Here is a 57,671-nt window from a genome sequence, read left to right as displayed (position 1 = left end):
AATTGCAGCAGAAGATCGGAAAATTTCTTTCATCTCTTGACTCCAAAATAGAAATCAATCAACGGATAAATGATAATTTAGAGCAGCAGGCACAAGCGTTGTTCAAGTCCTGGTTTGTTGATTTTGAGCCATTCTTAAGCAAAGAATTCAGTAAATCAGATTCTTTATTTGGGGACATTCCTGTAGGATGGAGCATTGTATCAATAAAAGATCTACCTATTTATATAACAGACTATGTTGCCAATGGTAGTTTCGCTTCATTAAAGGAGAATGTACGACTATATGATAAGCCAAATTATGCACATTTTATTAGAAATACAGATTTAAAAGCAGAATCTTATAAAATATATGTAGATAAACATTCCTATGAATTTCTTTCAAAGTCTGTATTAGAGGGTGGTGAAATAATTATATCGAATGTTGGCGATGTTGGTAGTGTTTTCCTCTGTCCAAAATTGCAAAAACCTATGACTTTAGGAAATAACATTATACTTCTAAGACCTAAGAATAACTATTCAATGTTCTATTTGTATATGTTATTTAAGGGGAATGTTGGACAGCATCTTATTGATGGTATTACGGGAGGATCTGCTCAAAGAAAGTTTAATAAGACAGATTTTAAATCTATAAAAATTATGATGCCACCTGTAGATATACTTATTAAATTTGATAGAATTATAAAGCCTATCTTTTCGAAGATAGAGAAGAATCGTGAAGAAATTTCACGTTTAGAATTAGTACGTGATACCCTTCTCCCTAAACTGATGTCTGGTGAGGTAGAAATTAACAAAATAAACAACTAAATTCCCATTTATGGAAGAGTGGAAAGAATATAAAATCAGTGATGTCTGTAAAATAAGACATGGATTTGCTTTCAAAGGTGCATATTTCACAAATGAAAAGCAACCATATATATGCGTAACTCCTGGCAACTTTGATATAAAAGGCGGATTCAAATTATCTAAACCCAAATATTATCATGGCCCGATTCCTAACGACTATATTTTAAATAAGGATGATTTGATTGTGACGATGACGGATCTAAGTAAAGATGGAGATACTTTAGGGTATTCTGCTATAATACCACAAATTAGAGATATAACATTTCTACATAATCAACGCATTGGCTTAGTAGAGTCTATTGCTTCAAATATAAGTAAGCATTTTCTTTATTGGGTGATGCGCACTCCCGAATATCAAAAGTATATAGTAAATTGCTGTTCTGGTAGCACAGTGAAGCATACTTCTCCTAAATTAATTGGCACTTATGTTTTTAAGGCACCAGATCCTGAGACCCAAGAAGAAATAGCTTCTCTCTTGAATAATCTTGATGCCAAAATCGAGCTGAACCGCCGCATAAATGATAATTTAAATTAAGATTAATTATGCAGTGGACAAGAGAATATATTGCAAAAGAACCAAGTCTTAGGACTTTTGAAACGCATATTTCAACAATAGAAAACAATGTTGAGATTAATCCTTCTTTGTGCGTTGAAGTAAGCAAAAGTCTGATTGAAGCACTTTGCAAAACAATTCTCACTAATCAAAATACAACATACAAAGATGATATTTCATTTAATAGTTTAGTAAAACAAACCTTAGAACATCTTATAAAACAAACTGGGAAAAAAATAGTTGGTCTATCTGAACTATGCCGTAGAATTTCTACTGTCGCTCAATCGATTGCAGAGATACGAAATAATGCAGGATTTGCTTCACATGGTTTGGATGTTTTGCATCCTCAGATAGACAAATCACTATCCTTACTGATATACAAAACAACAGATGTACTCTGTGGGTTCATTTTACATTTTTATTTCAGTTATGCCCACCACGCTAACCAAAGATTAATTTACCAAGATTGTGAGAGCTTTAATGATTGGTTTGATGAAGAAAATCCATTAGAAGTAGGAGGCGTACACTTATCAGCATCAGAGGCTCTTTACAACTTAGATTATCAAGCTTATAAAGCTAACTATATAGATTATTTAGAATTTCTTTTAGAAATGAATAAACAATAAAAATAAAATACAATGCCCTTCACAGAAGATAATTACGAAAAAGCACTGATATCCCTCTTTGAGGGAATGGGCTATCAATATTTGTACGGTCCAAATATTGAAAGAGACTACTATGTGCCATATTATGAAGCACAATTAGAAGAAAGTCTGCAAACTGTTAATCCAAAGAAGCCACATGCAGCCATTCACGAAGCGATTATCAAACTACGCAATATTGATATGGGTAGTTTGGCGCAGCGTAATGAAACTTTTACAGACTATTTGCAGCATGGCATAGAAGTTTCTTATTTCAATGGCAAGGAAATGCGCAATGAAATGGTCTATTTGATAGACTTTGAGCATACGGAAAAAAATACTTTTCAAGTCATCAACCAATGGACATTCATTGAAAATGCAGAAAAACGTGCCGATATCATTGTATTTGTGAATGGTTTACCATTGGTGGTTGTAGAATTAAAATCCCCTTCTCGTGAAGAAACAGATGCTTCAGAAGCATATCTTCAACTCCGCAATTATATGAAAGATATACCATCGTTGTTCGCTTTCAATATGTTCTGTGTAATGAGCGATATGGCTCTTTCCAAAGCTGGAACAATTACTAGCAAGGAAGATCGCTACATGGAATGGAAAACAAAAGATGGCAATTATGAAAGTACGGAATTTATCGATTATGATACCTTTTTTGAAGGAATATTTCAAAGGGAACGACTCTTAGACATAATCAAGAACTTTATCTGTTTTGCCAAAGAAGAAAAAGGGAGTGCCAAGATATTAGCAGGGTATCATCAGTATTTTGCAGTGAAGAAAGCCATCGAACGTACCAAACATGCTACAGTAAGTAATGGTAAAATCGGTGTGTTCTGGCATACGCAAGGCAGCGGTAAATCATTGTCAATGGTTTTCTACGCCCACTTGCTGCAACAAGAGTTATCACAGCCCACAATAGTTGTGATTACCGACCGCAATGATTTGGACGATCAACTTTATACCCAATTCTCTAAATGTAAGGAGTTCTTGCGTCAAACACCAGTGCAAGCCAATAGTCGTGAGAATCTAAAAGAGCTATTGAGTGGACGAGAAGCTAATGGCATTATCTTCACAACCATGCAGAAATTTGAGGAGTCTGACGAACCTTTGTCAGAGCGAAGAAATATTATCGTAATGACTGATGAGGCACATAGAGGACAATATGGCTTTGAGGAAAAAGTCGATGCCACTACAGGTAAGGTCTCTATCGGCACGGCAAGAATCATTCACAATTCACTACCCAATGCTTCATATATTGGCTTTACTGGTACACCTATCTCTACTAAAGACCGAGATACCGTAGAGGTTTTTGGTGATTATATTGATATTTATGACATGACGCAGGCGGTTAATGACGGTGCTACTTGTCCTGTATATTATGAATCGAGAGTTATTAATCTAAATCTTGACGATGCAACCTTGCAAGCCCTTGATGACGAATACGAGCTGTTGGCTGAAGAAGGTGCAACGACAGAACAGATAGAGAAAAGCAAGAAGGAGATGTCGCACTTGGAAGAGATACTCGGTGCACCAGCTACCATCGATTCTCTTTGCCAAGACATTCTCAAACACTATGAGGAAAACCGCCAATATGAATTGACAGGTAAGGCCATGATAGTAGCATATTCGCGTCCCATAGCCATGAGCATTTATCATCGACTGTTGGAGCTTCGCCCAACTTGGACAGATAAAGTAAAAGTTGTCATGACGGGCAGCAACCAAGACCCAGAAGAATGGCACGACATTATCGGAAACAAGCAGTATAAGAAAGAACTTGCCAGACGATTTAAGGATGACAATGACCCGATGAAGATTGCTATTGTGGTCGATATGTGGCTCACAGGCTTCGACGTTCCCTCATTGGCAACTATGTATGTTTACAAACCAATGAGCGGACATAACCTAATGCAAGCCATTGCGCGAGTGAACCGCGTATTCAATGGCAAAGTGGGTGGATTGGTTGTTGACTATATCGGTATTGCCAAGGCCTTGAAAGAAGCCATGCGTGATTATACGGGGCGCGACAGAAAGAACTTTGGAAACCCAGATATCAAAGGCATGGCTTTTACAAAGTTCAAAGAGAAGTTGGAAGTGTGCCAAGACTTATTTCATGGTTATAATTATAGTAGGTTCCACACAGGGACAGATGCTGACCGTGCTAAATTAATCAAAGGTGGTGTAAACTTCATGTTGGCAACCGATAAACAAGAACAGTTACCGCTCTATATGAAAGAAGCAGCATTGCTGCACAATTCCATAACTCTTTGCCGAAGCCTGTTGAATAAAGAGCAACGCTTCTTGGCTGCATTCTTTGAGACTGTACGCACTTTACTCTCCCGAATGACAGGCAAAGGAAAAGTTACGAAGAAAGAAATCAATGCTCGTATTAGCGAGTTGCTGAAACAAAGTGTAAAAAGTGAAGGTGTAATCAATCTTTTCTCTGATGTTAAAGCCGAGTTCTCCCTCTTTGATACAGCCTTCTTAGATGAAATTTCTAAGATGAAAGAAAAAAATATAGCTGTAGAACTGCTTAAAAAGTTATTAGCAGAGAAAGTGGCACTCTATCAAAAGACCAATATCGTGCAGTCAGAGAAATTCTCTGACCTGCTCAATCGTTCTTTATCCAACTATTTGAAAGGATTACTCACCAATGAAGAAGTTATCCAAGAACTTTTGCAGTTAGCAAAAGAGATTGCTTCAGCCGATTCAGCAGCTAATGAACTTGGACTCACTCCTGAAGAAAAGTCATTCTATGATGCCTTGACCAAACCGCAAGCAATCCACGACTTCTATAGTAATGAAGAACTGGTTGCCATGACAAAAGAACTTACTGACTCTCTACGTAAGAACCGCACTATTGATTGGCAAAAGAAAGAATCAGCCCGTGCCGGTATGCGCAGAATGATTAAACATCTTCTGAAAAAATATCATTACCCACCAGAGGAAGCTGCCAATGCATTAGAAACTGTCATTAAGCAATGCGAGCAGTGGACGGATAATGGACAAGATAATTATACAACTCACACAGCCAAGATGTATGAAATTTATGAAGATGAAATACAGATGGCTGCAGAACCATAAGTTCTGAAGAAATCAATATAAAAAAATAATAATCCTCAAATAATAATATAAATAAAATGTAGGTAAATGCTTGTAAATAGTTTGTATAAGCTGTAATTAGCATTTAGCAAAAAAAACAAAAAAAGGAGTTACATGAATACTTTAATTATATACATATCAGATATTCATTTTACTGGTAGAAAAGCAGAAAATGAAGGAATTGTTATTAATGCATTTATTCAAGATATAAAAAAACAACTTAATGAGATACCTCATAAAGAAGTATTTGTTATTATTGGAGGGGATTTGGTTCAAACAGCTGACAATAAGGAATCATATGAATTGTTTTGGAATGATGTAATTGTTCCATTACTAGGTTTGGGTATTCCACAAGAGCATTTTATCTGTGTTCCTGGCAATCATGATGTCCAAAGGGCTAAAATTGAAGAAAAGAAAATTTTGTACACCGCCTTTTTAAGTAGAAATATCAAAGAAGGAGAGTTTAATGATTTTTTAGAAAAACAAGATAAAACTCTTCTAACTGACAAATTTGAAAATTTTGGGTCTTTTTTATCTCAGAAGTTAGGATGTGCGAATTATGATTCTATTGGATACCATATGGAATTGAATGATGAATGGAGCGTATATTGTATGAATTCTTCTCTGACTTCGTATGCAGGCATAGATGATTCACAGTATCCAATATTAAAAGATGATAAGGGACATCTAAATATTGCTACAAGAGGATTGTATAACTGGGTAAATATTAATTCAAAGAAAAAGATATTAGTGCTACACCATCCGTTTGAATTCCTAACAGAGTGGTCTTCCTCTGAATTAAAAAAAATAGTAAAATTACATTTTGATTTGGTCTTGACAGGTCATACTCATGAACAAAATATCCTGTGTAACAATAATGATACGGATAGCTTTATTTGGTGCATGGCACCACAGCTTTATACAAACAAGTCAGATAAGTTAGGATATTGTATAATAGAATTAAAGGAAAAACTTGTAGATAAGATAACCTATAGGGAATGGTTTTCAAGCAGAAATTCTTTCCGTAAAGGCATAGATTTTACAGAAGATGAGAATGGTACCATCAAGTTTGATAATTCAAAGCCATTTATAACGGATCCAATCAAAATTATGATGGAAGAACGTTTTCGTGACACAATGAATGTATATGGGGACCAACCCCTCGTATGGCTAGATCGTTTTTTTAGTAGTCAAAGATTTGACCATTCTTATCGATTCAGAAAGGATTGTTTACTTGATGAAGCTACTATAATGACCTACAATCAAAATATAAAAATTATTACCCCGGCTCAATATGGATTAACCTCTTTTGCTTGGCACTTTATCTTGAAATTATGGAAAGAACGTAAAGAGTTCTGTTTATATCTTGACGGAGGATTAATAAAAAAAGCCGCAGTGACTAAGAGTATTAATTCTCAATTAACTCTATTTAATGTCAAGCAAGAAGATGTGAAACGTATAATTATAGATAATTGGACTCTTTCTAATAAAGATGCGAAACAGATATTGACAACAATAACGCAAGATTATCCTCAAATTCCAATACTAATATTATGTCCAATGTTAGAGAAGACATTAGTAGAAATTGAGAATATGGCAACCTCTGAATTTGAGTTTTCTATTCTGTATATGGCTCCGCTCCAAACTAGCCAAATTCGTTCAATAGTAGAAATATACAATCGTTATAAGCATATCGGACAAAACGATATTATTTTAAAGAGGTTAGATGCAGATATACAAAATTTTAATATGCATCGTACCCCTTTGAATTGTATTACCTTGTTGGAAGTCTTCAGCAATTCATTTGATGAAAACCCAGTAAATCGAACAGCTGTTATAGAAAAAGTATTACGAATTATCTTCGATAATACACAAGTCCCCACTTACAAGTCGCTACCAGATGTTAAAGATTGCGAGTTTGCTCTCGGCTATTATTGTGAGCAAATGATTAGAAAAGAAGAATTTTACTTCAATGAAAAACAGTTTTGTGAGGTGCTGTATAATTTCTGTGACCAACAAAAATTGACTATAGAAGTTAGTTATCTTTTTGATTTGTTGCAAAAGAATCATATAATTTGTCAATATGAACCGAATCTATACGGATTTAGATTTGCATATTGGGTGTATTATTTTGCTGCTATGCGCATGTCAAAAAGTCCAGAATTTAGCAAATTCATACTAGATAAGGAAAATTATGCTCACTATCCAGAAGTCCTTGAGTTTTACACAGGTAGTGATAGAACTAGAAATGATGCTGCGGATATTGTGACAAAAGATATTATGCGTATATCAAAAACCGTACACGAAAAGGTTGGTATGCCAGAAGGTATTAACCCTTTTTCAAAATTACGGTTAGAGACTACTGACGAGCAAGTAACAAAAGCAATCGAACAATTAGAGACCAATCTCCAAAAGACAAAGTTGCCAAATGAAATAAAAGATGCTATTGTTGATCAAAACTATATACCATCGGCTCCATTTCATCAATCTGTTTATAAAGTTTTTGAGAATTATTCTGTAAACTATTTACAGGAAATGATAGGTATTGCTTCCAAAACTTTACGTAATAGCGATTATATTGAACCAGAGAAAAAAACTGCACTTTTAACTGCAATAACAAATGCTTGGTATGATACTATTAGGGTTATATACCTTATGGCTCCAGCACTAGCGCAGGATGGCGTTGCTAGATATGATGGCTTTGGATTAGTGTTAACTGATGGTTTTGACGAATTTAGGAATAACCCCAATAGGTTGCTCATAACTGTTATATCTACCATTCCTTATAACTTGGTAAGATGGTATAAAGATAATTTCTATTCGTCTAAATTGGCACAACTGGTATTTGATCAAATTGCTTCAGAAAAGAATCCTGTTATCAAGCATCTTCTTATTTGTATCATCATTCATGAACAACCTGATGGATGGGATAAAGTTGTTAGAAATTATTTATCAGCATTAGATAAACATTCATTCTTCTACGGGAATACATTGGACACATTGAAATTAATGTATGCAAATGGTAGCATGTCAGATGCTGATATTCAGAGGACTAAAAACTTAATTCTTTTATGCTACACAAAACTTGCATCAAATGACGATAAAATGCATCCTGGAGAAATAAAATATATCAATAAGAAAGTGTTGCCAAGTAGAGAACAGACAGATAAGCCAGGTTAAACCATGGAATAAGAAATAGTTTTTCTTTCCAAAAATCAAGTTTATCTTGCTTTATCCATCACTATAGAATGAAATAATAAAGATTTAATGCTTCAACCTTAGAAAGGCAACATCCAAGATGTTTTCTAATCAATACTACTCGAATTAAGGGAACTTATTTGTATCATATAAGTATAAGTTGTTGATAATCAATAACGAATACTTTTGAGGAAGAAAACGATACTTACATATAAACAAAACCCGCAGCAGTCAAATGGTTGCTGCGGGTTGTTTTTGGAAGTTAATAAGCTAAAAGTCTACATCACAACGTCAACTCAACGATATAATCAATGTCAGTGGGGATGGTGTCGAGGTTGAGGGTGATGCCGTTGCCAGTTTTTGTGAAGTTGACATGCTTGTTGGTGCCAAAGACGGTGGCAGACTTGATTTTGTGGTTGCCAGTAGGGATGAAGAGGCTGGAGTCCATACAGTTTAGGATGTGGATGTAGAGTTTGTTACCACGCTGTGTACTTACGCCCCAGTCGTGTGGACCAACGATGCCGCCACGAGTGCCGTAGATGGTTTCACCATATTTGTTCAGCCATTCACCGATGGCCTGAAGACGGTCGAGGGCAAGTTCGGGAAGGGCACCACCTGGTTCTGGACCGATATTGAGGAGGAGGTTGGCATTCTTTCCTGCAGCACGAACGAGCATTTGAATCAGCTCTTTGGGTGATTTGTAGAGGGTGTCAGTGATATTGTATCCCCAATGCTCGTTGATAGTCTGGCATGATTCTAAGGGTAGGCGGCCAATGCTCTGGCCAGAGAGACCAGCCTTGTTCTCACCCGGTAAGTCACGTTCGAAGATTTGGATATCCTCGCCAGGGAAAGGAGTATGATGGTGGTTGTTACCGATGAGGCACTGTGGTTGTAGCTTATGAATCAAAGCATACTGCTCCTCCAACTGCCAGTCGAAAGGTTTTGCGTCGCTGTCATGATCCCACCAGCCATCAAACCAGATTGCACCCACCTTTCCATAGTTTGTGAGCAATTCTGTCAGCTGCGTGTTCATAAACTTATAGTAGCTTGCCCAGTTAGCCTTCTCTTTTGGTCGACCCGTTCCAGTTCCTGTTCTTCCCACTGGATAGTCTTCGCGTCCCCAGTCAAGGTGAGAATAGTAAAGGTGCAACTTGATACCATTACGTTGGCAAGCGTCAGCCATTTCTTTAATGATGTCACGCTTGAATGGTGAACCATCAACGGAGTTATAAGTACTGGTAGCCGTCTTAAAGAGTGAGAATCCATCATGGTGACGTGTGGTAATCGTGATATACTTTGCACCAGCAGCCTTGATAGCTTTTACCCATGCGTCCGCATCAAACTCTGAAGGATAGAACGTCTTTGCCAATTTAGGATATTCCTTATAGTTGATATCCCTGTTGGTCATAATCCATTCGGTAGTACCCATCATTGAGTAAAGTCCCCAGTGCAGGAAGATACCGAACTTCTCGTCTTGGAACTGTTCGCGTGCTTTAAGATTCTCAGCCGTTGGATGGTAAGTCTCTTGTGCCATACCGACATAACTTGCCAGTAGTGTTGCGATTAAAAGTAGAGTCTTCTTCATGTAAGAATTTTGTTGTTTAGATTTTGAGTACAAAGATAATAAAACTACAGCAGATAACGCCCCACTTAGTAAAGAAAGTGTAGATACAAGCATGGGGGTAGGGTGATGTTATGAAAAAAACAGAAGGACTTAGTCTATTGGTTGTTGTGTCGGTGGATTCAAGAATGTATAAATATCTTCTTTCAATCTTAGGAATGGTTCAGCGTTCGTATAACCTACATTGCGACGGAGCATAGGGATAATCGCCTCTGTACTATGACCATAACTTGATAGTTCGTTTCGACGTTGCGTATCGTGTACTGCATTGCGGTTAATCTCGTCTTCACGTTCACGCACAAGAAGGTCGCATACCCACTTCAAGACTGGTACGATGATATTATCAAAGAGATGATGACCTTGAATATATAAGTAGGTTGTTGAAGGTGTAACACCTAAGGAACGCAGTTCGTCTTTTAGTTTTAGATAGCTATCCTTTGCGTTCGGATTCTCCTTTTGCAGTTGTCGTACACGCATCTGCACCTTATGGCGTAGCCGTTGAATACTTTCAGTTGCCCCTTGTAGAGAGAAATTACCAATCTCCACAACTCGATTAAAGTCGGAGATCGTAAAACGTCGATGAATACCTTGGCGATAATGCCAGATACTCCAGACAAAGAGGGGATGTATGCTCTCGCTGTATAGCTTTAGGAACTCTTCGAAATTAAAGATAGAATGGTCGTTGAGCGTTACTGCTACAGTCACATCATGTAGGCTTGGTGCATAGCATTGTAGGTTTTCAATAGCATAAGCATACGTATGGAAAACGTATGGGTTGTTGATTACTTCATCGGATAGTGGGGTAGTTCCTTGTAGTAGATAGTCATAATCAGCATCAACACAAGCAATCATGTTCTCACCAATATTCTGTGAAACGAGGTTCATCAATACCGACCGTTTGCCCTTGGTAAGGTTTAATCGCGATGGCAACATCACTTCAAAGTAACGCTCCTCGTTCTCAAATCCGCTTAAGACAGTGCGCCAAAAGAAGATATCGTCATACGCTTCTACGTATGCGATAATCTTTCTCCGTGCCCGCTTACCGTTCAATCGGTTTGCTGCATCAATATAAGCCGATGATAGGTTGTCGCTCAGTCTTTTTCCCATTGCTCCCTCCTTCAGACAATCATTTATCGGTTATGTCCGTAACCTCTGTCACACGGTCAATCCATCCGTTCATGATGACAGCTGGACTGTGTGTCGTAAGTATAATCTGAACATTCGGATTCAGTTCTAAGATGAGATCGATTAAGCGTTTCTGCCACTCTATATGCAGACTCACTTCTGGCTCGTCCATAAAGAGAACGTAATGTTCATTGTCTTCTACCAATACGGTCAGCAGGATAACTAAAATCTGCTTCTCACCACTTGACAGCTGATAAGGAGCCAGTACCTCACCGAGTGATGAGAACTTTATCTCATTCTCAGAACGGATAATCTTCTTACCAGTTTCGGTGAAGAGGTCGTCTAAGATGTCTTGAAAGCGTTTCTTAGGTTGAGAAATCCGCTGTGCCTTCTCTGCAGCATCTGCCTCACCACTTTGTAAGGTCTCGATAATACGATTACCGATGTTCACCTGATAGTCAAGATACTTACGTTGAAGTTGGAAAAGCTGCCAATCAAGTTCTGTAACAAGATCGACGTTGATCTTGCTGATACTATCCGAGTTCATCAGTGGACGGTCAAACGAGCGGATAATGTCATAACGTATCCACCGCGCATCATTAGGACTTACCTTTAGTCGGACACCCTTCAGTGAATGGCTGGGGAACTCACCACCTTGTGACAGACTGCGTACCACCTTATTAAGTATGGTACTCTTCCCGACACCATTGATACCACTGAGGATATTCACCTGTCGGTCCAGTGTCCAACGGATATGTTTCTTCCCGCTCCAAAGCGAGTCAATCTCAATCTCTTCTATGTAATCTGCGTATTTCTGCATACTCGTAGATATTGTGACAATCGTAGTGCAAATATAAGGAATTTTGCGTTAATGGCAATAAGAATGCTTTATTTTAATACAAATACCACGTTTGTGGTATGCTAAATAACATAAAGAGAGTATTTCACATGTTAGTAAATGTCCGTACCTTTGCATCCGTAAACAATTAGTAAGAAATCAAAACTCAAAAGAATATGGCAAAGGTAGTAAACAAACTCACAGAACTTATCGGTAATACACCACTGTTAGCACTTAATAAATTCTCTGCAGAAAGAGGACTCAAGACTCCTGTTCTTGCAAAGGTAGAGTATTTCAATCCCGGTGGTAGTGTGAAGGATCGTATAGCATTGGCTATGATAGAGGATGCTGAGGCTAAAGGACTCTTAAAGCCAGGAGCTACAATCATTGAGCCAACCAGTGGAAATACAGGCGTTGGCTTGGCTTTGGTGTCAGCTGTGAAGGGGTATAAGCTTATTCTCACCATGCCAGAGACTATGAGTGTGGAGCGTCGCAACCTTGTAAAGGCTTACGGTGCTACGGTGAAGTTGACAAGTGGAAAGGATGGTATGAAGGGTGCTATCAAGGCTGCGGAGGAGTTGAGAGATTCTATTCCAGGTAGTATTATCCTTCAGCAGTTCGAGAATCAGGCTAATCCAGAACGCCACTATCTTACAACTGGTCCAGAGATTTGGCGCGATACAGATGGTAAGGTTGATGTGTTTGTAGCTGGTGTAGGTACTGGCGGTACAGTGAGTGGTATTGGTCGCTACCTCAAAGAGCAGAATCCTGATGTGAAGATTATTGCAGTTGAGCCAACTTCATCGCCTGTCTTGAGTGGTGGTGAGAGTGGACCACATAAGATTCAGGGTATTGGTGCAGGCTTCGTACCAAACACTTATAATAATAAGTATGTTGATGAGATATTCCAAGTAGAGAATGATCAAGCTATCCTTGCTGGTCGTCAGTTGGCACAACAAGAAGGTTTGTTGGTTGGTATCTCATCTGGTGCAGCAGCCTTTGCAGCTACTGAGATTGCTAAGCGTCCAGAGAATGCAGGTAAGACCATCGTAACCTTGCTGCCAGATACAGGTGAGCGTTATCTCTCAACAGTGCTTTACGCCTTTGACGAGTATCCTCTTTAATAGTTTTCAAATTCTAAAATACTTTCCCAACAGGCTGCTTTTGTCTTTAAGACACGGCAGTCTGTTTTGTCTTTAGGCAGGAAGATAATGCTTTTATAGTTTGATAAATACTATTTTGATATTTGAAAATGTTTTACACAAATGAGACTTTAACTTCTATTGATACTGTAAAATAATGCTTTAGTTTCCCTCTTTCTAACCTTCAGATTATCAGTTGATTGCAAACTCGTAAAAGAAAAGGTGCTTAATTGGCTTCTTAAAGGGCGTTAGTAACACCTCAAAAGGGCATCTTTTGCAAGCCAAAAGGGCGTTAATTCGAATGTAGAAGATGCTTGATTAAAAACGAGGAGTGGAAAAGTTATTACATTTTAGACTGATTTCTTCTTCATTCTTTCCTTTTGGAGAGAGTGGAGAAGAGGTTCCTTTATTATTTTTGTAAGAGGAAGGTTTGTGTCTGTCAAGTGTTCGGACGCTCCACATTTCCTTTGATGCTGCTTCAAGATACCATCGCGTAGCAGTCTCGTCGTCTATACGTATGACCTTGAAAATATGTGTCCAAGTGAGATTTGGAAATCGCGATTTCCAAATCTCATAGTCATCAATAAGAAGATAAGAACGTTCTATCTTTTATTAACGTGCAGGAGTCATAACGCCAAAAGGATGATAATGGCACACTGTGTTGTTAAATGTAGGGTAGCTTGTTTAGTACATAGAAAACAAAAGAGATTTATGTCATATAAAGAAATACATCAGTACCACTTAGAGTGCTGGGTACATCGAAACGGTTTCTCCATTGAGCTTTAACCTCACTCGATGGAATGTGATTTTGATTGTATTTCGATGAACTTGCAATATTTTTTATTAATTGCAAATGTTTCTATTGGTAAGATATATAAACTTGTTTGTTGGATATATTTCTATAGTCTTTGAATTTATACAGTTGGTTAGATAAATGTTTTATGTTTATCATATATTTATTCTTATTTTTTATCTAAGAATAAAATAAAAATGTTAAATTTGTAGCGTGTACTTTTTAGAGTAAATATTTGAATCAATATTAGAAGACAGAATTTCTTTTGATAATACACTTATCATACTATTATCTTAACAATTTATAAACAATAATCTATGGGAACATTTGAGAACTCATTAAAGAGAGAATTGGGTAAAAATACAGGAAAGTTTATCAGTAATATAATTTTTGGTGATAGACATTCTACACCTTATCGGCGTGTTAGGAATTCAAATAGAAGCAGAATATCTTCATCTGAAAGAAAAAGAATAGAAAACGAATGCCGACGTCAGGAGGCTATTGTGCATGCTGATATAGAACGAAAGAATCAACTATATGTTTTGGACGGAGCAGTACTTGAAAATATAGATGCGTTAAATAATTTAGATATCCCACTTGAGAAAGAGCCTTTACTTCAAGTTCTTTCTAAACTTTCTGTATTATTGAAAGCTAATAAGTGGGAATCTGGAGGAGATGAAGCAAAGATAAGAAATAAATATACTGATGCCCTTCTCGAGAAATATAGACTGGCTGTTCAAGAGTTGGAAATAATTGATTCTGACGACCCTCATCTGGAAAACTATAAACGGATATATTCAAAACAAAAGCGGAGACGTTTTTTCAAGGTTTATCAATCTGGTCTAATTGCATTATCAATGATTATAGGCGGTGCTTACCTGATGGCTTTGGCTGATTCTCCTACTGCTACTTTATCTTATACACTTATATTTGTCATTGCTCTTAGCTTTATCATAGGTGTAATTTTCTATATAAAGTATTTGTTAAAGAAGAAACAGGCTCCCATGAACTCTAATAAAAGTAGGAAGTCTCAACCTATTGTGCTTATAGAAGGAGTTTCCCAACAGGAAAGCAATTTTTCCAATGCTGAAGAGGAATTAAATATTCAGTCTCCTATTTTCTTTGATCTTAATGAGAATGGACGGATAGAAACAAGACTTGCGTCTATATGGAATAAGTATCAATGTTTAGATTATGACTTTATTCGTAGAAAGCCTCTTTTTGCAGCAGATGGAGTTAAAGATAGTATATTGTTCGTGGGAATCAATCCTGCTTACGACTATAGGGATGACGAACTAATGCTCCTGAGTACAGATAAAGAATCATTAATGTATGGAAGTTTCTATCAGCGTGATGATGCTCCAGAGTATTTTAAAAGCTTAGAAGAATTTGCTGCATCTTTTGAAAAAGGATATACACAGATAAATCTATTGTATATGCGTGAGAATGATAGAGACAAGATGCTTAAAAGTGATGAAAATTTTATTCGAGAGCAGTTAGAACTGACTTATGAAACTATAAGAAAAATCAACCCTTTGGTTATAGTATTCTTTACAGATTATTGCCGATATCTAATTTTCGGTGCAGATCGATGGATAGATCCTGTCACAGAAATAGATAATCATTATATTTTACGTGGAACAAATATTCCTGTATTTTTTTCTGATGATATAACTATTCTTGATACAGTTGAAAGAGGTGAATTGATAAATAAAATAAGAAAGCTATTATAGAATTTTAATTATGGATATAGGAAAAAGATTAGCTGAGATTTGGAATGAGGAATACATTGCTTCACTTCCCAATGAGATTATTAGCAGAGGTTATACTTATGCAGACAATGTCCAAAGTGATATTTTAGTAACAGGAATTAATCCATCGTTTCGCAATAATGAAGATAGTGGGATTATTCATGGACCAATAAAAGAAATCTGGTATGGGCAACAATATGATAATTATTGGAGTCCAGTAAAGAAGATGCTTTTTGACGAAGATATAGATTTAAGAGATAAGTCTGATTATCTTGATATTTTCTATTTTAAGGAGAGGGAGCAGAATATTTTGAAAACCCAAATATTAAAGACATCTGATGGTATAAAATTCATTGTTGACCAATTAAATCTTACGATGCACATTATTGAAGAAGTTGTAAAACCTAAATTGCTTGTTGTGAAGAATAAGGAGTCACAAGCTTATTTTGGGAAACTCTTTGATGAGAAAGGATGGGTATGGATGGGTTATGAATTTGAGCATATTCTGGATATGGAATGTGGAGAACTTTGTCGTATTATTGGCTTAAGAGAGTGTGAAGGACGCATAGCCCCAGAATTTAAAGATACGCAACTGGAAGGGACCTTTGTTCTATTTACAAAGCATATAAATCAATATACGCCAATTGCAGAACGTCCTACCTCAAGGATTCTTAAACTCATCTTAGATTGGTATGATTCTGAGAGGAGCGTAAGAGAGTTTGCAATAAAATAGCTTTATATTGGTCTTAGAATGACATTCTTTGGATGGTTCTATATAGAAAAACAGAAAACAAATAAATTAATACAAGGTGTACTTAAAGTGAAAAATAGTACACCTTTTTATGTTTCTTGGAATAAAACGAATATTCAAGTTATATTTTGCAATCGTGATTGCAAAATTGTAATCTCTTAGTTTACCTTGTCAGACTAAGTCTTAGGCTCACACCAAAGTCGTGGGTGGTTGTAGGGTAACTGCCTGACGAGAGGAGTGGAGTATTAATCTGTAAGTCGTAGTAGAGGCTGGCAGTAACCAGACGGCTCAGGGTGTAGTCGCTCAAGAAAGAGAACTTGAAAGCAGTATTACCACTTGAAGCTGCTGATGTCAGCGATGCAATGTCACGTGTGAGCGATGCCTGCTGGCGATAGCTCATGTCAAGACGTAGGTTGAGGTCACGGTTCAATCCGTTGTTCTGACGAGAAGAACTGTTGTCTTGCTGTGAGGAGTCTGATGTTTTTTTCTTCTTACCGTTTGCCACACGTCGTGTACCATTGTTGAAAAGATTGAAGTCGTTGATTCTATAACCAATACCGATAACCCAGTCTTTTGATGAGGCTTCATTCAACTGTACACTGGTCATCGAGAGTGATAATACACGTGTCTGGCGATATTCCAAGCGTGCAGTGAGGTTGTTCTGAAGGGTTACGTCAACACCTAACAGAGGCGAGAATGCCTCGTTGATACTCACCTGTGAGATGTTATACATCGAACTTGGGATTGGGTTACCCGTAGTTGCATCGGTAATGAAACCGAGTCCGTTCATGTATTCCTGCCATGTGCTATAGCTCTGATAAGAACCGATAGCAAAGATACTGCGGTAAGCATGATTGATGTTGACACTCTTGAAGAACTGTTCAAAGAATGGCAAGCGTGAAAGACCACTGTAACGGATAGACCAGTTAGGCAATAAACTGCGCAGAGAAGGGAAGATGTTGAGTCCGTTTCCACTCATGCTGGTGTACGCATTGAGGAAAGCAGGAACCATAACATCTGCACTATACTTATTAACAGAACCTACTGCAGGAGTGAAGTGTCCACCACCATATGAAGCAGGGTAGGTTGCATTGTTATATTGTGCCTCAACACGGTTGCGATAACTGTCGAGTGACTGTACGAAACGATTAAACGTTGGACTATGATAGCCGTTGTTGGCATTGCCCTGACTCTCGAATGCAGTACCTAATGATAGGGTTGTCATCGTGAGCGAACCGCTCTGTGTAGTAGGCGTACCCGTATACATATACTGGATACTCCGTGAGGTAGTCTGCATACGACTGGCTGTAAGGTCAATCTTGAAGTCCTTGAATGGTTCAAGTGTCATACGAATCTGCAAGTCTTCTGTGCGGTTCGTTACAGCAGGTGTAGCCACACTGTCGTTCATAAGCAACCAATGGTTGTCACGTGCCTTACCAATGTAATCATCATCAATAAGACCGAAAGCGAAGTCAAGACCAGGTGATAAGGCACCTGTTCCACGTGTCTGTCCAAAGGCATCACCCACCGTTGGCATAAAGCCAGGCAGTGCCATTGCATATTGGTCACGATAAGAAATACTTGCCGAACGTACCATCATCAGTGCACGTGCCACACATTGTGCGGTCTTATACCATCCCTTATTATCGAGTGGTTCCTTAGGCGTTACGGTAAGTTTCATGCGGATGGCAGAGTCAGTACGATTAAAGACTTTCAACTGCGTATCACCTACCTTACGATACTTAATCTTGATAGCCTTTCCTCTTTCGTCTTTAGCCGAAACGATAAGGCGTTTTGTGTTCTTACCATGTGAAACAAGGATAGCAGAATCGGCATTGATAACGATTTCCTTTTCAAAGCTCTTCTGGTTCTTTGGCAGTGCTTTCTTCTTGTCGTCGTCTTTATCTTTCTCCTTCCTTTCTTTTTCTTTCTTTTCTCTCTCAGCCTTCTTCTGTTCTGCTGTCAGCTTAGGACGAGTAGGGCGGGTGCGGTTGAAGCGTTCGTTCGTTTTCTTTAAGAAAGGAATATGGTTATAGAGGCGTTCAAAGTTAAAGGTACTATTGATGTTCAATGCACGATTACTTGTGATGGTATTACCGAGCGAAGTACCATTATCAAGACTTGTTCCACGCACCCAAGTATAAGATGCAGTATAATTCGCATCAGCATTTACCCAGTCAAAGATAGGTAGCAGATTGAGTGGAAGCTGATAAGAAAGCGTGAAATTCTGTTGGTAATCGAGTGGAGTACCGAAGTGTTTAATGCTTGTCCATACCGAGTCTTTCCATGCCTGATAACGGTCGGCATAGAGGTCTTTATTAATAGGAGTGTAAGGTTCTTCAATCTCAGCATGTGTCGCACTCTGGAAGTTCATGTGGAGATTGCGTGTCAAGTCCCAACGTAGAGCGAAGTCACGATTCCAAAGGAACTGCTCGCTGAAGGTAAGAGGTAGCAGACTGTTCTCTGTTGATTCCATATCACGCTCCTGCAACTCGTAGTAGTTGCGCACCATTTCAGTGTTGAAGGTTACGTTCTGTGGGAGCCAGTTTAGTCCGAAGCGTTTGAGGATTTCAAACCATTTCGATCTACTCTTGATAAGACGCTTGAAAGGTTCCCAAGACTTATATACTGGTGTCCAGTTATAGTTCAATGCTCCACGCCAGTTGTCTTCATTCTCATAGACCGTTGTCTCACCCGACGTGTGAGAATGAGAATGGCTATAAGAGAATGAGAAGTTAGCAGGGTCGTATGGCATAGGGTGGTTCTTCGTCTGAATACCAACACGTACATTAGACAAAGAGAAGTTCGTTGTCAGTCGTTTTGTAACGGCAATAGACTCGATGGAGTCACGCTCTTGACGGTTAGCAGTACCATCAAGAGCATCCTTCAATTCCATATCTGTGTCGAGAGGGTTGTATTTAGGACGACTCTCGCTCTTGGTTACGCTGTAATATAATGGTGCTGAGACCTTTGCTTTGTCAGGGAAGAACTTTCCTAACTCAAGGCTTGTGGTAACAGAAACATCCGTCTTAGACTCCTGCTGTCGCTCGTTAACACCCTGCTCCAAACCACCAAAGCCATCAGTGCTATGGCTGGCATTAACATCCACAGTACCGAAGTCAGACAGTTGTAGGTTAAGCTGACCTCTTGCTGCCCATCCACCTTCGTTGTTAAACTCTCGTAGACGTAGTTCATTCACCCATACCTCTCCACTCTTCTGACTGCTGGAAAGGTTGCGAACACCAATAATCATCGTCTTTACTTCACCAAGGGTTGGGTTACCCATCACCGTTACTTTGTTAGCAGGATGATCGGTGTCGTATATAGAGAAAGCACGGTTATAGCTTGCTGTTCCTGAACCACGTGCCTGATTACGTTGCTTCTTCACGGAGGTGAGGAGCTTCAATGGTATGTCGAGCATGTTCTCCTCTGGCCATACAATACGTCTATCCTGACCAGTGTACATGTCATAATGGCCTGGTGCTGACAGCTTCAAAGGAATTTCATATTCGTAGTAGTTGTTCTTATAGTCAGAACCCAAACGGATGAACACAGCCAACTGGTTATCCGTAAGATTAGTCGTATTCTGTTCAAAGGCATTTGCATGTACGAACATCTGCAGACGCTTGTACTGACGAAGATCGAGGGTTGTATTCTTATAGACAGCCTTTGACTCGCCTGTTCCAAGATTGTTGACAACCATAGAGAGTGCCTGCTCATTCTCCTCGACCAACTGTGGCTGGTTAGGGTCCTTTCCACGTTCAATGCCTGGAGGTATTACATAGTTCACAGGAACCTTGTCATTATTCTCTTCAAGGCTCACAGCACTCACTGACATTGTACCCGAATTACTTGCAGAGTTGGTAAGGTTCTGTTGATACTGACGCCACTTACCACTTACAAGGTCGAAGGTTCCAAAGCGGAGTACGATAGGTTTGGCAAAACCAGTGAGGAACATACGCATAAAGCGGATGCTGGTAAAGTCGCTGATATTACCCACACGCTTTTGGAACTCCTCTAAAGGAATACGGAACTGATACCATGTGACAGGTTCAGAACCACCCTTACGCAGTGGGGCTGAGGCTACACGCTTGTCAACAATGAAGTTCTGACCTACGACAAGGTCTTGTGGACGAATACTAATATGGTACTGGTAGTATTTCTCGTATTCGTTCAGTGTATAGTCCTGATTGATGTCCTCTACATCAGGTGTTGTCTTGTATGAGGTGTCATAACGCTCGTTATTGTTATCATTGTCTGGTGAGTTACCCTGTGGGTTGTTGATACGCTTATATCGTTCAAGGATAGAAGCCTGCTTTGCATCCCAATCAGAGCCACGGAAATAGTGGTAGTCATCATTGGCAGGGTCTGCCCATATCGAGTCGAAGACTGCCTGATTGGTATTAGCACGAGCAGCTGTAAGGAAGTTCTGATAAGAAGCAAACTGCTGTTCTTCTTCATCCGTCAAACCGTTAAAGCCGACATCTTGCTTCGCACGACTACCCTTTGAGGTTGCGAAGGCGTAAGTAATCGTACTTTGTGTTGGTATTTTACCCCATTGCGTAGTTGTCCATGAGTGACTACCATCTACAGGCATACCACTCTCGTAGAACTTCTTACCATCTTTCAGTACGTCTTCAGACACCTCTCCAAGGTTGATATAGAAGTCACCACCATACTGGTTTGCATTTGGTAGTCGGTTGGAGTAGATGAATGGGTCGAGCATCCAGAACTCTATATATTCGATGTTAGCAGTTTGGAAGTCGTTAGTATCCAACTTACGCATCATACCTCCCCATGTTCCAGTAGGATTCGTGAGGTGTCCGTTAACGTCAATATTCGGATTGAAGTTATACGGTCCACGCTCAGAAGGATAGTAAGCGAGGTTCAGAATATTCAATGTAGAGGTAGAACCACTGTAGTTTCGGTCCCGAATTGGGAACAATTCGGTAACTGGAATCTCACGTACATAGTGATTAGAGAGCTGTTCAAGGTCACTCTTAATGTGTCCTGGAGTCAGCGAACTACTACGACGAGTGAAGAGCGGGTCGATAGTGTACCATGCCAAAAGACTTCGGTTGAAGCCACTACGAAGGGTTGTTTTATCTGAATACTCAGGGAAGTCTGATGGTACACTGGAGATAATCCAAGAGGTAGGCTGACTTACGTCGATAGTTGTCTTTGCTCCCTCAAAGTCATCAAGATAAGAAGCATTGTCCTGTGTTCCCTTGCTCTGGCCTGCTAACAACTGTGCGAACTCAGCCGAGAAAGTGATATAAGAAGGCTGTGTAACGTGTAGGAATGGAATCTTATTGAGCATATTCGTAAGCCACTGACTCTCTTTCTTCCAGTTGATATTTAGTCCCCAAATGGTGTTGTTGAGTGGTTCTGAACCCATATTGACCTTTGTTGTCAACGGTTGTTCAGAGAGGTGCATGAAGGTACCACCAATCTGGAAGTCCTTTGAGAAGTCGTACTCCCAGTTTACACCAATCATCGTCTTACGCTCCTGTTGATAAGCACTCTGGCTTTCTAATGATACATTGACTGCTGTACCTGCATCGATAATACTCTGATTAAGGATTGTCACCTCACCAGCACTGTAATCAACACTATAGTCAGAACCCTCATTCAAGGTCACACCGCCCGCAGTTACTATTACCGAACCCTGTGGAACGTTATAGGCTCCAAGGGAGATAACATTTGCTGCTGAGCCACGATACTGGCCAACGAGTATGAACTTATCCTTCTCGGCAATCTGCTTAGCAATGGTCTTCGTAGAATCGTAGAGTTGTTCGAAAACGTATTTATTCGCAATAGCTGTAGTAACACCCTTATCTGTCAATGCTTTCCGAAGTCCATTACCGAAAGGTTCAGCCATAGGGAAGAATACACGTCCGTTGCTGATAGTATATCCCTCAACGTAATCAAAATAACCATTGGAATGTGGATTGTTATTGTTATCCAGTCGGTCAGCATTGAGAAGTTTGATGAGCGTTTGGTTCTTTACTTGCGGTTCTGGAATGTATGACAGATAGACACCTGTCGTATCACTCTGATACTTCACGTCAAGGCGGAACTTATCGCGCTCAATGTTTGAAGCGAGATAATACACGTTTTTCATCATCAAGTCCCAGTTTCCTTGCTTAGGATTATTGCTGGTGTTCTTCAATGACTTGACGAAGAGAGCCTCGTTGATATTGGTACGGTCGCTGGCAAACTCACCCACCTGATAGGTAACGCCACCATAGGTATATTCGTAAGCAATCGCCAATACTTGGTCAGTCTGTAGACCGCTTTTCAGTGAGATATAACCCAAGGCATTGTTGATCGTGTATTCAGAACTATTGAGCAGTCGGGCATTTGCCAACTTTTCGTAGTCGTTACCACCCACAAGACCTGCACCATCAAGAATACTCGTCACTTGGTCTATATTACGAGCAGCAGGGTAGGTCTGTGTAATAGTGGTGTACTCTGTATTGGCATTGTTTGTTGGTACGGGTCCGTTACCAGTTCCCCACAGATCAGTACGGCTAATCTTCTTGTTTTCACCGAGGTCGGTCAGTGCAACAATGTTTCGCGTGTTACTGGTTGTTCCAGTCTTATTTGTCACCCACACCTCCACACGATTAATTGTTACACCCGTCTTGAGGTTAGGCAATGACTTCATTGCTGTGTCATAGTTGTCGCGGAAATATTGTGAAAGGAAGAAGTGGTGGTTCTCTTCATAGTCGGCAGCATCAATCTCAAATGGTGTAAGCTGTTTGCCACCACGTGAACTAACGCTCTTGTTAGAACTCTTCTTTTGTGATAATACGGTCTGTAACTTCAGTTTACCAAACTGCATATCGGTACGAATACCGAAGAGGGCAGATGCTCCCTGTACGAGAGAGTTGTTAGAAGGGAAGGTAACATTACCGCCCTCAACGAGTTTGATAATCTCGTCTTCCTTACCTTCATATCTCAGTTTGAAGTTCTGTGTGTCAAAGTCAAAGGTTGCATCGGTGTTGTAGTTAAGGTTCATGTTCACCTTATCACCCACCTTACCATTCACGTTGACATTGATTTTCTCATCAAAATCCATTGCCGTTGTCTTACGATTACGGATAGGCAGTGATGGGTTATCAATGTTCTTGATGTTTGCACCGAACTTCAATTCAGCCGAACCCTGTGTCTTAATACGTACACCACCAGGACCGAATATCTTTTCAGCAGGCCCCAATGAGAAGTGCATATCAGTAAAGTCGAACTTATCCTTACCCTTCTCCCTGAGTATCTCTTGGTTCTTTGAACGGTAGTAATCTGTAAAGCTACGCTTCTCCGTCCACTTCCGATACTCCTCTGGCGTCATCATGATTGGAGCCATCACGTAAGTCTTACCAATCTTATAACCAATGATATAGCGGTCGAGCGAGTCATTATACTCCACAGTCTGTCGCATATTCTCTGGTCGGATAAGGTCGGTAGAGTTCTCCTTGAGGTCGTCGTAAGTGATAGGGGTTGTGCGCTGCACCTTCCAACGAGGGTGTAGCAAAGAGTCAGGAATAGTCTCCTCATCAATCTCCACTTCAATAGGCTTCGCTTTCTTAACCGTATCAGGTGGCGCTACCGCATAAACCAGTTTTGCAATTGGTGCAAAACCAAGTGCCGAGCGTCCCCAGCTCAACAGTCCGATACTGCCGAGAAGTGTGATAATAAGGATGGATATGTAATACTTTCTTTTCAAGAAGATAAGTGGTTCTATACCTCCCCAAGCCCCTCCAAAGGAGGGGATATGTTGGAGTAGGTGGATAGTTCTAACCAATGGTAAGCCTTAACATACAGCAAGATGCAGTTGTAGGCGGTAATCACGCCCCTCCCTTTGGGGGGAGGGGATGGGGGAGGGGCCAGCTGTGGGGCCAGTTGGTTGGTTCGCTTTTTACTTAATCATCTTCAACGCTAACTTAACAACCTGCTCCACTGGTAAATCAGGCTGTTCGGTGAGGATACTCACAACAACCTTAGCAGATGGGGCAGGAGAGAAACCGAGCATTGTCAATGCGCTGACTGCTTCATCCTTAATAGCAGCGTTGACAGCTGGTGTATTAGGCTGACTGCTTACATGTAACTCGTCTGCAATACCGCTCTGCATAATCTTGTCCTTCAAGTCAACGATGATACGTTGTGCTGTACGGAGTCCGATTCCCTTCACCGTCTTCAACATCTTCTCGTCACCATTAGCAATGACATTGCAAAGTTCTGCAGGTGTCAGTGATGAGAGAATCATACGAGCGGTATTAGCACCGACTCCCGAAACGGTAATCAACAGTCGATAGAGCGAGCGTTCCTGCTTGTTAGCAAAGCCGTAGAGTGTATAGTTGTCGTCACGCCCACCTGTCATAATAGCCTCGTGCACATAGAGTTTCACAGCTGTCTTACCCTGTATGGCACTATAAGTGTTGAGCGAAATGTTCAGTGCATAACCCACACCATGTGCCTCGACAACAGCCAAAGCAGGTGTCAGGTCAGCTAATTCGCCCCTGATGTATTCAATCATAATCTAATAAAAATAATCCTTACCGTGGCAAGGGGTTTTGTATATACAGAATTAATAACGTAATATAAAAACAAAATATTGTATTACAAAAGGCATAAATAAAAAAAAGAAGGCACAAGCGGCCACCACCAACTGGCCACCAACTGGCCCCTCCCCCTTCCCCCTCCCCCAAAGGGAGGGGCGTGAAATGTACCGTATGCTTATAGATTGCTTGCAAGAAAAGAGTCAACTCCCAAGCTGAACAACTTGTTTACACGTCACCTCGTCTACCTGTAATCTTGTCCACCAGTAAACTCGTGTACTAACCACAAGGGGTATCTCGGTAATTACGCCCCTCCCTTTGGGGGAGGGGTAAGGGGGAGGGGCCAGTTGGTGGCCAGTTGGGGCCAGTTGGTGGCCAGTTGTAGGCTCGAGTGGTTGTCGGTTCTTTTTAATTACATAATTATGTTAAAACCCTTTTTGTGTTATACTTTCTTTAAATAAAACGTTACTTTTGTAGGAGATAACGAGAACTAAACTGTTAAAGGTAAAGAATATGAAAAAGATTAGAGCAGCCGTCGTAGGCTATGGTAACATTGGTGTTTACAGTGTTCAGGCACTTGAAGCAGCAAAGGATTTTGAGATTGCAGGTATCGTTCGCCGTCAGGGTGACAAGGATAAACCATTGGAACTGACCCCATATGAGGTTGTTGATGATATAACAAAGTTGAAAGATGTTGATGTGGCTATCCTCGCAGCACCAACTCGTAGCTGTCCAGAATATGCTGAGAAGATTTCTGCATTGGGTATCAATACTGTAGATTCTTTTGATATTCACGGTTCAATCCTTGACTATCGTACTAAGCAAATGGAGAACAACAAGCGTACTAACACCGTTAGTGTTATTGCTGCTGGTTGGGATCCAGGATCTGATTCAGTTGTTCGTATCTTGTTAGAGAGCCTCGCACCAGAAGGTCTTTCTTATACCAACTTTGGCCCAGGTCGCTCAATGGGTCACTCTGTTGTGGCTCGTAGCAAGAAGGGCGTTAAGGAAGCTTTGTCAATGACTATTCCTCTCGGTGAGGGAATTCATCGCCGTATGGTTTATGTTGAGTTAGAAGAGGGTGCCAACCTTGAGGATGTAACAAAGGAACTTAAGGCTGACGACTACTTTGCACACGACGAGCTACACGTATTTGCAGTACCAAGCGTCGCAGCTTTGAACGATGTTGGTCATGGTGTTCACATGACTCGTAAGGGTGTGAGTGGTAAGACCCACAACCAGCACTTCTCTTTCGATATGTCTATCAATAACCCTGCGCTCACAGCACAGGTACTTGTTAACGTGGCACGTGCAAGTATGCGCCTTGCTCCGGGTTGCTATACAATGCCTGAGATTCCAGTCATTGATATGCTCCCAGGTAACCGCGAGGATATTATTGCAACTTTGGTTTAAGGCTATTAGTCTTATTAGCCTTATTAGCCCAATTAGGCTAATTAGCCCAATACCCTCCCCTTAATAATGGCAACCACTCGTTGGTTGCCATTATCTTTTTATGTAATATATTGACGTACAAAGGCTTTTTTTTGTACTTTTGCAGTTAATATGAGAACTTTCCAACATAAAGTGACGATAAATGACATGGGAGCCATCGTGGTTTTTGCCCTTGCAGCCTTCTTCTGTCTTTGGCATCGTACGAATAGTCTGATGGTCGTATTAGGCTTCTTGCTTATTGTTGTGACGATAAGAGCCGTTGATCGTGCCATTCATACTAAATATGTATTGACCGATGATGGTGTTCTGTTGGTGAAGACAGGAAGAGTTGGACTGACGAAGCGTGTTTTACTCAGTGATGTGAAGACTATTGAGAAACGCCCGTTTGCCTTTCGTCTCGGTTATTATGCATTGTTAGAGATGATGAATGGCAGTGTTGTCAGCGTACAGCCTGATAATGTTGATAACTTTTTGTCAGCACTGAAAAAACGATTAGAAAAGAAAGATAACGAGGTATGAAATTAAAATACTTATCGGCACTAATCTTCGGTGTCGTATTGAGTTTGCCTGTACAAGCGCAGGTATATTTAGATAGTACGGAGGTTGCGAATATACTTCATCCGAAAGCAGTTACAGCTGTTCAACCTAAGGTGACTTCTACTGCTAATGATGTTAGTGAGGAAGAGGAAGATACCGATAGTATCATCCCTGCTTTTACCACGGATAGCCATCTTAGTTGGAAGGAGAATATCACCGCCCGATTGGATGGTATACTCCGAAGTCCGCTTTTAGAGACCGTACAAACAAGTGTGATGGTATGGGATTTGACGGATGATGTACCTGTCTATCAGTTCCGTGAACGTCTTCACATGCGCCCTGCTTCTACAATGAAGTGTGTTACTGCTATTGCAACATTGGATAAACTTGGGGCTGATTATGACTTTAAGACAAACCTTTACTATACGGGTGTGATTGACGACTCTACGCAAGTATTGCGTGGCGACCTCTATTGTGTTGGCGGTATGGATCCAATGCTCTCTTCTTCGGATTTGACAGAGATGGCACGTGCCGTACGAGACTTAGGTATCAAGACGATAGAAGGCGGTGTCTATGCCGACCTCTCTTTTAAGGATCGTGACCGTTTGGGCGAGGGTTGGTGTTGGGATGATAAGAATCCTAATCTCTCTCCTTTGCTCGTTGATGGTAAGGACGAATTCACCTATCGTTTCTCCCGTAAGTTAGAAGATATGGGTGTGACGCTGAATGGTTCTACTGGCGAACGTCAGCTACCAACTGATGCACAGTTGCTAACGACACGTACACATTCTATTCGTCAGGTTCTCCATCGTATGATGAAGGTGAGCGACAACCTCTATGCTGAGTCTATGTTCTATCAGTTGGCTGCTAATGGTGGCACACGATGGGCAGGTGCAAAGACCGCACGCCAGTATGAGAACGCACTCTTCAGCCGTATCGGACTGAATCCTCGTGATTATAATGTTGCAGATGGTTCTGGCTTGTCTCTGTATAACTATGTAAGTACCGAACTTGAAACAAAGCTCTTGCGCTATGCTTATCAGCGTTCAGATATCTATGGTGCCTATCTTGAAGCACAGCCGATAGCTGGCGTAGACGGAACTTTGAAGAGCCGTATGCGTGGTACGGCGGCAGCTGGCAACGTACGTGCAAAGACTGGTACGGTGAAGGGTGTCAGCTCACTTGCGGGTTATCTCACTACTTCTAATGGTCATCTGCTTTGTTTCTCTATTATTAATAATGGTGGACTCAGCAATGGACCGATGCGTAATTTCCAAAACAAGATTTGTGTGGCGTTGTGCCAATAGGGCTTATTAGGCTAATTAGCCCTATTTGCCCAATTAGCCTTATTAGCCCAATAAGTCCAATAACCCTTTAAAAAGAAAAGAATTTATGATACCAAAACTTCCCCATAATCTCCTTGAAGATGTCCTTGAAGAGATAAGAATCTTCGTCGAGAATATTATTGAGTCAGTCGGTGTACATGGTCATACCGTTCCTGTATTGCGTCATGTCTTATTGACATTAGTAGCAATCTTGTTGGCTTTCATTGCCGAACGAATCTGTAAATACTTATTCGTTCCCCTTGTTCTTCGTCTGGTAAAGCGTACGCAAGCTCGATGGGACGATGTAGTCCTTGACCATCAAGTGTTGCGTACAGCCTGCCACATTGTCCCTGCCTTGGTGATATGGCAGTTGATGCCGCTTGTCTTCTATCAGTACCATGTCGTACAGGTGGCTTTGACACGAATAACTGCCGTCTATCTTACCATAGCAACGACGCGACTTGTGACGAAACTCATCGACCGTCTGCGCTATCTCAACACGAAACCGGGTGATTCGACGAGCCTTTATCTTAAGTCTTTCTGTGGCGTATTGAAGATTCTTGCTATCTTTATTGCTGTGATTGTGGTAGTTGGAATCCTTATTAATCGTAGTCCGATGACGTTGTTGGCAGGCTTAGGAGCTACCTCTGCTGTTCTTATGTTAGTCTTTAAGGACACGATTGATGGTCTTGTTGCTGGTGTCCGTCTGACGAGTAACGAGATGATACATATTGGTGACCGTATTACTCTACCTGGCGGCTTTGTGGATGGAACGGTCATTGATATCACACTCACAACTGTAAAGATTCGTCAATCAGATAATACGATTACCACCGTACCGCCTCTTACATTAGTTAGTGGAATGTTCCAGAACTGGAAGGGGTTGGAAGATGTAGAGGGACAAAGGGTCAAGAAGATGATTTATTTTGATGTTCGCAGCATTCGTATTGCTGACGATGGACTCAAACAACAGCTAATTGATAAGGGACTTGCTAAGGCGGACGACCTAAAGGGTGAGGTTGTGACGACTGCTCTCTTCCGTCGTTATATGGAGCATTACCTTGCCAAGCGTGAGGATGTCAATGCGAAGATGCCTCTCCTCGTACGTCAATTGGAGGCAACACAGGCGGGTATACCTATGGAACTTTACTTCTTCCTACGTCAGAAAGACTGGATTCCTTACGAGCATGCCATGGCTGACATCCTCGAACACGTTTATGCCTACGCCAACGAGTTCGGCTTGAAGGTCTATGCACAAGCCCCTGTGCAGTAAAAGAGTTGGTAGAGGAGTTTTATTAAAACCCTCAACACAATATGTGCGGAGCATCAACACGACATGTGCGGAGGCTCCGCACATATCGTGCGAAGGCTTAGTTTTATTCTTTAAGTTGCTTGGTTAAACCTTAAACCTAAATCAGTCATTAGATCACAATATGTATCATTCTTATTACTATGGTATTGTTTCTTAACACCTTTTATTTTCTTATCGGTATCTTGTCCGTCTTTGTAACTTGACGTAGCCGCTACGCCTGCGTCCCAAAGCTAAACAATCTGCTCGATAATAAAACAAAATATATTTAGGTTCTAATGACCGATTTGGGTTTATCGCTGCTGGAAGGCACAGGGTGACATTTCAATTCTATGAATACAGGTTTTTGAAACGCCGCGCTGCTCATAAGGTTATCTATAAGAAAGAAATGGAATTCAATTTCCATCCGGGTACAGTCTATGTGATAGAGGTCTTGCCGGATATACAGACATTCCGTATAGTTGAAGATAAAACACGGTTTGTGTAGGGATAGAACGAAAAGGACTTTGGTTAACTGCTTGGGTATTGAAATAACATGATATAGATTTTTTAACATGAGGAAAGTTTCATTCTACAAAATAAAACACTATCTTTACGAAGAATCTTTTGTGTTAACTAACCCTATAAATAGACATACGTATGAAATATTGGAAATCAATTAATTGTTTGGCTATATTCTGCCTATCAGTGTTGATGTTATCTTGTTCAACGGAAAACACTGTTGTTGGTAGTATTGGAGTAAGTGATGTAAAGTCGTCAGGCTGCAAAGCCTCAGCCTCTCTGATGGAGTCTCGTCCTGATTACTATAATCATTTCATAGGGCAGCGGTCTGTGTTGCACCTTTTGCTCGGTAAAGAGAATACTGTCACGGCACGTTTTGCAAACGTCATGGATAACTGTGCAATCGACCTGTTCCATGTAGCAGCAAGCAGCAGTGAGGGTAAGATTGTTCTCATCCTGTATCCCGATAAGGACATGATGACAAACTGCATCTGTCGCTATGATGTTGATTTCAAAATGCAGAATATCGTTTCTGGTAATTATCAACTGGAAGTATATCATACTACCGCTGACAAACAGATTAACAAAGACAACCAGATTTTTAGCGGAACAGTAAACTTAGAGAAAGGGAAGGAACTTATACTGACAATGAGCCGGTAAGGAATAAGTGTGGAGAGTTGGGTTGTGGTGGCTTGGTTATACAAGTGCCTCTACCTTACTTTCTACAGCTTTATCGTGGAATGGTTAGCTGTGATGTCAGCTTGAAGTTGCTTTTAAGCTACTGGTTCAATTGTTCTTTGAGGATAAGAAAATCCCTAAAATATATTTTCCTGTCATATCTGTCATACAAAATTAGTGTTTAACTTGTTGGTTGATAGCGTATTTACATGAAATGTTAAATGTGACAGCAACTAAAAACAAAACTATTATCGTATAATAGGTGTTTTTCTTACTAACGTAAGTAGATTTCATTGCTACCTATTTTGAGGAAACCTATAAAGTAAAAGACAAAAGAATAAAACGGTAAAAGAGTATTTTGCTGTTTTATTCTTTTGTCTTTTTGTTTTCCAGTCTTAATTCGCAGTAAGAAACATAGTGGACACTGGTAATCATAATTATGAATTAAAAAGGTTCTCTCACAGAGTTCACAGAGTTACACTGAGGTTTAGATAGCACTTAAGTCCACAGAGTAACCATGTGGTCTGGGGAGTTCACAGAGTTTTTTGCAAGTGAACAAGCTTACAAGTTCATAAGTAAACGAGTTTGCGGGTTTACAAGTGAACAAGTTACTTGTAGCAATAAACACAGCGTATAGTAGTAATCATAATTATGCATTGTGAATTATGCATTGCGAATTATATCAGTAATCATAATTATGACGTACTGATGAGAACTTCGTTCGAATAATTTTGAATTATGAATTACGTCTCTTCTATTGCAACTGCATTATTCCGTCTTTGTTCACGCTCGTTACGCCTTTCACCTTTCTGAATTCGGCAATGGCCTTATCAACGTCGTGTTTTTCGTCAACCTTGACCGCTACACCACTGAACTCCTTGTATTTGTAGAGTAGGGTACAGCCCTGCTTCTTGATGGCTTTCAGTAGAGGTTTGTTGCCTGTCTTCTTGTCGAAGAAGATAATCAGCGTGTGGCTAACAGGAGTCTTCTCTCTTTCACGTTTTGCCTTTTCCAGACCTTCACCTCCATCATCACCATTCATTATCTGCTCCTTGATTGGGCATTGTGCAGATGCTGTTGTTGACTGGATGAACAATAAGCCCATCAGCAACATACTTGCTTTAAAATATTTCTTCATCTTATTCTCTCCTTTAAATATGGATGACAAAGATAGTTATAAATAAGCAGATAACTACTAATATTTATAATTATTTCAGTTTTTCTTCTCCTTATTTATTGTGCTACCTTTGCAGAGTTTTAAGAGTCTTCGGCAATTTGGAGTGATACCTTTTGAGATTAGAAGTTTGAAGATAGGTCACACAGAGCAAAGGAGAACACAGAGGTTTTATATAGTTGCAATCGTTAGACACAGAGGTACCGTTGGTGCGTGGAGGGATATAGGTTGATGATAGTTCTTTATCAGCTTTGTTAGAGCCTGTTTTGCAATGAAAAAAGCAACCAAGCGTTGTGCTCGGTTGCTTTTGTATGGTGTTAACCTTAACAAAAAGGATTATGCTTCAGCATTCTCTTCTTCCACAGCCTTGAACTGCTCAAGGTCTTCTGGGTTGAAGGCTTTGATATAAGCAGTGTGACCGATAACTTCTTCCTCTGCCATGCGAACAAAGACATGGGCAGACTTCTTGAAGAGGTCTGGTGCCTTAGAAGCATCTTGAATGAGGAGGAGAGAACCGATGATGTCGGCTGTCATGTTGTAAAGACGGCGTGCAAGGAAGTCGTGAACATCCTGGTTTTCGCTTGCGTTAACCTTCTCAACAGCCTCTTCGTAGAGCTGGACGAGTTTAGCTACACGCTCACGCAGACCCTTCATGCAGTCGCAAGAGAGTTCGCCCTCAAGCATCTCCTTCATGATAGAGAGGTAGGTACCGTTAGTGATGTAACGTACAGCAGCAACAACCTGCAACTGTGTTGTACCCTCATAGATAGAGAAGATACGTGCATCACGGTACAGACGCTGACACTTATACTCCATGATGAAACCAGAACCACCGTGGATAGAGATAGAATCGTAAGCTGTCTGGTTAGCATACTCAGAGTTGATACCCTTTGCCAATGGTGTGAAAGCATCAGCAAGACGAGTGTACTTCTTCATCTCCTGACGCTCCTCAGGGGTGAGCTTCTGGTCACGTGCGATATCTTCCAATGCCTTGTAGATATCAACATAGCGTGCAGTCTGATACAAGAGAGAACGACCAGCATCGAGTTTCGCCTTCATACGAGAGAGCATATCGTAGACAGCTGGGAAGTTGACAATCTTCTTACCGAACTGTGCACGATCCTTAGCGTAAGCCAATCCCTCGTTGTAAGCCTCCTGCTCAAGCCCGACAGACTGTGCTGCGATACCAAGGCGAGCACCATTCATCAATGCCATTACATATTTAATAAGACCCATGCGGACGTTACCACAGAGCTCTGCCTTCGCATTCTTGTAAACAAGCTCGCAGGTAGGAGAACCATGAATACCGAGTTTATGCTCGATATGACGTACGTCAACACCGCCATTACGTTTGTCATAGATGAACATAGAAAGGCCACGACCATCACGTGTACCCTCTTCTGAACGTGCAAGAACGAGGTGGATGTCAGAGTCGCCATTGGTAATGAAACGCTTCACACCATTCAGACGCCAGCAGTTCTCCTTCTCATCGAAGGTAGCTTTGAGCATTACACGCTGAAGGTCGGAACCAGCATCAGGCTCGGTGAGGTCCATTGACATCATCTCTCCTTCGCAGATACGAGGAATATACTTCTGACGCTGCTCCTCATTACCAAACTCATAGAGTGTGTCGATACAAGACTGCAAAGACCAGATATTCTGGAAACCAGCATCGGCAGCAGCAATCAACTCAGACATCATAGAGAAGACAACGTTTGGAAGGTTCAGTCCACCATAACGGCGAGGCATAGAAACACCCCACAATCCTGCCTGACGTGTAGCCTGGATATTCTCCAAGGTCTTGCTGGCATAGTGCATACGGTTGTCGATAAGGTGTGGACCTTCGATGTCTACAGCCTCAGAGTTAGGTGCAATGATATTTGCTGTTATGTCACCAGTGATATCCAAGATGCGTTTGTAGTTCTCGATAGCATCCTCATAGTTTACCGGTGCGTCAGCGTGTGTAGAAGCATCAGCGTAGTTACGCTCTTTCAGTTCTACGATGCGTTTCATCAATGGATGCTCCAAGTGAAACGCTATTTCTGGGTGGTCAGTATAATAATTTGCCATGATAAAAAATGTAAGAGTGGCCCCTCCCCCTTGCCCCTCCCCCGAAGGGAGGGGAGTAGAATGTACTGTTTCCTATGGTTAGGGTCTCTTTTTATTCGTTGTTTATAAATTCGGTTATTTGTTCTATCACATTGTCAATGTCCGTGTATATCTCTTCGTTGGTGAATCTAAGCACATTAAAGCCCATTTCGTTGAGGTATTCTGCTCTTGTTTCATCGTCTACCTCTTGTAGCGGTTGCTTATGGTAAGCCCCATCTACTTCTATGACTAAGTTTTGTGAAAGACAAGCAAAGTCTACAATGAAGTCACCTATAGGATGCTGTCTTCTGAAATGACATTCGCCCCTTGTACCTTTTAATTCTTTCCATAGAATCTCTTCTGCCAAAGTCATCTCGTTTCGATTCTCCTTTGCAAAGTCTTTTAGAATATGGTATCTATCAGGTGAAGCTGTCTTGTAGGTGCATTTCTTTCTATTTTCTTTAGTCATAGGTCAGTAGTAGTTCATCAAAAATATGCACGTTATGACTTCTGTGATAATAAGTATTCTGTAGCATTAGCCTCCTTTGACTCCCTTCTCGCATTTTACTCCCCTCCCTTCGGGGGAGGGGTAAGGGGGAGGGGCCACTTCTTTGTTACTTACTATTCTGCTTATAATACTTTATCAACTTCGGAACAACCTCTTCAACGGTGCCATTGATGATATAGTCAGCGATGGAATTGATAGGAGCGTCTGGGTCGTTGTTGATAGAGATGACGATACCACTGTCCTGCATACCAGCAATGTGCTGAATCTGTCCAGAGATACCACAAGCGATGTAAACCTTTGGATGGACGGTGACACCGGTCTGACCAATTTGACGATCGTGGTCTACCCAACCTGCATCAACAGCGGCACGGCTGGCACCAACCTCTCCATGAAGCTCTTTAGCTAACTTGAAGAGTAAGTCGAAACCCTCTTTAGAGCCAACACCATAGCCACCTGCGATAACGATTGAAGCCTCCTTGAGGTTGTTCTGTGCTGGCTCAACATGACGGTCGATAACCTTTACAACATAGTCAACCTCTGGGACATACTTCGCTACATCTGGATAGACAACCTCGCCCTTTGCCTCACCCTCATAGATAGCTTTCTGCATAACGCCAGAGCGTACGGTAGCCATCTGTGGACGGTGGTCAGGATTGACGATGGTTGCTACGATGTTACCACCGAAGGCAGGACGAATCTGATAGAGCAGGTTCTCATAACGCTTACCTGCTTTCTTATCTTCGTAGTCACCAATCTCAAGTTGAGTACAATCGGCGGTAAGACCACTTGTCAGGGATGATGACACACGTGGACCGAGGTCACGACCGATAACAGTAGCACCCATCAAACAGATCTGTGGTTTCTCCTCAGTGAAGAGGTTTACAAGAATGTCTGTGTGTGGTGCTGATGTGTAAGGGAAGAGTCCCTCACCATCAAAGACAAAGAGTTTGTCTACACCGTATGGCAGGATTTGGTCTTCTACCTTTCCTTTGATGCCACTACCTGCAGCGATGGCGTGGAGTTCCACACCTAACTCATTTGCGAGCTTGCGACCTTTGGTCAACAGCTCCTGTGAAACCTCCTGTACGGTGGTTTCCTCTATTTCGCAATATACAAATACGTTGTTCATAAATAAAATCTTCGACCAAGCACTAATCCAACTAACTGCCCCCAACTGGCCCCAACTGGCCCCTCCCCCTTACCCCTCCCCCAAAGGGAGGGGAGTGAAATGTGTCACTTGCTGTAGTACAGCGACCTTATTAAAAATAATAAAAGCTGCTTCCCCCTTTATAATTTGTCTGTAGCCAATGTATAAAGCGTCAGGACATTCTATGCCCCTCCCTTTGGGGGAGGGGATGGGGGAGGGGCCAGTCGGTTGACTTGTTAGTCGGTTGGTTAGTTGTTCTGTCGTTTTTAACCAATAATCTTCTCTCCTAACAGTTCTTTGATGAGTCCTTCTACATCCCCATCTGAGCCAGTGAGCGTCTTACTCTCCTTAGCTTGGAAGACGATGTTCTGAACAGACTTCACCTTTGTTGGTGAACCACTCAAACCGCACTGCTCCTCATCACCGTTGACATCGGCAACTGACCACTGATTCAGTGTGAGGTAAGGACGCTCCTCATAGAGCTGTGTCCAAGGCTCATCACCTTTGCGCTCCATAGGACAAGTAGCATACTTGTACTTCATCACGAGTTTGGCATTGCAAGGACGTGCAGGAGCAGCAGTACCATTCACAGTGATGAGTACTGGTAATGGAGCTACAACGGTCTCTACACCACCATCAATATGGCGACGGATAGTAGCCTTGCCATCCTCAATCTTCAGGATTTCTTCTGCGTAAGTAACTTGATTGAGTCCTAACTTCTGTGCAACCTGTGGTCCTACCTGTGCGGTGTCACCATCGATAGCCTGTCGTCCACCGATGATAATGTCTACATCACCGATTTTCTGTACAGCTGTCGCTAAAGCATAAGAAGTAGCGAGTGTGTCAGCACCAGCAAACTTACGATCGGTAAGCAACCAGCCAGTATCAGCACCACGATAGAGTCCCTGTCGGATGATTTCTCCGGCGCGTGGAGGACCCATGGTTAAGATTCCTACAGTAGAGCCTGGGTTCTGTTCCTTCAGTCTCAGAGCCTGCTCCAAAGCGTTTAGGTCTTCAGGGTTGAAGATGGCAGGCAGTGCGGCACGGTTTACCGTTCCTTCGGCTGTCATGGCATCTTTTCCCACATTTCTTGTGTCAGGTACCTGCTTAGCAAGTACTACAATTTTCAAACTCATAAATATAATAATGTGTTATTTAATATTCAATTGCTTTGGTTGAGGGCAAAAGTACGTTTTTTTTGCAACATAAACAAAAAAAGTTGCACAAAAACCACTTAACTGTGTTTAGGTTTGTTAGGAGCTATCCTATGAGCTGTTTTGTTGGAGTTAGAGGAGGTGTTGTAGTTTAAGAGAGTTGTACCCTCATTTGTTTTGCGGAAGTAAAGCTCTAATAACCGATTTGAACTTAAGTGTATAGCATAGAAATGATGCGGAGGTTGATGGATGATAATATTTCCTTTACTATTTAAAAACCCTTAATTTTAATGGAAAAGCTCTGTCAGAATCCTCTTTTATAGCCTTTTCAATCTTGTTATATTCGTACTATATAGAATTATTTACGTGAACAGAAAGAATTATTTTCATGAAAAGAAATATTTTTGTTCATGAAGATAAATATTTTTTTTCATGAAAATAATTCCATGAAGTTGTATGTATCATGATGAAGAAGGGCGTGTATAGTTATGATACAATATGTTTATAAGTACATTATTTACCTAAAATAAGAAGATAATATTGTGTGTACTTTTCTTTTTTCATACCTTTGCGTGGTGAGTTCTAACCCTTTTGAAGTTTTGATACTTGCAGTTCCTTGAAGATAAAAGAATTTTGCAGATAAATAAACTTAATATAGCAAATGAATAAACGTACTATCGTTAGCATTGTCTTTTTATGTCTTTCTGTGACTTCATTTGCGCAGAAAGGCTTTGTGATATGGGATAAAGTAAATAATATCCCTGTGAGTAGAGCAAGTGTATATACCACCTACATGGGGAAAGTGAGGAGTACGTTTAGCGACCAACAGGGGAGAGTTGTTGTGGATTTTGCTTTTGATAATCTGATGATTTCTCATATAAACTATCAGAAAGAAAGCGTGAAAGTATTGTCTGATACACTGTTTATGGAGCAAAGTATGCAGTTGCTTTCGGAAGTTGTCGTGAGTCCTGCGGGCGAGCCAGCATGGATTAAACCCATGTTGATGAAATTTGTAAAGACGAAAGCAAAGAAGTATAGAAGTAATGGAGTTCTAAGATATGAGTATCAGACACAGAATGTAGGCGATACGGTGTTATATCGCTTTGTAAGTAATGGACTGGTAAGAAAGAAGGAACTCTTTGAAATCTCTCCCTTGGAGAATATTATCACCTTTAAGGATAAGTCAGCTGGTTGTGACTATAGTAACCTTAAAAATACGCTTTACCATGACTTTGTTTCTGATATGGATGAGAAGTTTGTGAAGGAACATCGGTTCTATGTGGATAATGAGTCTGAAAGCTTGGGTGTCAATGTGGTAAGACTCCTATTCAAGTCGAAAAAAGATTGGAAAGATTCGGGTTATTTATGTATAGATACCCTACAAAATGTCATCCTCAGAGCAAAACGTTCTACGGGATTGGCTTATAATGTGCAGCACCGTACTAATGCACTTGTGCGCTCAACAATCAATGCTATATATGGACATCAATATAAGGACTGGCAGATTGATGTTGAGGCAGAGTATCGCTCATTGGATAACTCCTTTTACCTAAGTAGTTGTCGCTATTCTAATTATATTCAAGAAGAGTTTAAAGGAAAGAAGAAAAAAGGAGTTGAAGTTTATAATGTTACCTCTATTTATGAGGCACAACCTTATCTGAAAAACGAGGTGGGTGAAGGAACAGAATTTCTTTTATTGCCTCAACCTTTTGCAATGAAGATTATTATGAGCAAAAAGGAAAGAAGACAAGAGGAGTCATTGCAGAATGTGAAGAAAGAATATAACGTTTATTGAATCCAGTGTGAGAATTTATCAAGGGTTCCATAGGGCAATAAAAGAAAGATGTAACGATTCAGGAATATGGCGTATAAATTATTGTTGATTATCAGTATGCTACATAAATAGATACATACGAATTCTGGTAAAGCATGTCATTTCGAACTTCTTGGGGGGTCTTCCGTTAAACGCATAGACATTTTTTCGTATAGCTTTAATGGTAAACCAAAGATATAGATTAAGCAAATAGACAACCAAGATAGTCTTGGCTGTCTATTTTATTCACTCTCCGACACTGATAACCATTTCTTTTTAAAACGTCAAAAATTTGTAGATAGGATGTTGAAAAATCATTACATAAATTCATATAAAACACCTAAAAGAAAGCAGAAAAACACGTGTAAAAAGCGAGATTGCAACCAGCAGTAAATCAATTAGTTATGAAGTCGTGCAAGAAAAGGTGCTTAATTAGACTTCAAAAGGGCGTTAGTAAAGACCTTAAAGGGCATCTTTTGCAAGCCTAAAGAGCGTCTTTAAGAAGCCAAAAGTGCATGTATTGATTTTGAGTCGTGGAAAAATAGTTTACAAATCTCAGCTAATAAGTGAAAAAGTTGTTTGTATAAGACAGGTAGACATCGCACCTAATTAGATTAATCATGTAGTTTATCCCCCATTCTAAAACCATCTAATAGGGTGTAATCATACCTTCATTATAGATTTACCCCAAATTTCCGAAGAGCTATAAGAAAACCTTGAAGTTAGATTTCCTGTCATATCTGTTATTCAGTGTTGGTACTTAACTCATTGGTTTATAGTGTAATTACGTGAAATGTTAAATGTGACAGCAATTAAAAACAAAACTATTTTGTAATAAATAGGTGTTATTTTATTCATGAAGATAATTTGGTGAAGTGGAAGTGTCAGCATGAGGAGAGTGTGATAGCTATTTTGTCAGCACATAATTTATCGAATATAAAATACTTTGTGAAATCTCTTATAAGCTGTATCTATCTTTTTCTTGTTCTAACTTTGCTATCTCATTGGTTTGTGTTATCTTTGTAGCATAATGATAGATAGACCGACTGTAGATAGGATTATGAATGCGTCGAATATCGTTGAGGTAGTCAGCGATTTCGTTTCTTTACGCAAGACGGGAACAAGCTATAAAGGTTTGTGCCCTTTTCATGATGACCGTACACCATCGTTTTCCGTTAGTCCTGTGAAAGGTGTTTACAAATGCTTTTCATGTGGTGCGGCGGGTAATGCTGTGAAGTTTATCATGGAGCATGAGCAGATGACTTATCCTGAAGCCTTGAAGTGGCTTGCGAATAAGTATCATATTGAGGTGCATGAGCGAGAACTGACGAATGAGGAAAAGCAGCAGGAGAATGAACGAGAATCAATGTTCTTGGTCAATGAGTGGGCTGCAAAGTACTTTAATGATATCTTGCACAACGATGTTGATGGTATGGCTATTGGTATGCAGTATTTTCGCAGCCGTGGTTTTAGAGATGATATCATTCGTAAGTTTCAGTTAGGTTTCTGTCTTTCAAGTCGTCATGCTTTTGCTGATGTAGCCTTAAAGGCAGGTTTTCAAAGAGATTTTCTTATAAAGACTGGTCTTTGCTTTGAGCGTGAGAATGGAGAACTTATCGACCGCTTCAATGGACGTGTGATGTTCCCATGGGTGGGTGTGAGCGGTAAGGTGACAGCCTTCGGTGGTCGTCTGCTGGATTCTCGTACGAAGGGCGTTAGTCAGAAGTATGTCAATTCTCCAGATAGTGTTATCTATCATAAAGAGAGAGAACTCTATGGTATCTTCCAAGCAAAGAAAGCTATAGCTAAGCACGACCTTGTTTATATGGTGGAGGGATATACGGACGTTGTCTCTATGCACCAGTGTGGTATTGAAAATGTCGTAGCTAATAGTGGTACAGCACTTTCTGTACATCAGATACGTCTTTTGCACCGCTTTACTCCTAATATCGTTCTACTTTATGATGGCGATGAGGCTGGTCAGCATGCTGCTTTACGAGGTACGGATATGCTGTTGGCTGAGAGTATGAATGTGAAGGTGCTGTTACTTCCTGACGGAAAAGACCCAGATGAGTTCGCACGTAGTTACAGTGCAGAAGATTTCAGAAAATATATTGAAGATAATCAGACAGACTTCATCGTCTTTAAGATTAACGTACTATTAAAGGGTGTTACTGATCCGATTAAGCGTTCAGAGGCAGTTGGTTCAATAGTGCAAAGCATTTCTGTTATAAAAGACCCGATACTCCGTGATACCTATATCCGTGAGTGTGCGAATCGTACAGGCGTGTCAGAGCGAACCTTGATGGACCAGATGAATCGTAATATCTATTCCAATCGAGAACAACAGACACGTGAACAACAGCAACATCGGGCTGCGGTAATGGAGGAGCAACGGGAGGATGCAATGGCTGTAGCCTCTAAACCGACAACATCGAAGGTAGAGCAAATGCTTATCCAAGCTGTCGTCAAGGATGGTGAGAAGGTAATCTTCCGTGATGTGAAAGATGAGAATAGCGGACAGACATATAACCTGACCGTAGCACAATATATTGCTTATGACCTTGGAAGCGATAATCTTGGTTTCTCAAATGAACTTTATACTAAGATACTGCAGGAGGCTGTAGAGCATTGTGGTGAAGAAGGGTTCAAGGCTGAAGAGTATTTCACACAGCATGCAGATATTAATATCGCATCTGTAGCAGTGAGATTGAGCGTAGATCGTTTCCAACTCGCAGGGAGTCTGCAAGTGAAAGAAACGGAACAAACATTGCGTGATCGTGTTATACATCTTGTAGCTGACTTCCGTTTAGAATATGTTTCTTTCCACTTGAAAGAACTGAATGAACGACTTCTGCAGGTGAAAGATTCGCAAGAGATGCAAGAGATTATGAGCGAGATAATGAGGACACAGAATCTTCGTAATGAATTAGCAAAGAAAACTGGTAGTAATATTCTGGTATGATGAATATGATAAGAAACTTATTCAAGCCATCACTTCGTCTCTCAGACCTTGATTTAAGTGAGAATAAAAGGATAGTCTCAAAGGCACTGAAGGCACTCAACTGTACAGGGGAATGGAGAAAAGAGGGTGATGCAGCACTTGTCCGTTATACATTTCAGAGTGGACATTTTGGTATTCGTATTATCGGTAATTGTCCACAGGTGGAATTGTCATACCTTTTCTTTGCTGAGGCTGAGATGAAAGATATAAATATTGTGCGCCATGTGTGCAATCACTTTAATCTTAATTCTACCGGTCCACGGTTTAGCTATAGTATCAATGAGGAAACAAATATCATTGATATGCATATCCTAACACCGCTTCTGTTAGATGACGATCGCGCAAAAGATATTCTTTCTTCGGCTATGGTCGATATGTTTTTATGGCAGAATTCTTTTATTAGGAGTCTGACAGATGTGAAGAAGGAAGCAAAAAGTTCGGCTACGAGTGATTTGGAATGGTCTGAGAAGGAAGTTGCGCGTGATTTCTTTCTCCTTCGAGAACAGGAATTAAGACATCAGAAGAAAGGTGCAGAGTGGCGTCAGAATGATAAGGAAGCTGCAACTTTGAAGCAGTGGATGGATAAGGTTTTTGGTTTGGTGGATGTTGTCTTCTCTGAGTTGACGGTGGTAACAGATACCGTAACAGTTATCAACGACCGTGAATCTATAGCATCCTATAATCTGTCCGACACTCTGATAGTAGATGGAGCGTTTGTTCGACAGAAGGCAATGCTCGACCTTGTATTCTTTCTCCCAGCTCATCCGACAACTCGTCGTCGTATGACTTTCAGTATTCAGCAGGCTGATGGTTGTGAAGATGTGCTTTACTATCAGGTAGTTGCCACATTGTTACCATTGCCATCAGGGATTGGTAGACCCCTTCATTCGAAGGAAGTACAGGTGCAGTCGCACTCTGTCTTGTTGGCATACGACCTTCGCTCAACAAAGCAGTTGCAGGATGAGTTCGTTTATATGTGGAAGGAGGCTAAGAGTAAGGTAGCTAATGGTGAGGAGAACCAACTAACCGAAGAGCAACGATTGATTGCCAATGTAGAGAGTGTGGATGCTGCTCGCTTTGTTTATCGTAGTCGGACTCTTCATCGTCAGAAGCGTTACTATGAAGCGATTTCTTGTTTGGAGAACGCTTACCGCCTTTTGAATTCTAATATAGAAAAAAAGAGTCTGGAAGAACGGAACCTCTTCTTAGAGGTCTGCTATATGTTAGGCTTCTGCTATAACGAGTTGCAACAGTATGATAGGGCTTATTACTACCTTACGTTTGTAACAGGAGTTAATCGCACTCTTTATGCTGAGGAGTATGTTAACTGTATGATTTATTTGGGTGATTATCGTTCGCTGATGACCATAGACGGAATCTTGGAAGACTTACATAATTCTATTGTTGAAGATGAAGAAGGCGAATTCGAACAATCGGTGCACCCTTTTCTACAGTTTCTTTACCGACGAAAGGCTTATGTCTTGGTAGAGTTGCATAGATTTGATGAGGCGGAAGAAATGCTTCGTCAGATGATTGATGATCCAGAGTCTGGAGACTTTGCATTAGACGAGTTAGCGTATATTCAGCAGTTACGAGAGAAGGATAAGACTGGCGGAACAGTCGAATCGAATAGTTAGTGGAAAGGAGAATATAGATGATTTATGTTCATTGGGCATTCTTAGCAGTCTACGTTGTTGTCATCATTATGGTGATGGTACGCGTATTGATGGATAACCGACAGCCAGCCAAGACAATGGCGTGGATGTTGGTGCTGACGTTTATCCCAATGTTAGGTATCATTCTTTACTTCTTCTTCGGTCAGACCACACGTAAGGAGCGTAAGATATGGCAGTATAGTATGGACCAGTTGACCAAGCATTCCATGTTGGAGTTTGTAGAACAGAAGCGTCTTCATCTGCCTAATGAGTACCGAGAACTTATCAAACTCTTCATGAATCAGAACTGGGTCTTACCATTTAAGAATAACGAAACAGAGATTTATACTTCTGGATACGAGTTTTTTCCTTCTTTGTTAATGGAGATTGGTAAGGCTGAACATCATATCCATTTAGATACTTTTATTATTGCCAGTGACCCCTTGGGGCAGATTGTTGCTGATGCTTTGATTGATAAAGCACGACAAGGAGTAGAGGTACGTGTCATCTATGATGATGTAGGTTCTTGGAAAACAAAGAATCGTTTTTTTGACCGTATGCGAGCTGAGGGAATAGAAGTATATGCCTTTATGCCTGTACGCTTTCCAGTCTTTACCAGTAAGGTGAACTATCGTAATCATAGAAAGATATGTGTGATTGATGGTGAGGTGGGATTTATCGGTGGTATGAATATTGCCAATCGTTATGTGCAAGGGATAAAGAAATTAGCTTGGCGTGATACGCATGTTAAGATAACTGGTGCAGCGGTATATGGTTTGCAACGTGCCTTTTTGGTAGATTGGTTCTTTGTAAGTCGTGAACTAATAACCAATCATGTTTATTATCCTGTCAGTAAGGTTACTGAGAATGATAGTCTTATTCAGATTGTCACCAGTAGTCCAACAAGTTTATGGCCTGAGATAGAGCAAGGTTACGTAAGGGTACTTACCAGTGCGAAGCAATATGTCTATATGGAAACACCTTACTTCCTTCCTACCGACCCAATCCTCTTTGCTATGCGTACTGCAGCTTTGTCGGGAGTAGATGTAAGACTGATGATTCCTTACGAGACAGACACAAAGATTGTGGAATGGGCTTCACGCACATACGTCTTAGATACAGTGAAAGCGGGAGTAAAAGTTTATTTATATAAGGCTGGTTTTAATCATTCGAAACTTCTTGTTGCCGATGATAGCATAGCAACGATTGGTTCTACTAATGTTGACTTCCGTAGCTTTGAGAATGACTTTGAAGCAAATGCTTTCTTCTATGATAAGAAAATAGCATTAGAAGTAAAGGATATCTTCTTAAAAGATCAAGAAGAGTGTGTTGCCTTAGAAGATGTGCGAAACCTTACACATCGTTCTTTCCTACAACGATTGTGGGAATCAATAATAAGGCTCTTGAGCCCTTTATTATAAAGGTAAGAAACCTCTTACAAATAAATAGTTCTGCAAAGATGTTTACTATTATATAAGGTAATACGTAAAGCAAGGAAAGACAAATGTTTTTATTTTTTTCTATTTTCTTGTTTGTTTCATATATTCTCACTACCTTTGCGCCCAGTTAAAATAAAATTAACTTGTAATAACAATGAGCGTCATAAAGAATATTAATTCAGCAAATGTTTGCACCTTAGGAAATAAAGGTGTAGGCTCTATTTGTGCTGCATTAAATTCTTTAACGAAGAAAGACAGAAAAAATATCGCAAATTATTTGGTAGTTCCAAATAATTTTGTACTCTCTCTCTTAGGCCAGGCGTAACCTCCTCACTTTTTTCTTCTCGCATACGCGCGCGATGTGTGCTGTGCAACCCCTGTAAACAAAGGACTTTTCGGAGTTTCCTTTGTTCGCTTTTTTGTGTCCCTACGTAAACTGAAATAAGAAGAAATTAAGCACGAAATAATAACTTTATTTTAATCAATAAAACAGGATATACGTTTGCAATGTATCCTCTAAAAATTAAACGAAATGATAGCAACTGAAAGAATGGTTTATCAAAAACCTCAATGCAAAATTGTTTGCACTGAAACAGAATTCTTGTTGAATAATGCCAGTGGTAATGCTGGAAAGATTCAACCTGGTACGGTAACAGGAGATGCAAAACAAAACATCTTTAACGAAGAAGACTTGGATAATGCTTCTTGGAATGATACGGAAGAGAACTAATAACTGTTTGAAAAGAAAATGAATAAATTTATGAAAAGATCAACTATAACTTTAGTAATGCAAAGCATGTGTTATGGTTTTGCTGCTTTATTGCTTACTGCCAGCTGTGTCAATGATGATACGGTGCAGGAGGGAAAACAAAAGAAAAGCGATATTCCTACAGGTTCAACCGTCTTTACAGGTACTTCTCAGCCAGAGGTAACAACACGTACGGCAATCCTTAACCATACAAAGGGTGCTGGTGCTTCTGTGAATTGGAGTAGCAGTGACAAAATATGGGTTAAGGATGATGCTGGTACTTGGCAGCAGAGTGCTGCGGCAACAATTCCTTCGGCAACAAACCAATCTTTTGCTACGTTTGCGCTGTCAGGTACATACACAGGTGCTTCACATGATATTATTTACACCAATAAGGCTGTTTCAGGCTCACAACCACAAGTAGAGATAAAGACAGAACAAACACAATCTTCACCAAATAACTTTGATCATGCAGGTGAATCGGGAGATTGCGGAATCGCTACAGGTGTCAAACTTGGTAGTGGTTATAAATTTACGCTCAATCACAAGGCCTCTTATCTTTGCTTAATTCCTCGTACCAATAATGAATATGTAAGACGCAGCACATTGATTAAGGTTGAGATTATGAGCGATGATGAGATTGCAGGAACTTACAATATGGCTGCAGACGGCACACTTACACTTGCTTCAGGTGGTTCTAAGACGATTACAGTAAAAACTGGTTCGGGCTTCGCAATAGACAATGCCGCTGATGATATGAGTAAGAATGCTACTTATGCAGTCGTTGCTCCTGGTACTCATACTTTCCGTATTCGTTACTGGCTTCGCAATACAACGGACAATCCGCAAGGTGCAATAGAAGGAACTGTATCTAAAATTGTTACACTTAATTGTACAGCAGGTTCTATTCATGATATAACAGCTAATCTTAATCCGCATGACTACGATGGAACAAAGTACTACTTGTGGGATGCTCAGCAAAATTATTGGGCAGGTCACGAATGGAATAGCGCCAATCCATGGCAGCCAACGTTTACGACACAGCCAGCCAATCTAAACTACCCCCAGAGCAACAGTGACCCACGTTACTACAACGAAAGTTACCCAGGTTACGGCGTAAGCAACCCCGCTATCCACTCATGCAAAGATCTTCCTAACGTGAACGAGATGACATGGTACGCAGTAAAGGGCGATCCACGTTGGGACGCAGACGAATTATGGACAATCATGGGCCATTTATATAAAGGTGGTATGTGGTTTAAGAAGAAGTCACAGATAAGCGGATACAATGCTAACACAGCCTACGACGGAATCGATTGGCGAACAAAAAGTAATGGAGATATCTGGTCTGTATCTCAGACTCTTCCATCTGCAGCTGACGCAGGTAATTACTTCTACCTGCCCGCCTTGGGTTACTACTACTCTGGTCAGCTGTACTACGTTGGTCAGACCGGCGCCTATTGGTCGTCAAGTGCTTACCCATGGAACAGCAACAACGCCTACTACCTGAACTTCAACAGTAACCTCGTCATCGTGAACGCCGGCTACGGCCGCAACTACGGGTTCAGAGTCGGCGGGTTTGAGTAGTCCGTGCGCTTGCCCTTTTACAGGTGTCGCCCTCTAAGAAGCCTCACCCGCCCCTCCCCGAACCACTGGTCACTGACCGAAGGGTAGTAAAGGGGAGGGAGTGCCTAACGGACAGAGCTTCTGCTGAATGCGTATTCCGTCGCTGCGCTCACCGTATCTACGTGATGGCGGATGCGTATTTAGCAACTCGTAGATACGCATTGCGCAGCCGTTAAATGCGTATCTAATGGTAGCGTTCACCGTATTCAGCGGCACGCAGATACGCATTGCTCAGTAAGGCAATACGTATTTAGCAGGAGAAGGATGCTGAAAGGAGGATAGAAGAGACGATGAAAGGGAGGAAATAAACCAAGAATATAGAATGGGGCAGCATGAGGATGCACAAAGAAAGCTGCAGAGGCGTGCTGTCCTACGCTATGAAAAATAAAATCTAATGTATAACTTTAAACACGAAGAATCATGAAAATTCGTTTAGTACCAAAGAAAAATCCGCAGAAGCGGGAGGAAGTAAAGTTTTATGCTAACCCTGTTAACCTTGGGCATAAGTCGCTGGATGACATTGCACGTGACATTGCTGGACGTTCGTCCTTGACGCGTGGTGATGTGTCGAACGTGCTGTATAACTTTATTGATTGCTTGCCCCATTATCTCCGTGATGGTTTCAGTATTCAGTTGGGAAGTTTTGGCTCGATGCGTGTCACGCTGGCGAGCAAAGGAGCAGAAACAGAAAAAACTTTTAAGACCGAGACAATTAAGCCTCGTGTGGTCTTCACGCCCGGAACAGAATTGAAGCGTGAACTTTCCGTAAACTCTTACGAATCTGTGAGAAAGACAGAAGAGGCAGGGAAAGACAAGAAGAAAAAGGAAAAGAAAGAGGAAAATGGACCTGTACCAGACACCGTCTAACCTTCACTGAATGCGAAAGTTTTTTGGTGTGCCTGCTTGAAAAGAACAGATTTGAAAACAAACTCGGTTTTGAAAGATTCTGAATTATTTTTTTTCATGTTTTAGAGATATGCCCTTGATGTGATATCAATAGCAATACTTTTTAATTTTCGTTTTCTTGCCCCTGTCACCACTCTTGGTGTAATGGGGCAAGTTTTTTGTTCGTTGGCATCTTAATGCTTTTCTCAAATAGATTTAGCCTTTGTTATCTAAACAAAGTGAAGTTCACGCTACCATAACTTCTATGTTCGATGAAGTGCGGGTGAGCGGAGAAATCATTATTCTTACCATGTTCAAAGACCAATAGTCCATCTTCCTTCAATAGGTCATATTGGAAGATGAGATCTGGAATAGTCTCTAACTCTGGCAATGCGTATGGAGGGTCAGCAAAGATCAAGTCAAACTTCTGATGACAACTCTTTAAGAAGCGGAACACATCTCCTTTTATCAATATATGCTCGTTTGTACCGAGTTTCTCCATACATTGACTGATAAAGCGGGCATGGTCACGGTCTTTCTCTACACTTATTACCTGTTGGCAACCACGTGATAAGAGTTCTAAGGATATACTACCCGTACCAGCAAAGAGGTCGAGTGCCGTTGTTTCTTCCCAATCCACGTAAGCATTGATAACATTAAAGATATTCTCTTTAGCAAAGTCTGTTGTAGGACGTGCCTTAAAGGTACGCGGAATATCAAAATGTCTGCCTTTATATTTTCCTGTTATAATTCGCATAGTTTCTTTTTTAGGAGTGAAGGAGTTAAGGAGTGAAATGGAGTTAAGACATTTGTATCTGTGGGAGATGTGTGGATTTAATTCACTCTACATCTTAATCTTTCTTTTATTCCAAATAAATTGCTTTCATGTCGTAAGGTATCTCTGTACGTTTAGCTAACTGGCTATTGTTGAAGTAAACTTCCTGATCGATAACCCTAAAGAACTTCAAATGTTGTTTTATTTTGTCAATGAGCCAGTTTTGGTAATGTATATCACCAACAATATATAGCTCATCTTTCTCTACATCCATTCCAGTTAGCTTCCATATATAAAGGAGGTAATATAAAGCATCATGCTCATTAGTTGCTTCGTATGAATTGCTGAAACGGAATCTGTTTTGTTGGAAACTGAAAACCTCCATACGCTTCTCATGGAAATAAGCATAAAGTTTTCTGCGTGGACCAGCGTAAGAACGACGATAGAGATGCGTCCATACAGACTGCATAAGCGGTTGTATACGAATATCCTTGAAATGGTCGTCGATAACGAGCTTGAGGTCTTTGTTAATTGCAAAGACAGCAATTGCATTCAAGTCTGGTAGGATACTCGATAGAATCTCCTCATTACCTTGTCTATGATAAGTGTGATGATAGAGTGTCTCGATATCCTGTGTACCAAAGTCATCAATAGGCATAAGCATCACAGGGGTATCAATCTCTGCTAACAAACGTTTGTATCCGCTCTGCAGCAATTCAGAAACCTTGAAGGCTTCGCGTAGATTGGCGGCAACAGAGATACCCATATTCATCTCGTAGGGTTCATAAACGAGCATACCATTCTCTTGTGGGTCACCCACGGCAAATGCCATGTTGTTTCTGCTAAATCTGATAGTAAGTCGCAGTTTTTTATCGGATATATTATTGTCTGTTTCTGTCATTACGAACGTTGTATAGCTTTTTATCACCTGCAAACTTACGCATTTTTTTCCGATTTCATTGGTTATCTGCTTGATAAATATCATTGAATGGTATTCTTTAAAGTATTAAAAAAGGGAAAATTAGCGTTTGATACTTAAAAAAGCTATAACTTTGCACTCGCTTATTAAATGCTATAACTATTCAAACGAACATGTTTGATGGTGGTGTTGAATAATAACTTTTTTACATGGCAAGACAGTTCTTTGTTATCTTCGGATGCTTAGCATTGGGAGAGTTTATTGTTTGGGCTACAGGAATAAAACTGCCGTCCAGTATCATTGGTATGCTCTTACTAACTCTTTTCCTAAAGTTAGGATGGGTAAAGTTAGCTTGGGTGGAGCGATTATCACAGCTTCTAATAGCAAACCTTGGCTTCTTCTTTGTACCGCCTGGGGTGGCTCTTATTCTCTATCTTGATCTTATTAAGGCTCAATGGTTCCCTATTGTTACTGCAACAGTAGTCAGTACTCTTCTTGTTCTTGTTGTTACAGGACAGATGCATCAGCTTGTCATAAAGTTTGAACGTCGGTTGATGGCTATGGACTTACTTCATCATCGTGCCCATGCGCAGAAGATGAAGAAGGTGCTGGAGGAAACCGAAGAGGTTGAGGCCATGGAAGAGGCTGAAAGAATAGAACTTGACAAAGCGTTACTCGGACAGGATAAGATAACTAAAAAGGAGGAAAAATAATGAATTCGTGGGATGAAACAATCGGTCAGACTATTGACCTTATACAGGATGGTAAAGATATCTTTTCCAATCAGTATGTTATTTTGGCATTAACTTTTGCTGCCTTCTTTTACATCAAACGTCTACAGCAGCGTACTGGTTGGATGTTACTCAACCCTATCTTGATAGCTATCGTACTTATTATTGTCTATCTCAAGATAACTGGTGTTTCTTTTGCTGTCTATAAGCAAGGTGCCCAATTAATTGACTTCTGGCTTAAACCAGCAGTTGTAGCCTTAGGTGTACCACTTTATTTACAGCTTGATGCCATAAAGCGTCTGTGGCTACCAATCGTTCTGTCACAGTTTGTTGGCTGTTTGGTGGGTATTGTGAGTGTTGTTTTCGTAGCACAGCTTTGTGGCGCACCAGATATTATCGTTCTCTCAATGGCAAGCAAATCAGTAACAACACCTATCGCTATGGAGGTGACACAGAGCCTCGGTGGTATTCCTTCTCTTACTGCTGCCGTGGTGGTTGTCACTGGTATTATTGGTGCTTTGGTAGGCTTTAAGATGTTGTCCTATGGTCATGTAAATAGTCCTATCGCACAAGGTCTCTCTATGGGTGCTGCCTCTCATGCTGTGGGTGCATCAACAGCAATGGCATATAGCAGTAAGTATGGTGCTTTTGCGAGCTTAGGTATTACGCTAAACGGCATCTTCACAGCCCTGCTTACCCCAACGGTTCTCCGCTTGATGGGAATTATTTAGGCGGTTTTGTATTTTAGCGTGATAAAGTCAACTAAATGTAGGTAGAAAATCATACACGCTATTCCACGAATAATTTTAATTTCGTTTTGCTGTCACATTTAACATTTCATGTAATCCTACTGTTACATAGCAAGTTAACTAATGAATTAGGGTGACAGTAGTGACAGCAAAATTGTTTTCACTGGGAAATGCTTTTTAAAGGATACACAGTGTTAGAGCATGTAGAGACCATTTAATCGATAGGCGTCTTTTCAAAGCCAAATGAGTCTCAATATGCACTTACTAATTGAATGTGTATCTTCGCTTTTGCCGTAAATTATTATTTTCAGAAGAGTTTGTTTAAGATAGCTCTTGAAATAGCTTCGGTGATATTCGCCACGCCTAATTTGTCAAAGGCGTGACGTTTGTAGGTTTTAATAGAATCTAATGAGCGGCACATTCTGTCTGCTACTTCTGTCATTGTTAGTCCCGCTGCTGACAATCTAAGCACTTCGAGTTCCTCTTCTTTTAGCGAAACTCCTTCACATTCCATCCACCGATGGCTTTCGAAAGAGTACTTCCAATAATTGCGGAGTCCATTCTTATGGAACTCTACATGTCCAACTGTTTTATGTGAAGATAGAGAAACAACACACATACCTATCCATATCTTGCCATCGTCAGTTAATAGTATAGGAGTAATCTGGTGGTTGATTAGTCTGCTTCTTGTTCCACTCTTCAGATGAAAATGATATGACATGGAGCATTGGTATTTATCAACATTGTCGAAAGTATCAAAGAACTTAAAACCACTTCTGTTCAACTCAACAAGCATTTTTTGTTCTTCCTCTGGTACATATTTCAAATAAAAACTATATCCCAATTCCTTCACCTCCTTTGCTGTATGACCACAAAGAAACAAAGGGTTATCTGATACATAAAGAAACTCCTGCTTATAATAGTCTATCAAATAAATGCTCTGATAGGTTACACGTGCAAAGGACTCTACTGTATGAATCAATGTGGACAGTACATTAGAATCATAATCTGGTGCATTGCTTACAGTATTCGATGCTATAAAGAATTCTTTTATATCTGTCATATATGTTCAACTTAATAAGGTCCCTCTATTTTATTTTCTACAAAAGTACATTTTTAATGCAGAATATCGCAAGAGAATTACACAAAAGTGTAAAAAACAAAGAGCGAGGAGCAAATTTACACAAAAGTGTGATAGGTGATCTTTGGAAAAGACGTATTTTTGCCATATAAATCAAGAAACAAAAGAAATTATGTGAATATTGTATTTATAAAGCAACATGATCACACTTTGATGTTAAATTTAAGCAAACAACTAAGAATTACACTTTTGCGTAGTGAAAATTAAAAAAAAGAATTACATTTGCAACATCGAAAGACAAGAAAAGTTGTCGCCATATCATGATGTTGACTCCAGAATTATAATATGACAATACATATAATAAATAATATAATGTTTATGAAAAAGAAAATTCTCACGTTGCTCATGTCTGGCTGCTATGGTATTCTTGCTGCACAAACTACGGGAACGGTCGTAGATGAAAACAAGCAACCATTACCAGCTGCAACTGTTTCGTTATTTCGTGAAAGCGAAAATAAGATGATTAGTGGAGTGGTAACTGATATGAATGGTGGCTTTGAACTGAATACGCATGAAGGAGAGAACTATAGAATAAGGATATCTTTTGTTGGGTATTCTACACAGGAAATTAAATGCCAAAACATTTCTAAGCACCTTTCGGTGGGTACAATCGTGTTGGAGCCAGAGAGTAAGCAGCTTAATGACGTTACAGTGACTGCCAACAACGTAATACAAAAAGCTGACCGTCAAATAATTATCCCTAATCTGCTTCAGCAAAAAACATCAGGCAATGGTTTAAGTTTGTTGCAGCATCTTCAGCTTTCACGAATCTCTGTAAATACGCTCGACAGTAAGGTGACTACAACTATGGGGGATGCCGTAGAGTTACGTATTAATGGTGTAAAGGCAGAGATACAGGAGGTGAAGGCTCTCTTGCCGACAGACGTATTGAGAATAGAATATCATGATAATCCTGGTCTAAGATACGGAAATGTAGCTGCCGTAATTGACATTATCTTAAAAGAAAAGAAGAATGGTGGAAGCATCTCCGGAGAGTTTATGAACACTATCAATCCCTTAGGTATAGGAGATTATCAGCTATCGGGTAATTATCATGTAGGTAAGTCAAACTTCAAGGCATCTGTAAACTGGAATCGACGTGATATAAACTGGTTACGTGAAAACACGGAGGCTTTCCATGCAACGACCCCCAGTATCAACAACTATGAGATAGGGCAAAAGACAAAGGCACGATATGATAACATCAATCTATCCATAGGATACGATTACATAAATAGCGGAAACATATTGAGTGTTACTTTTCGTGATTTATATAACAATACGCCTCATGCGGTATTTGATAGAAATTCCAAACTTATTCAGAATAGCAACACATTCGATATCATGGACCGCACCAAGTCAAGGAGCAACAATCCATCGTTAGATATTTATTATCAACATGAGTTTACCAAGGATAAGCATCTTTTCTTTGACCTGATAGGAACATATATCAATACTAAGAACGACCGTTTATATCGCCAATCTCAGGGAAATTCTGTACAAGAAATATCTTCCCATGTTGATGGTAATAAATATTCAGCTATAGCTGAGGTTATTTACGAGCAGAAAATCAAGGATTCGCGGTTGTCATTCGGTCTGCGACATCAGCAGATGTACACAAAAAATGCGTACGATGGAAACACCTCCTCAAGCGTAAAGATGAATACAGGTGAGAGTTATGGTTTTGGAGAATGGGCTTCAAAGTTAGGAAAACTGGATTATATGGTAGGTGTAGGTGCTATGAGAACCTATGTTAGCCAAGGAAATGCCAAACAGGTAAAATATATATTTCGCCCAACTATTCAGCTGGGGTACCGTTTCAACAATTATCTGTCAATACGCTACAAAGCCTACATGGGAGGCTACGCACCCTCACTTGCCGAATTAAGCGATGTTGAACAGCACATAGACATTTACCAAATACGCCGTGGAAATCCAAATCTACAAGCGGTCAGATTTTTCTCTAATGAACTGTCAATTAGCGTAGGAACAAAGTATATTAGTGCAGAATGGTTTACCCGTTACAGCTATGACGACAAGCCATATATGGAAGAAACGACCTATTCGAATGGCTTCTATGTTAGGAGTTATGCCAATCAAAGAGGCTTCCATCGTCTGAACTCTCAAATAAACCTAAAAGTACAACCTTGGAAGGATTATATGTCTATCCAATTAACCCCATTTGTCAATCGCTATATCAGCAATGGCAATACCTATACGCATACACATACCAACTGGGGTTTGCGTGCCAACTTAATGGGAATGTACAAGAATTGGTATGTAGGCGCCAATCTTGAGACAAGTTTTCATAACCTGTGGGGGGAGACACTTAACAAAGATGAGAAATCACATAGTATAGTCTTTGGGTACAATAGAGAAAAATGGGGTGTAGAACTCCAGTTGCAGAACATCTTCAGTTCACGTTATGAAATGTCTGTAGAAAATCTTTCCCATCTTGCTCCTTATAATCAAATGGTATGGTCGAAAAATCTATGTAAGGTTTTTGGCATAGACTTTCATTTTAACCTTAATTTTGGAAAGCATGGCTCTGAGGTGAACCAACGTATTCATAACTCTGATACTGATGCAGGTATTGTACCAACAACAAAGTAGCAGATAAATATAAATCTACACAGATAAAGAGAAAATCGAAAATCGTTCAAAGTGTAAACGTTATATTAGTAAGGTCAGAGATAAATTCTCTCGAACACCAATAGTAAAGAAGAACAGCCATATCAAAGTTCTCTGGCTTCGATATGGCTGTTTTAAGTAGGTTTACTTTGTGCAACCTATAATATAGAACGGCTTACATTCCCTTTTCAGACTGCATCGTCACTTCTATACGGCGGTTGCTCTTGATAAGGTTGCGGGCAATACGCTGGATGTCAGTAGCTGTGATGTTGCGCACGATAGCCTTGTAGTCCTTGTCAAAGTCAACTCCGTGGCGCAGCTGGTTGTATATCACGTAGAGCCAGTAGTCATTGGTAACAGAAGACTGGTCGTACTGCTTTAAGAGATATTCCTTCACCTTTTGCAGACTTACAGCCTCTGGACCCTTATTGGCAATGTGCTCAATCTGCTTTGTGATGATAGGCATTACCATGTTATACTTGTCTGGGTCGGTATCAAAGGCAATCTTCAAGAGAGCGTGAGGATTGCTTGTTGCGTTCAGACTCTGCTGCAGTTTCACACCATACACTCCACCTTTCTCTTCACGCACAGAGTCGGTATAGGCGATAGACAATACACGCTTGAAGACGTCGAGTTCTAAATCAGCCTTCGCTGTATAAGGTTCGTCCCATGTGTATAAGACGGTTACACGTGCCAATGGGGTCTTCATCTTCTTTTCAAAGCGGTGAGTCTCGTTGCAGTTGCGCACGTCAGGATAGGTCTTCGCAAAGGTTTCCTTCTTGCCAGTTGATGGCAGAGTTGCAATGTACTGTTCCAAGAGAGGGCGCAACTGAGCGATGTCAATGTTACCCATGATAATCATCTTGAAGTTAGAAGCATTGCTGAAACGCTCCTTGTAAATCTCGAGAACACGGTCATAGCTTACCTTGTCAAGTGATGCAGCCTTGAGTGGTTGTACACGTGGCGAATTACCATAAACGATGGCAGCGATAGAGTCGTTGTAGCTAACGTTAGGACTTGCCTCACGGTTGGTGAGGAAAGAGCGCATGCGGTTGAGCTCTGACTGGAAAGCTTGGTCATCACGACGTAAGTTTGTAAAATACAAGTAAGTAAGTTCAAAGAGTGTGCGGATGTCTTTGATAGATGAGTTACCGCTGATAGACTGTGTCTCATCACCTACACCAGCATTGATGCGAACAGTCTTGCCAGCTAAGAACTTATTGAGTTCTGTTGCGCTGAAGCGGCCAACACCACCTTCTTTTACAGCTGCTGAGATAAACTGTGTGTTAATCAAATCCTTGACAGGATAGAGGGAAGAACCACCTTCTGCAAAGAAGTTCAGTGTCACAGCATCCTTCTGATAGTCGGTCTTCTTGAAATATACCTTCACACCATTGCTCAGAGTGATTTCCGTTGTTCCGTGCAAGCCTGCTTTCTCACTCTTGATACGTCCCTTCTTCGGCAACGTCTCTATAAGTTTATCGTCCAACTTCTTCTCGACATACTTAGGATAGGTCTTTGCCTGTGCATCAAGAACCATCTGTTCAAACTGCGCATCTGAGGGAACATTTACGCCAGCTTTGTCTGGAGAATAGACAACAAGCACCTGATTCTTATTCGTGATAGCTTCACGCATAGCCGCATTGACCTCGTCGAGTGTTACCTCGTTAAAGAATTGATCATCCAATTGCTTGTCGTATGCTTCGGTGGTGATAGGTTCATTATCGAGGAAGTTCTGCTTTGCACGACGCACATAATAAGCGTTGCGACGGTCGTTGCGCTCATTGTATTGGCGGTCAATCACCTTCTGGCGGAAAGCTTTGGCACGAGCAAGTTCTGACGGAGTAAAACCATGCTGACGAATCTGCTCTATCGTACCCACTGCAGCATCAAAAGAACCCTTTACATCTTCCTGACGTGCACCGAAAGAAAGGACAAAAGCATCTTTTGTACGACTGATCAAGAACTGACCCATACGTGCAGAAGCACTCAAACAAGGTTTTGGATTCTTGTCCTGCATCTCGTTAAGGCGTTCGCCAATCATATAAGAAACTAAGTCGTCAACATATCCGTCTCGCTGATACTTTACCGAAGACTTCTCTGAATCGGGTGTCGCCTCACGCTTCATATAAAGTGTAACGAGCATGATAGGTTGTTCTGAATCCTTCAATGATGCTACAATCATCTTGTCGTTGTCATTCACTGGGAAGTAATCACGATGAGCAGCATTCTCGGGCATTGGGATGGCTGAGAAGACAGACTGTATCTTCTGCTCCATCTTGTCTACGTCAATATCTCCCACAACGATGATTGCCTGCAAATCTGGGCGATACCACTTGTGGTAATAGTCACGAAGTGCCTTGTAAGGGAAGTTGTCTACAATCTCCATCTTACCGATTGGCAGACAGTCCTCATACTTTGTACCACGATAGATAATCGGTAATGCCTCTTCCATCAAGCGTTGTGAAGCCATACCAGCACGACGAGTACGCCACTCTTCGTGGATAACACCACGCTCTTTGTCTATCTCCTTGTCCTCAAGGTCCAAGTAGTGACTCCAATCGTGGAGGATAAGTAGGGTAGAGTCGATGGTAGACTCGTGCTTTACAGGTACGGAACTGACGTTGTAAACGGTCTCGTCAATCGAGGTGTAAGCATTGAGGTTGGTACCGAACTTAATACCATGTGCTTCACACCAATGTACGATACTTGGTGACGAAACTGTGTTCTTGAAGTTCTTACTACCATTGAAAGCCAT

Annotated in this window: 39 protein-coding genes (2 of these 39 running past the window's edge); 23 read left to right on the top strand and 16 right to left on the bottom strand. The window is 40.7% G+C overall.

The genetic code is table 11. The features are described 5' to 3' along the window. From HMPREF0659_RS05625 to HMPREF0659_RS05605, 5 genes are all read left to right on the top strand, one after another. Nucleotides 1–803 carry the 3' portion of a restriction endonuclease subunit S gene (locus tag HMPREF0659_RS05625; RefSeq protein ID WP_013264649.1) on the top strand. 448 nt of this gene lie to the left of the window's left edge, so 803 of the gene's 1,251 nt are visible here — the last part of the coding sequence; its start codon lies beyond the left edge, outside the window; it ends in the stop codon at nucleotides 801–803. 10 nt (nucleotides 804–813) lie between these two features. Beyond that, nucleotides 814–1,377, top strand: coding sequence for a restriction endonuclease subunit S (locus HMPREF0659_RS05620; protein ID WP_013263808.1), 564 nt, complete (start codon nucleotides 814–816; stop codon nucleotides 1,375–1,377). A gap of 8 nt (nucleotides 1,378–1,385) precedes the next feature. Next, nucleotides 1,386–2,021, top strand: a complete 636-nt coding sequence (locus HMPREF0659_RS05615; protein WP_013264176.1) for an abortive infection family protein — start codon at nucleotides 1,386–1,388, stop codon at nucleotides 2,019–2,021. A gap of 12 nt (nucleotides 2,022–2,033) precedes the next feature. After that, a complete protein-coding gene (locus HMPREF0659_RS05610; RefSeq protein WP_013264602.1) occupies nucleotides 2,034–5,129 on the top strand; it encodes a type I restriction endonuclease subunit R in 3,096 nt (1,031 codons plus the stop codon). A gap of 132 nt (nucleotides 5,130–5,261) precedes the next feature. Then, entirely contained in the window at nucleotides 5,262–8,327 is a 3,066-nt protein-coding gene (locus HMPREF0659_RS05605; protein ID WP_013264305.1) for a metallophosphoesterase, read from the top strand. A gap of 301 nt (nucleotides 8,328–8,628) precedes the next feature. Here the strand turns inward: HMPREF0659_RS05605 and HMPREF0659_RS05600 are convergent, their stop codons facing one another. The 3 genes from HMPREF0659_RS05600 to HMPREF0659_RS05590 all read right to left on the bottom strand — a co-directional run bounded on the left by HMPREF0659_RS05600 (nucleotide 8,629) and on the right by HMPREF0659_RS05590 (nucleotide 11,911). Continuing rightward, complete coding sequence (locus tag HMPREF0659_RS05600; RefSeq protein WP_013265003.1) at nucleotides 8,629–9,930, bottom strand: alpha-L-fucosidase; 1,302 nt, start codon at nucleotides 9,928–9,930, stop codon at nucleotides 8,629–8,631. 129 nt (nucleotides 9,931–10,059) lie between these two features. Further along, nucleotides 10,060–11,073 carry a DUF4435 domain-containing protein gene (locus HMPREF0659_RS05595; RefSeq protein WP_013264355.1) on the bottom strand — a complete coding sequence of 338 codons (1,014 nt, stop codon included), beginning with the start codon at nucleotides 11,071–11,073 and terminating at the stop codon, nucleotides 10,060–10,062. A 19-nt stretch (nucleotides 11,074–11,092) separates the two neighbouring features. Continuing rightward, nucleotides 11,093–11,911 carry an AAA family ATPase gene (locus HMPREF0659_RS05590; RefSeq protein ID WP_013264436.1) on the bottom strand — a complete coding sequence of 273 codons (819 nt, stop codon included), beginning with the start codon at nucleotides 11,909–11,911 and terminating at the stop codon, nucleotides 11,093–11,095. 194 nt (nucleotides 11,912–12,105) lie between these two features. On the opposite strand from HMPREF0659_RS05590, the gene cysK reads away from it, so the two are divergent. Beyond that, complete coding sequence (gene cysK / locus HMPREF0659_RS05585; protein WP_013264245.1) at nucleotides 12,106–13,053, top strand: cysteine synthase A; 948 nt, start codon at nucleotides 12,106–12,108, stop codon at nucleotides 13,051–13,053. Between the two features lie 336 nt (nucleotides 13,054–13,389). Here the strand turns inward: cysK and HMPREF0659_RS13030 are convergent, their stop codons facing one another. After that, on the bottom strand, nucleotides 13,390–13,656 hold the full coding sequence (locus tag HMPREF0659_RS13030) for a DUF1016 N-terminal domain-containing protein (RefSeq protein ID WP_226893189.1): 267 nt from the start codon (nucleotides 13,654–13,656) through the stop codon (nucleotides 13,390–13,392). A gap of 525 nt (nucleotides 13,657–14,181) precedes the next feature. On the opposite strand from HMPREF0659_RS13030, the gene HMPREF0659_RS05580 reads away from it, so the two are divergent. Together HMPREF0659_RS05580 and HMPREF0659_RS05575 are read left to right on the top strand one after the other, a co-directional pair. Further along, complete coding sequence (locus HMPREF0659_RS05580) at nucleotides 14,182–15,597, top strand: hypothetical protein (protein WP_013264339.1); 1,416 nt, start codon at nucleotides 14,182–14,184, stop codon at nucleotides 15,595–15,597. A gap of 10 nt (nucleotides 15,598–15,607) precedes the next feature. Continuing rightward, nucleotides 15,608–16,348 (top strand): hypothetical protein, encoded by a 741-nt coding sequence (locus HMPREF0659_RS05575; protein WP_013264808.1) that lies wholly within the window; start codon nucleotides 15,608–15,610, stop codon nucleotides 16,346–16,348. Nucleotides 16,349–16,529: 181 nt separating this feature from the next. Here HMPREF0659_RS05575 and sov read toward each other — a convergent pair whose 3' ends face one another. Further along, the gene (gene sov / locus HMPREF0659_RS05570; protein WP_044045994.1) at nucleotides 16,530–24,092 is read right to left on the bottom strand and encodes a T9SS outer membrane translocon Sov/SprA; all 7,563 of its coding nucleotides are present in this window, start codon (nucleotides 24,090–24,092) and stop codon (nucleotides 16,530–16,532) included. A 192-nt stretch (nucleotides 24,093–24,284) separates the two neighbouring features. Beyond that, on the bottom strand, nucleotides 24,285–24,902 hold the full coding sequence (ruvA, locus tag HMPREF0659_RS05565; protein WP_013264550.1) for a Holliday junction branch migration protein RuvA: 618 nt from the start codon (nucleotides 24,900–24,902) through the stop codon (nucleotides 24,285–24,287). Between the two features lie 535 nt (nucleotides 24,903–25,437). On the opposite strand from ruvA, the gene HMPREF0659_RS05560 reads away from it, so the two are divergent. The 5 genes from HMPREF0659_RS05560 (at nucleotide 25,438) to HMPREF0659_RS05540 (ending at nucleotide 30,708) form a co-directional block, all read left to right on the top strand. Then, nucleotides 25,438–26,337, top strand: coding sequence for a diaminopimelate dehydrogenase (locus HMPREF0659_RS05560; RefSeq protein ID WP_013264716.1), 900 nt, complete (start codon nucleotides 25,438–25,440; stop codon nucleotides 26,335–26,337). Nucleotides 26,338–26,487: 150 nt separating this feature from the next. Continuing rightward, nucleotides 26,488–26,895: a PH domain-containing protein gene (locus tag HMPREF0659_RS05555; RefSeq protein ID WP_004360741.1), complete on the top strand. Its 408-nt coding sequence runs from the start codon at nucleotides 26,488–26,490 to the stop codon at nucleotides 26,893–26,895. Continuing rightward, nucleotides 26,892–28,220 carry a D-alanyl-D-alanine carboxypeptidase/D-alanyl-D-alanine endopeptidase gene (gene dacB / locus HMPREF0659_RS05550; RefSeq protein WP_013264998.1) on the top strand — a complete coding sequence of 443 codons (1,329 nt, stop codon included), beginning with the start codon at nucleotides 26,892–26,894 and terminating at the stop codon, nucleotides 28,218–28,220. The genes HMPREF0659_RS05555 and dacB overlap by 4 nt, the downstream gene beginning before the upstream one ends. 85 nt (nucleotides 28,221–28,305) lie before the next feature. Further along, nucleotides 28,306–29,511: a mechanosensitive ion channel family protein gene (locus tag HMPREF0659_RS05545; protein ID WP_013264102.1), complete on the top strand. Its 1,206-nt coding sequence runs from the start codon at nucleotides 28,306–28,308 to the stop codon at nucleotides 29,509–29,511. Between the two features lie 675 nt (nucleotides 29,512–30,186). Then, entirely contained in the window at nucleotides 30,187–30,708 is a 522-nt protein-coding gene (locus HMPREF0659_RS05540) for a hypothetical protein (RefSeq protein WP_044045905.1), read from the top strand. Between the two features lie 772 nt (nucleotides 30,709–31,480). Here HMPREF0659_RS05540 and HMPREF0659_RS05535 read toward each other — a convergent pair. The 5 genes from HMPREF0659_RS05535 to HMPREF0659_RS05515 all read right to left on the bottom strand — a co-directional run bounded on the left by HMPREF0659_RS05535 (nucleotide 31,481) and on the right by HMPREF0659_RS05515 (nucleotide 36,779). Beyond that, the gene (locus tag HMPREF0659_RS05535) at nucleotides 31,481–31,864 is read right to left on the bottom strand and encodes a hypothetical protein (RefSeq protein ID WP_013264685.1); all 384 of its coding nucleotides are present in this window, start codon (nucleotides 31,862–31,864) and stop codon (nucleotides 31,481–31,483) included. A gap of 372 nt (nucleotides 31,865–32,236) precedes the next feature. Beyond that, complete coding sequence (locus tag HMPREF0659_RS05530; RefSeq protein WP_044045904.1) at nucleotides 32,237–33,970, bottom strand: acyl-CoA dehydrogenase family protein; 1,734 nt, start codon at nucleotides 33,968–33,970, stop codon at nucleotides 32,237–32,239. Nucleotides 33,971–34,061: 91 nt separating this feature from the next. After that, nucleotides 34,062–34,457, bottom strand: coding sequence for an endonuclease domain-containing protein (locus HMPREF0659_RS05525; protein WP_013263810.1), 396 nt, complete (start codon nucleotides 34,455–34,457; stop codon nucleotides 34,062–34,064). Nucleotides 34,458–34,602: 145 nt separating this feature from the next. Beyond that, nucleotides 34,603–35,625: an electron transfer flavoprotein subunit alpha/FixB family protein gene (locus tag HMPREF0659_RS05520; protein WP_013264598.1), complete on the bottom strand. Its 1,023-nt coding sequence runs from the start codon at nucleotides 35,623–35,625 to the stop codon at nucleotides 34,603–34,605. A gap of 284 nt (nucleotides 35,626–35,909) precedes the next feature. Further along, the gene (locus HMPREF0659_RS05515) at nucleotides 35,910–36,779 is read right to left on the bottom strand and encodes an electron transfer flavoprotein subunit beta/FixA family protein (protein WP_013264148.1); all 870 of its coding nucleotides are present in this window, start codon (nucleotides 36,777–36,779) and stop codon (nucleotides 35,910–35,912) included. 679 nt (nucleotides 36,780–37,458) lie between these two features. On the opposite strand from HMPREF0659_RS05515, the gene HMPREF0659_RS05510 reads away from it, so the two are divergent. The 6 genes from HMPREF0659_RS05510 (at nucleotide 37,459) to HMPREF0659_RS05485 (ending at nucleotide 47,043) form a co-directional block, all read left to right on the top strand. Next, nucleotides 37,459–38,592, top strand: coding sequence for a hypothetical protein (locus tag HMPREF0659_RS05510; RefSeq protein ID WP_013264297.1), 1,134 nt, complete (start codon nucleotides 37,459–37,461; stop codon nucleotides 38,590–38,592). A gap of 1,048 nt (nucleotides 38,593–39,640) precedes the next feature. Further along, nucleotides 39,641–41,575, top strand: a complete 1,935-nt coding sequence (gene dnaG, locus HMPREF0659_RS05505; RefSeq protein WP_174254480.1) for a DNA primase — start codon at nucleotides 39,641–39,643, stop codon at nucleotides 41,573–41,575. A 5-nt stretch (nucleotides 41,576–41,580) separates the two neighbouring features. Further along, nucleotides 41,581–43,251 (top strand): hypothetical protein, encoded by a 1,671-nt coding sequence (locus tag HMPREF0659_RS05500; RefSeq protein ID WP_226893171.1) that lies wholly within the window; start codon nucleotides 41,581–41,583, stop codon nucleotides 43,249–43,251. A gap of 17 nt (nucleotides 43,252–43,268) precedes the next feature. After that, on the top strand, nucleotides 43,269–44,690 hold the full coding sequence (gene cls, locus HMPREF0659_RS05495) for a cardiolipin synthase (protein ID WP_013263944.1): 1,422 nt from the start codon (nucleotides 43,269–43,271) through the stop codon (nucleotides 44,688–44,690). Between the two features lie 550 nt (nucleotides 44,691–45,240). Next, entirely contained in the window at nucleotides 45,241–45,438 is a 198-nt protein-coding gene (locus HMPREF0659_RS05490) for a hypothetical protein (protein ID WP_044045903.1), read from the top strand. A gap of 18 nt (nucleotides 45,439–45,456) precedes the next feature. Next, on the top strand, nucleotides 45,457–47,043 hold the full coding sequence (locus HMPREF0659_RS05485) for a hypothetical protein (RefSeq protein WP_044045902.1): 1,587 nt from the start codon (nucleotides 45,457–45,459) through the stop codon (nucleotides 47,041–47,043). Between the two features lie 69 nt (nucleotides 47,044–47,112). On the opposite strand, the gene HMPREF0659_RS12630 is transcribed toward HMPREF0659_RS05485, so the two are convergent. Then, entirely contained in the window at nucleotides 47,113–47,310 is a 198-nt protein-coding gene (locus HMPREF0659_RS12630; RefSeq protein WP_146160284.1) for a hypothetical protein, read from the bottom strand. A 192-nt stretch (nucleotides 47,311–47,502) separates the two neighbouring features. Between HMPREF0659_RS12630 and HMPREF0659_RS05480 the strand changes: the two genes are divergently transcribed. Next, a complete protein-coding gene (locus HMPREF0659_RS05480; RefSeq protein WP_013264108.1) occupies nucleotides 47,503–47,949 on the top strand; it encodes an HU family DNA-binding protein in 447 nt (148 codons plus the stop codon). Nucleotides 47,950–48,193: 244 nt separating this feature from the next. On the opposite strand, the gene rsmD is transcribed toward HMPREF0659_RS05480, so the two are convergent. After that, nucleotides 48,194–48,724 carry a 16S rRNA (guanine(966)-N(2))-methyltransferase RsmD gene (rsmD, locus tag HMPREF0659_RS05475; protein ID WP_013264504.1) on the bottom strand — a complete coding sequence of 177 codons (531 nt, stop codon included), beginning with the start codon at nucleotides 48,722–48,724 and terminating at the stop codon, nucleotides 48,194–48,196. Nucleotides 48,725–48,830: 106 nt separating this feature from the next. Beyond that, nucleotides 48,831–49,727 (bottom strand): DUF3822 family protein, encoded by an 897-nt coding sequence (locus tag HMPREF0659_RS05470; RefSeq protein WP_013264224.1) that lies wholly within the window; start codon nucleotides 49,725–49,727, stop codon nucleotides 48,831–48,833. A gap of 143 nt (nucleotides 49,728–49,870) precedes the next feature. On the opposite strand from HMPREF0659_RS05470, the gene HMPREF0659_RS05465 reads away from it, so the two are divergent. Both HMPREF0659_RS05465 and HMPREF0659_RS05460 read left to right on the top strand, forming a co-directional pair. Next, entirely contained in the window at nucleotides 49,871–50,374 is a 504-nt protein-coding gene (locus HMPREF0659_RS05465) for a CidA/LrgA family protein (RefSeq protein ID WP_013264496.1), read from the top strand. Beyond that, entirely contained in the window at nucleotides 50,374–51,123 is a 750-nt protein-coding gene (locus tag HMPREF0659_RS05460; RefSeq protein ID WP_013264487.1) for an LrgB family protein, read from the top strand. Before HMPREF0659_RS05465 ends, HMPREF0659_RS05460 begins: the two co-directional genes overlap by 1 nt. A gap of 325 nt (nucleotides 51,124–51,448) precedes the next feature. Here the strand turns inward: HMPREF0659_RS05460 and HMPREF0659_RS05455 are convergent, their stop codons facing one another. Then, nucleotides 51,449–52,204 carry a helix-turn-helix transcriptional regulator gene (locus tag HMPREF0659_RS05455; RefSeq protein WP_013264523.1) on the bottom strand — a complete coding sequence of 252 codons (756 nt, stop codon included), beginning with the start codon at nucleotides 52,202–52,204 and terminating at the stop codon, nucleotides 51,449–51,451. A 396-nt stretch (nucleotides 52,205–52,600) separates the two neighbouring features. On the opposite strand from HMPREF0659_RS05455, the gene HMPREF0659_RS05450 reads away from it, so the two are divergent. Continuing rightward, the gene (locus HMPREF0659_RS05450) at nucleotides 52,601–54,895 is read left to right on the top strand and encodes a TonB-dependent receptor (RefSeq protein WP_226893170.1); all 2,295 of its coding nucleotides are present in this window, start codon (nucleotides 52,601–52,603) and stop codon (nucleotides 54,893–54,895) included. A 193-nt stretch (nucleotides 54,896–55,088) separates the two neighbouring features. Here the strand turns inward: HMPREF0659_RS05450 and HMPREF0659_RS05445 are convergent, their stop codons facing one another. Beyond that, nucleotides 55,089–57,671, bottom strand: partial view of a M16 family metallopeptidase gene (locus tag HMPREF0659_RS05445; RefSeq protein WP_013264172.1) — the 3' portion only. Its footprint extends 240 nt past the window's final position; only the last 2,583 of its 2,823 coding nucleotides appear in the window; its start codon lies beyond the right edge, outside the window; the stop codon is at nucleotides 55,089–55,091.

It is taken from the genome of Prevotella melaninogenica ATCC 25845 (assembly GCF_000144405.1).
GTDB lineage: Bacteria > Bacteroidota > Bacteroidia > Bacteroidales > Bacteroidaceae > Prevotella > Prevotella melaninogenica.
The sequence above is the reverse complement of the archived record's forward strand: the minus strand, read 5'-3'. Positions and strand labels throughout refer to the sequence as shown.

What these genes read in the sequence shown, in the direction of transcription:
- HMPREF0659_RS05620 (WP_013263808.1), top strand. Translation starts at nt 814, where the DNA reads ATGGAAGAGTGGAAAGAATATAAAATCAGTGATGTCTGTAAAATAAGA.
- HMPREF0659_RS05615 (WP_013264176.1), top strand. Translation starts at nt 1,386, where the DNA reads ATGCAGTGGACAAGAGAATATATTGCAAAAGAACCAAGTCTTAGGACT.
- HMPREF0659_RS05610 (WP_013264602.1), top strand. Translation starts at nt 2,034, where the DNA reads ATGCCCTTCACAGAAGATAATTACGAAAAAGCACTGATATCCCTCTTT.
- HMPREF0659_RS05605 (WP_013264305.1), top strand. Translation starts at nt 5,262, where the DNA reads ATGAATACTTTAATTATATACATATCAGATATTCATTTTACTGGTAGA.
- HMPREF0659_RS05600 (WP_013265003.1), bottom strand. Translation starts at nt 9,930, where the DNA reads ATGAAGAAGACTCTACTTTTAATCGCAACACTACTGGCAAGTTATGTC.
- HMPREF0659_RS05595 (WP_013264355.1), bottom strand. Translation starts at nt 11,073, where the DNA reads ATGGGAAAAAGACTGAGCGACAACCTATCATCGGCTTATATTGATGCA.
- HMPREF0659_RS05590 (WP_013264436.1), bottom strand. Translation starts at nt 11,911, where the DNA reads ATGCAGAAATACGCAGATTACATAGAAGAGATTGAGATTGACTCGCTT.
- cysK (WP_013264245.1), top strand. Translation starts at nt 12,106, where the DNA reads ATGGCAAAGGTAGTAAACAAACTCACAGAACTTATCGGTAATACACCA.
- HMPREF0659_RS05580 (WP_013264339.1), top strand. Translation starts at nt 14,182, where the DNA reads ATGGGAACATTTGAGAACTCATTAAAGAGAGAATTGGGTAAAAATACA.
- HMPREF0659_RS05575 (WP_013264808.1), top strand. Translation starts at nt 15,608, where the DNA reads ATGGATATAGGAAAAAGATTAGCTGAGATTTGGAATGAGGAATACATT.
- ruvA (WP_013264550.1), bottom strand. Translation starts at nt 24,902, where the DNA reads ATGATTGAATACATCAGGGGCGAATTAGCTGACCTGACACCTGCTTTG.
- HMPREF0659_RS05560 (WP_013264716.1), top strand. Translation starts at nt 25,438, where the DNA reads ATGAAAAAGATTAGAGCAGCCGTCGTAGGCTATGGTAACATTGGTGTT.
- HMPREF0659_RS05555 (WP_004360741.1), top strand. Translation starts at nt 26,488, where the DNA reads ATGAGAACTTTCCAACATAAAGTGACGATAAATGACATGGGAGCCATC.
- dacB (WP_013264998.1), top strand. Translation starts at nt 26,892, where the DNA reads ATGAAATTAAAATACTTATCGGCACTAATCTTCGGTGTCGTATTGAGT.
- HMPREF0659_RS05545 (WP_013264102.1), top strand. Translation starts at nt 28,306, where the DNA reads ATGATACCAAAACTTCCCCATAATCTCCTTGAAGATGTCCTTGAAGAG.
- HMPREF0659_RS05540 (WP_044045905.1), top strand. Translation starts at nt 30,187, where the DNA reads ATGAAATATTGGAAATCAATTAATTGTTTGGCTATATTCTGCCTATCA.
- HMPREF0659_RS05535 (WP_013264685.1), bottom strand. Translation starts at nt 31,864, where the DNA reads ATGAAGAAATATTTTAAAGCAAGTATGTTGCTGATGGGCTTATTGTTC.
- HMPREF0659_RS05530 (WP_044045904.1), bottom strand. Translation starts at nt 33,970, where the DNA reads ATGGCAAATTATTATACTGACCACCCAGAAATAGCGTTTCACTTGGAG.
- HMPREF0659_RS05525 (WP_013263810.1), bottom strand. Translation starts at nt 34,457, where the DNA reads ATGACTAAAGAAAATAGAAAGAAATGCACCTACAAGACAGCTTCACCT.
- HMPREF0659_RS05520 (WP_013264598.1), bottom strand. Translation starts at nt 35,625, where the DNA reads ATGAACAACGTATTTGTATATTGCGAAATAGAGGAAACCACCGTACAG.
- HMPREF0659_RS05515 (WP_013264148.1), bottom strand. Translation starts at nt 36,779, where the DNA reads ATGAGTTTGAAAATTGTAGTACTTGCTAAGCAGGTACCTGACACAAGA.
- HMPREF0659_RS05510 (WP_013264297.1), top strand. Translation starts at nt 37,459, where the DNA reads ATGAATAAACGTACTATCGTTAGCATTGTCTTTTTATGTCTTTCTGTG.
- dnaG (WP_174254480.1), top strand. Translation starts at nt 39,641, where the DNA reads ATGATAGATAGACCGACTGTAGATAGGATTATGAATGCGTCGAATATC.
- HMPREF0659_RS05500 (WP_226893171.1), top strand. Translation starts at nt 41,581, where the DNA reads ATGATAAGAAACTTATTCAAGCCATCACTTCGTCTCTCAGACCTTGAT.
- cls (WP_013263944.1), top strand. Translation starts at nt 43,269, where the DNA reads ATGATTTATGTTCATTGGGCATTCTTAGCAGTCTACGTTGTTGTCATC.
- HMPREF0659_RS05490 (WP_044045903.1), top strand. Translation starts at nt 45,241, where the DNA reads ATGATAGCAACTGAAAGAATGGTTTATCAAAAACCTCAATGCAAAATT.
- HMPREF0659_RS05485 (WP_044045902.1), top strand. Translation starts at nt 45,457, where the DNA reads ATGAATAAATTTATGAAAAGATCAACTATAACTTTAGTAATGCAAAGC.
- HMPREF0659_RS12630 (WP_146160284.1), bottom strand. Translation starts at nt 47,310, where the DNA reads ATGCGTATCTGCGTGCCGCTGAATACGGTGAACGCTACCATTAGATAC.
- HMPREF0659_RS05480 (WP_013264108.1), top strand. Translation starts at nt 47,503, where the DNA reads ATGAAAATTCGTTTAGTACCAAAGAAAAATCCGCAGAAGCGGGAGGAA.
- rsmD (WP_013264504.1), bottom strand. Translation starts at nt 48,724, where the DNA reads ATGCGAATTATAACAGGAAAATATAAAGGCAGACATTTTGATATTCCG.
- HMPREF0659_RS05470 (WP_013264224.1), bottom strand. Translation starts at nt 49,727, where the DNA reads ATGATATTTATCAAGCAGATAACCAATGAAATCGGAAAAAAATGCGTA.
- HMPREF0659_RS05465 (WP_013264496.1), top strand. Translation starts at nt 49,871, where the DNA reads ATGGCAAGACAGTTCTTTGTTATCTTCGGATGCTTAGCATTGGGAGAG.
- HMPREF0659_RS05460 (WP_013264487.1), top strand. Translation starts at nt 50,374, where the DNA reads ATGAATTCGTGGGATGAAACAATCGGTCAGACTATTGACCTTATACAG.
- HMPREF0659_RS05455 (WP_013264523.1), bottom strand. Translation starts at nt 52,204, where the DNA reads ATGACAGATATAAAAGAATTCTTTATAGCATCGAATACTGTAAGCAAT.
- HMPREF0659_RS05450 (WP_226893170.1), top strand. Translation starts at nt 52,601, where the DNA reads ATGAAAAAGAAAATTCTCACGTTGCTCATGTCTGGCTGCTATGGTATT.